The following is a 54,803-nucleotide window of genomic DNA, read 5'->3' as shown; positions in this document are numbered from 1 at the left end:
CTGACTTCGCGCAAGCGTTGTTGATGTGCTGGCGCAAGACGCCGGTGGAAGGCGCGCACGTCGCGGATCATCGATTCACCTCGACCCTTTCGATTCGGGGTGAACTGCCGACATTGCATGTCGAGTTCAGCCATGTGTCGGACCTTTACCTGGTCAACACCGGCGCTCACTGGCCGCGCCTAGGCCGATTCCTGGAAGCATTCCCCAACCTTGAACATGTCGACATCCGTGGCTATGACCTGGGCACCGTACCCGAGGCCATCTTCAGGATGAACCGGCTGATCACCCTGAGCCTGCCGGCCTGCCGCATCACCCTGACCCCGCAGGAAGTGAATGGACTGGCCGGGCTGCATACGCTCGAACTCCTGCACCTGCACGACAATCCTTTAGGGCTGACTCCCGACCTGAGCAATTTGCAAAGCCTGAACGATCTCGACCTGAGCGCCACCGGCATCCGCGAAATACCCAGGGGCGCGCTCGAAAATCACAACTGGATGGAAATCGACCTCTCAGGCAATGAAATCACCGAAGTCCCGGACGAACTCCAGGAAGTGCCGGCCTACGTCGGCGACCGCTACGACTTGCGCGGCAATCCCTTCTCCCCCGAGGCGATGAACCGTATTCGAGCGTACTACCAGCAAACGGGTCATACGCTGAACGTCGACAACGTCATCGGACAGCCGGCTCCCGAGACTCGTCCCGGGGTCGTGATAGAAGATTGAAAGCAGCGGAAACGACAACGCCATGGAATCGGATTCCATGGCGTTGGTCTTGCGGGTTATCCGCGCTCGGGCGGCACCGATGACAATTCGAAGGGGCTGCTGCTGCGCCGCTGGTTGCGGTCCTCCCGCGGCGTGGCGCCGAAGAAGTTGCGATAGGCGCTGGAGAAATGCGGGCCCGAGGAGAAACCGCACGACAGGCCGATCTGGATGATCGACTTGCTGGTCTGCATCAACATCTGCCGGGCCTTGTTCAGGCGCAGTTCCAGGTAGTACTGGCTCGGCACGCGGTTGAGGTATTGCTTGAAGATCCGCTCCAACTGGCGACGGGACACGCACACATGCTGGGCGATTTCGTCAGTGGTCAGCGGCTCTTCGATATTGGCTTCCATCAGCAGCACCGCCTGGGTGAGCTTCGGATGGCTGGAACCGAGACGGTTCTGCAACGGAATGCGCTGACGCTCGCCGCCTTCGCGGATGCGCTCGACCACCAGTTCTTCGGACACCGCGCCGGCCAGTTCCGCACCGTGATCACGGGCCAGCACCGCCAGCAACAGATCGAGCACCGACATGCCGCCGCACGCCGTCAGGCGATCGCGATCCCAGTCGAACAGGTGGCTGGTGGCGATGACTTTCGGGAAGCGCTCGGCAAAATCGTCCTGCCAGCGCCAGTGCACGGCTGCGCGGTAACCGTCGAGCAGACCGAGTTGCGCCAGCGGATACACCCCCGCCGACAGACCGCCGATCACACAACCGGCGCGCACCAGTTGCTTGAGCGCGCTGCTGAGTGCCGGCGCCAACGTGGTCGGTGGCTCGTCAGCGAGCAGGAACAGTTTCTGGAAGTTTTCGAGCTTGCCGGCCCAGGGTTCGCCGGGCAGTTGCCACTCACCTTCGGTCGGTGCTTCGGCCTGCAGGAACGACAACTCGTAAACCACGTCCGGATGCACACGCTGGGCAACACGCAAGGCCTCCTCTGCCAGCGCCAAAGTCAGAGCTTTAGTGCTGGGCCAAATCAGGAAACCAATTCGATGGGCAGTCATGGCGGGCGATCCGAAACGTAAACAGAGGGAAAAACCGAAATCGGCTGCAACCAAATTAGACCATCTGGCGCGCTGCGCAGCATGACCTAATCTGGTGCATAACGGGAGCGATTACTTGAGGCTGCCCGAGAGGAATTGTTGCAAACGTTCCGATTGCGGATTGACCAGCACTTCACGCGGGTTGCCGCTTTCTTCGACGACGCCTTTGTGCAGGAACACCAACTGGTTCGACACTTCACGGGCGAAGCCCATTTCGTGGGTCACCACCACCATGGTGCGGCCTTCCTGAGCGAGGGCCTGCATGACTTTGAGCACGTCGCCGACCAGTTCCGGGTCCAGCGCCGAAGTCGGTTCGTCGAACAGCATCACTTCCGGTTCCATCGCCAGCGCACGGGCGATTGCCACACGCTGCTGCTCGCCACCGGACATGTGGCCCGGGAACGCGTCTTTGCGATGAGCCACGCCGACCTTGTTCAGGTAGTGCTCCGCTTTCTCGCGGGCTTCGGCCTTGGACACGCCGAGCACGTGGACCGGCGCTTCCATGATGTTTTCCAGCGCGGTCATGTGCGACCACAGGTTGAAGTGCTGGAACACCATCGACAGGCGCGAACGCATGCGTTGCAGCTGTTTCGGATCAGCGGCCTTCAGCGCGCCGTCCTTGTTGGCCACCAGTTTCAGCTCTTCGTTGTTGAGCAGGATCTTGCCCGCGTGCGGCTGCTCGAGCAGGTTGATGCAGCGCAGGAAAGTACTTTTGCCGGAGCCACTGGAGCCGATGATGCTGATCACATCGCCGGCGGCCGCTTTCAGGGAAACGCCCTTGAGCACTTCGTGACTGCCATAGCGTTTATGCAGGTCTTGGACTTCAAGTTTGTACATGCGGTCGGTTCTCACAAAAACAGTCAGTCGTTGAGCAAAGGGCCGTCGCGCAGCGCATCGCGCCCCGCCACTTTGGCCAGCCAGAAACCGGGTTGGGCGTAACGCAGCCGCTCAATGGCAAACAGCACCCCGGACGTACCAGCACACACCGTGCTGACCCGATCCGACAGCGGATCGATCACTTCGAAAATCGTGTCACCGGCTTCAACCCACTCGCCGGGCTTGCGCAGAAAACTCACCACGCCCGGATGCGGCGGCAGGAGCAATTCAGTGCCCTCGAACGGCATGCCTTCACACGGCTCGTGCGCCGCATTCGGCCACTCGCCACGGATCAGGCCCTGCTCGGCGAGGAACGCCAGAATGCCTTCGGCCCAGGCTTGGGCCTGCGCCGGCGTGGTGTCAGCCTGACCGCCGAGTTCAACGGTGGTTGCCAAACACGCCAGAGGAATCTGCGCGTTCGGGAACAGGCGCGACAGGCGCAACCACGGCAACGAACAGGCCTCGTCGAACGAGCTGCCGCCGGAATCTTCCGCCAGCAGACCCACTTTCACATCCAGGTGCGCGGCGAGCGAACGCCACTGCGGCCAGTGTTGCGGCAAAGCGTACATGTGCAGCGCGGCTTCGCAGTCGCAGTGCAGGTCCAGCACCACATCGGCGGTGGCGGCATGTTGCAGCAGGACGCGCTGCATGCCTTGCAACTGGCTGCTGGCCTCGGGCAATGCAGCCAGGTGATCGGCCATCGCCTGACGGATCAGGCGGATGTTGGCGTGCGGATCATCACCGAGCTGCCCTTCCAGCGCAGCGGCCACGGGGGCGCTGAGCTCGACAAAATCACGGTTGAAATTCTTGCCGCTGCCGGCCTCGAAACGGCCCTGATGGTTGCCTTGCAGCAACTGGCCAAGGCCCAGCGGGTTGGCCACCGGCACCAGTTCGATGACGCCGTTGAGCAGGCCCTTGGCTTCAAGTTCGCCGAGGCGTTTTTTCAGTTCCCAGGCGGTGCGCATGCCGGGCAGTTCGTCAGCGTGGAGGCTGGCCTGGATGTAGGCCTTGCGCTCGCCGCTGCCGAAGCGAAAGACCGAGATCCGGCGCTCGCTGCCCAGGTGGCTCCACGGCAGAACGTGGTCGATGCGTTCCATATCAGTGCTTCCTCGGGGCCAGGTAGCTCAGCCAGCGACGCTCGGCCAGCTTGAACAGGCGCACCAGAATGAAGGTCAGGCACAGGTAGAACACGCCGGCGGTGATGTACGCCTCAAACGGCAGGTAGAACTGCGCGTTGACGGTACGGGCCGCGCCGGTGATGTCGATCAGGGTCACGATGGACGCCAGACTGGTGGTCTGCAGCATCATGATCACTTCGTTGCTGTACTGCGGCAGCGCCCGGCGCAGGGCCGATGGCAGCAGGATGCGCTTGTACATCTTGAAGCGCGACATGCCCATGGCCTTGGCCGCTTCGATCTCGCCGTTCGGCGTGGCCTTGAGGCTGCCGGCAATGATTTCGGCGGTGTAGGCGCTGGTGTTGATCGCGAACGCCAGGCAGGCGCAGAACGTTGCGCTGGACAGCCATGGCCACAAGAAACTTTCACGCACCGCTTCGAACTGGGCCAGACCGTAGTAGATCAGGAACAGTTGCACCAGCATCGGCGTGCCGCGAATCACGTAGGTGTAAAGCCACGCGGCGCCGTTGACCACCGCGTTCTTGGATACACGCATCAGCCCCAGCGGCAGGGCCGCGAGCAGGCCGAAGAACAGCGACAGCGCGAGCAACTTGAGGGTCGTGACCAGACCGCCGAGGTACAGCGGCAGGGCCTCCCAAATGACGTTGTAGTCGAAGATCATAGATCAGCCGCCCTTACGCCTACCGAGTAGCGCTTCTCAAGGTGACGCAGCGCCAGCAACGAAACGCTGGTGATCACCAGGTACATCGCCGCCACTGCGAGGAAGAAGGTGAAAGGCTCGCGGGTGGCGTCGGCCGCCTGCTTGGCCTTGAACATCATGTCTTGCAGACCGACCACGGAAATCAGCGCGGTGGCCTTGGTCAATACCAGCCAGTTGTTGGTGAAGCCCGGAATCGCCAGACGGATCATCTGCGGCACCAGCACCCGGAAGAACACCTGGAAGCTGCTCATGCCGTACGCCATGCCCGCTTCGGCCTGACCTTTGGGGATCGCCATGAACGCGCCGCGGAAGGTTTCCGACAGGTACGCACCGAAGATGAAACCGAGGGTGCCGATACCGGCGGCCAGCGGGTTCAGGTCGATGTAGTCGTCATAGCCGAGCATCGGTGCGACGCGGTTGAGCAGGTCCTGACCGCCGTAGAAGATCAGCAGGATCAGCACCAGGTCGGGAATCCCGCGGATCACCGTGGCGTACAGATCGCCCAGCCACGCCAGCCAGCGCACCGGCGACAGGCGCAACGCGACGCCGATCAGCCCGAGAACGATGGCCAGGGCCATGGACGACAAGGCGAGCTGAAGCGTCAGCCAAGCGCCATCGAGGATGACAGCCCCGTAGCCTTTCAACATGATTCAGGTCCTCGAAAGTTGGGATGAAAAAATGGCGCAAACCGCAGAGATCCTGTTGCTTGCGCCATTTCGGACGGGTCGAGCGACGTCTTTACTTGCCGTAAATGTCGAAGTCGAAGTACTTGTCCTGGATTGCCTTGTACTTGCCGTTCTCGCGGATGGCCGCGATGGCGGTGTTGATCTTGTCTTTCAGGGCGTCGCCCTTGCGTACGGCGATACCTACGCCGTCGCCGAAGTATTTGACGTCGGTGAACGCCGGGCCGACGAACGCGAAGCCTTTGCCGGCGTCGGTTTTCAGGAAGCCGTCATTCAACAGCGTAGCGTCTGCCACGGTGCCGTCGAGGCGGCCGGCGGCCACGTCGAGGTAGATTTCGTTCTGCGAGCCGTACGGCTTGATCTCGGCACCCAGCGGGGCCAGGACTTCGCGGGCGAAACGCTCGTGGATCGAACCACGCTGCACGCCGATGTTCTTGCCTTTGAGCTCGGTCAGGCCTTCGCTGACAGCGGTGCCTTCTTTCATGACCAGGCGAGCCGGGGTGTTGTAGTACTTGTTGGTGAAGTCCACCGACTTCTTGCGATCTTCAGTGATCGACATGGACGACAGGATCGCGTCGATCTTGCGCACTTTGAGCGCCGGGATCAGACCGTCGAACTCTTGCTCGACCCACTGGCACTTGACCTTCATTTCTTCGCACAGCGCGTTGCCGATGTCGTAGTCGAAACCGACGATGCTGCCGTCCGGCGCTTTGGAGGCGAATGGAGGGTAAGCCGCTTCGATACCGATTTTCAGAGGCTTTTCATCGGCGAATGTCGGCAGGGACAGCACGGACAGTGCCAGGGCGCCAAGCAGCACAAGTTTCTTCATCTTGGGACTCCATCGGTAAAGGGCAAAAACGGCAGAGTGAGCAACAGCCCAATATGCGAATGGGTGAATCGGGAAAGCAGTGCTGCATCCGTGGGAAATTTCCCATTGAAACCGTCAGCGATTTCAACACGAGCCACGGCGAGCGAGTGATCGGCATTCTAACGACAGGCCCGAAGCCGATATTTCTTCAATGCGACAACTAATTACAGATGCACCGAGAAACCCGCTTGAGCACATTGACAGCCCTGCAATTTCATGCAAGAGCGAAAGACAGTGAACCGATCTATGCTGCAAATTGCGGGCCTATTATTCGCAAACCCTTCTAATCCGGCAAGCGCGGGGTTACGTCTTATTTTTCACTGGGGGTTTTAAGGCCCTGAAACGGGGCGATGCGTTTCTCATTGCCCCGTTGCGGAGCGGGCGGTTACACATTCGGTTACCTGAAGGATGACGGGTAACAGTGGGAATGGGCTTACAGAGCAATTCGATAATTATTGACCGAAGAATCCCCCGTAACGGATCGCTCCCACGCTCCGAGCGGGAATGCAGCCCGGGACGCTCTGCGTCCCACAAGCGGACGCAGAGCGTCCAGGAAGGCGTTACCAGGCGGAGCGTGGGAACGATCACACCAGAAATGAAAAAGCCCCGCCCGGCGCAATGCCGGACGGGGCTTTTCAGCCTTCAGACCCGCCGCTTACGCGACGTTCATGGTCTTGTGCGTATCGATCAGATGCTGCACCACACCCGGATCCGCCAGGGTGGAGATGTCGCCCAACCCTTCGTATTCGGCGGTAGCAATCTTGCGCAGGATGCGGCGCATGATCTTGCCCGACCGGGTCTTCGGCAGCCCCGGCGCCCACTGGATCACGTCCGGCGAAGCGATCGGCCCGATCTCCTTGCGCACCCAGTTCTTCAGTTCCAGGCGCAGTTGCTCGCTCGGCTCTTCGCCATTCTTCAGGGTGACGTAGACATAAATGCCCTGCCCCTTGATGTCGTGCGGCACACCGACCACCGCCGCTTCGGCGACTTTCGGGTGAGCGACCATCGCACTTTCGATCTCGGCAGTGCCCATACGGTGACCGGAGACGTTGAGCACGTCGTCCACGCGACCGGTGATCCAGTAGTAACCGTCGGCATCGCGACGGGCGCCGTCACCAGTGAAATACATGCCACGGAAAGTCTTGAAGTAGGTGTCGACGAAACGGTCGTGATCGCCGTACAGGGTGCGCGCCTGACCTGGCCACGAATCGAGAATCACCAGATTGCCTTCGGCCTCGCCCTCGATGATGTTGCCGAGGTTGTCCACCAGCGCCGGCACCACCCCGAAGAACGGACGCGCCGCCGAACCCGGCTTCAGCGCATGAGCACCCGGCAGCGGGCTCATCATGTTGCCGCCGGTTTCGGTCTGCCACCAGGTATCGACGATCGGGCAACGGGATTTGCCGACATTCTTGTAGTACCAGTCCCAGGCTTCCGGGTTGATCGGCTCGCCCACCGAACCGAGCAGACGCAGGCTGCTGCCGTCTGCGCCTTCAACGGCGGCGGTGCCCGAGGCCATCATCGCGCGGATCGCGGTCGGCGCGGTGTAGAGGATGTTGACCTTGTGCTTGTCGACGATCTTCGCCACCCGGGTGATGTCCGGGTAGTTCGGCACGCCTTCGAACAGCAGCGTGGTCGCGCCGTTGGCCAGCGGGCCGTAGACGATGTAGCTGTGACCGGTAACCCAGCCGACGTCAGCGGTGCACCAGTAGATTTCGCCCGGACGGTAGTCGAACACGCGCTCGTGGGTCATGGCCGCGTACAACAGGTAGCCGCCAGTGGTGTGTTGCACGCCCTTCGGCTTGCCGGTGGAGCCGGAGGTATAAAGGATGAACAGCGCTTCTTCGGCGCCCATCTCTTTCGGCGCGCAGACCGTGCCCGCCACTTTCATCAGGTCTTCGTACCAGATGTCGCGATGCTGGTTCCACTTGATGTCGCCGCCGGTGCGCTTGCACACGATGACTTTCTGGATGCTGCTGGTTTCCGGGTTGGTCAGGGCGTCGTCGACGTTGGCCTTGAGGGAAATCTTCTTGCCGGCACGGATGCCTTCGTCAGCGGTGATCACCACTTTCGAGCGGCAGTCGATGATGCGACCGGCCAGGGCTTCCGGCGAGAAACCGCCGAACACCACCGAGTGAATCGCGCCGATCCGGGTGCAGGCCAGCATGGCGACCACGGCCTCGGGGATCATCGGCATATAAATGGTCACCACGTCGCCGCGGTGCACGTCCTGGCCACGCAGGGCGTTGGCGAGTTTGCACACTTGTTCGTGCAATTCGCGGTAGGTGATGTTGCGGCTTTCGGAAGGGTCGTCTCCTTCCCAGATGATGGCGACCTGATCGCCGCGCTCGGCCAGATGACGGTCGAGGCAGTTGTAGGAAACGTTCAGGGTGCCGTCGGCAAACCACTTGATGTCGACATGGTGATCGTCGAACGAAGTCTGTTTCACCGTGGTGAAAGGCTTGATCCAGTCGAGGCGCTTGGCTTGTTCGCGCCAGAAGCCGTCAGGGTTGACGACCGACTGTTGGTACATGGCTTTGTAGGTCGCCTCGTCGGTCAGCGTATTGGCCAGAACCTCGGGACGAACGGGATACAGGGAAGCCGCACTCATCTTTCCTACCTCGGTGTAATAGTTGTTTTTGTATGACCCTGTTGTAGCCGGGGCGCCCGTATAGAACCATTCGACGATGGTAGTAACAAGCCCCTACAAAATGTGGCGATTGCCGCGAACCCCGCCGGCCACGGCCTTTCAGGCATTGGCTCGGGCCGGGAAATTTTGGTTTTCGGGGGATTGTTACCAAATCTGCCAAAGGTGTTTATCAAAACCGGGTCTGTTTACCCCTGCCCCGTCTCCCTAAAATTCACCTCGCCGACAAGGCAAAGCGATTAACAAGGTTACAGCCCCCACGAAGGCCGTTAATCCCGTTCTGAAGCAACAAACCCAAATGATGAAGTTCCACACGCAACCCCAAAAAGGTTGCGTGACCCCACTCGACCTCAAGAAGGTAAATTCAAATGAAAGCTTTATTGGTTCTGGCCCTCAGCAGTCTGTGCGCAACCGCCATGGCAGACGAGGTCCCGACTGATGTCGCCCAGCAGCAACCGGCCATCGAGGAATACACTTACTCCACTCACCTGGACATCGCCAAAGTTGTTTCCATGAGCGAAGTTCCGAATGTCTGCGAAGTTGTTCCGGCAAAAATGGAGTACGACGACTCCAAGGGTCAGCGTCATATCCTGCGTTACAGCATCATGGGCAACGGCTGCACCAATTGATGCGTTGAGACTGCACCGAATCGGATCACTCGGCGCAACATCGAGGGTCGATTCCAGCCCGGCTTCGGTCGGGCTCAGTTGTGTTTGAAGCGGCGCAAAAGGGTTGCAAAACACAAGATATAGTGAAAAACGCGGTTTTTTGCTCGTTTTTTGAGCAATCAATCACACGCCAAAAAATTAATGAAAAAAAATTCTCTCAGGCCAATCCCGGCGAAAGCCCTGTAAACCCTCGCTCCGATCGAAATCACCCTCACGCTCGACCGCCCTGCGCTGTTTCGCCCTCCCCCACGCCCGTGTTTTTTTCCCTATAATGCCGCCCTAATCGGGTCAGCAATATTCCCTTACAGGGATCAACGCCATTCTGAAGCCCCGCAGCAGCGACAACGCTGACCTGCGCCCGTCAGAGGCTCTCGGAAACCCGAAAAATTTTCTGTTTATTGCCTGCGTAGCACCGCTGCAAAAAACGACATCCAACGCGGCCTGTACGGCCGTGTGAAAAACCAACCAATCAGTTTTCACACGGGCACAGGCCCTCACGCAGGAGACGACACGTCATGCTGAGCTGGGACGAATTCGACAAAGAAGACAGTGAAGTAGCAGCAGTGAAAGGCGCCAACGCCGGCCACGCTAGCGAAGCCAACATGGACCGCCTCGACAGCGCCGGCGGTGCCGCTGCTCTCGAAGCCCGCGCCGTGACCGCCGAAGACTCGGCCGCCGTGGCCCGCGCCAAGGCTGCACTGGATTCCCTCGACGTCGCCGAAGGCCTCGCCGAACTCGAAGGCTCCGCCGCCCGTGTCGCCGTTGACGAAAAGCGCATGATCAACTGCCGCGCCGACCTCAACCAGCTCGTACCATTCAAGTACGACTGGGCCTGGCAGAAATACCTGGACGGCTGCGCAAACCACTGGATGCCGCAAGAAGTCAACATGACCGCCGACATCGCCCTCTGGAAAAACCCGGAAGGCCTGACCGACGACGAGCGCCGCATCGTGATGCGCAACCTCGGCTTCTTCTCCACCGCCGACTCCCTGGTGGCCAACAACCTGGCCCTGGCCGTGTACCGCCTGATCACCAACCCGGAATGCCGCCAGTACATCCTGCGCCAGGCGTTCGAAGAGGCGATCCACACCCACGCCTACCAGTACTGCATCGAATCGCTGGGCATGGATGAAGGCGAGATCTTCAACATGTACCACGAGATCCCGTCGGTCGCGAAAAAAGCCGCCTGGGGCCTGAAATACACCCGCGCCATCTCCGACCCGGAATTCAACACCGGCACCGTCGAAACCGACAAAGAGCTGCTGCGCAACCTGATCGCCTACTACTGCGTGCTGGAAGGCATCTTCTTCTACTGCGGCTTCACCCAGATCCTCTCCATGGGCCGCCGCAACAAAATGACCGGCGTCGCCGAGCAGTTCCAGTACATCCTGCGCGACGAATCCATGCACCTGAACTTCGGCATCGACGTGATCAACCAGATCAAAATCGAAAACCCACACCTGTGGGATGCCGAAATGAAGGAAGAAGCTTCGCAGATGATTCTGCAAGGCACTCAGCTGGAAATCGAATACGCCCGCGACACCATGCCTCGCGGCGTACTGGGCATGAACGCGGCGATGATGGAGGACTACCTGAAGTTCATCGCTAACCGTCGTCTGTCGCAGATCGGTTTGAAGGAAGAGTACCCAGGGACCACTAACCCGTTCCCTTGGATGAGCGAGATTATGGACTTGAAGAAAGAGAAGAATTTCTTTGAGACTCGTGTGATCGAATACCAAACTGGTGGTGCTCTGAGCTGGGATTAATAGTCTCGCTCGCCACGATTTGACGATTGCTGCTTGAGTCGTCGAATTGAGAAAGCAAAAAGCCCCGATTTGATCGGGGCTTTTTTTATTTGCGGCTGTTTGTACTTTTCCGTCCCTACGTTACAGCGCTCAATCTCCTACAGCACTTACAGCCGCTTCGCATTGAAGCCAACTGCAAGCACCTCTAAGCTCGATTGCAGGTGCCTAAGAAACACCCAACGTAGAAAGCTTGGCCAGTTACACAGACGCTTATAACGTCGGTGGAACTGCCCCGCTCGTTGGGATTTCTTAAGTCCACTCTACGTTGGGGCCAGGCCCTCCAAAAATCTAAACGTAGAGGTAATGGATATGCCCGATCCTTTTTCTGTAACCGTCTTCACTCGTCACAACCTCGCATTACACGCCCTTCTGCTCGAAAACCAACCGTGGTTCTGCGCCCGCGATGTTGGCCGCTTGATGGGTTTCCATCTGTGCGAACGCATGGTCAATAAGCTAGACAAGGATCAACGTCGTGTTTTGTGGATTGAATATTTTCGGCAACCCGAAAAGCAGTTGATGCTCAGCGAGTCTGGTGTGTATGCGCTGCTGGTGTATCACTACGTTCCAGGGAATCGTTTGTTGCGTGAGTGGTTAACTCTGCAGGTGGTGCCGGCCTTGCGTGATGCAGAACACGCGGGACACTCAGAACGGCCGATGTTGAGCTTGTTGGATTGGCCGGAGATGTCGTTGAGTCTGCTGCATTGGCAGGATGAAGGCTGGATTCGGCTGCGGGATATGCCTTATCTGCTGAACGATCAGACGCAACGACGGACACCGGCGAAGCCTTGGTGGAGAAAGGTTGCGCAGGTGTTTCAGTCTTCAAGGCATTCCATGGGTTAGTGATGGTGGTTGTAGGACTTCGCGAGATCCGTCGTTATTTTCTGTAGGAATTTTCGTAGACATCGGTAATGGCCACTCAGTATCGTCCGAGGGTTTTCAACCCTCGGCGATTGTATGGACACCTCGAAAGAAAAAACTGGCTGGAGTGATGAGGAGCTAGAAGCTTCTGTAGACGCTTATCTGAAAATGCTGGTTCTTGAACAACAAAATCAGCCATTCAATAAAGCGGACGAAAATCGACTCTTGCGAAAAGGCCCGCTAAGCAAACGCAGCGCCTCGTCAGTCGAGTACCGCATGCAGAACATCTCTGCAGTAATGGATCAATTGGGGCTGCCGAGAATTACAGGCTATGTTTCGGCAAAAAATCTCGGCTCCGGTGTCATTGCGCGTATCAAAGAGATCCTGGCTAAAAAAGACATGGAAGCCATACGAAACAGCTCACGAGGAGGTGCTCAGCTGACTCGACTCCGGCTGGTCGAACCTTCCGCTCCTGAGCTGAATGATGCGCCTCCGGGTGTATTAAACCCGAAGCTGACTAACGCGACGGTAGTTAGGCTTTCGCGCAAATTAAATGTGAAAAAATGGGTTCTAAAACGTTCTCAGGGCATTTGCGAAGGATGTGGCCAAAAAGCGCCATTCCAGGATGCTGATGGCAAACCATTTCTTGAAGTTCATCATTTGAAACATCTTGTTAACGGCGGGACAGACCGTACGAGCAACGCAGTAGCCCTGTGCCCGAACTGCCATCGACGTTGCCATTACTCGAGCGACAAAGATGAGTTCACTGCTAAGTTTTATAGTAGCGTCGAGGGATTAGAGGCCGAATAGCTACAGGGTATTCGGCAGTCAGCCAATTAGAACTCGTTAACCCAGTTGTCCGTTTTGGGGCAGCTTCACAAAATCCCCTCCCCCCACTCAAGGACCCGAGCCCCACCATGAAATTCGACCTCGCCTACTGCCTCAGCCTCGACGACAAACTGTCGATCTATGACGTTCGCGATCTCAATTTCGATGAGACGGTGGCGTTCGATTCTGCGAAGGAGCATTTCCAGTGCCCCAACGACGCCTGTCGTGCGGCGTTCGATACTTCCAACGAGTTGGGCACGTTCAACGCCAAGAACGTGAATTACGTGCGCACGCCGCACTTCAAGAATCTGCCCGGTACGCAGCATGTGGCGGGTTGTCCGTACGTGAGTTTGAAGACGTCGGCGTCGGGGGTTGAGGCGGCGGATGGAGAATTGGATGACGGGCGGGAGGAGCATTTCCCGTCGGAGTTGTTGCTGACGCGCCGTGAGTATGTGCGCAAACCTGCCGCGCCAGCGGGGGCGGCGGATGTGTTGCGGGATGATCCGGTGCGGGTGGCGACTTCTCCCTCAAAAGAGTCGCCGAGTCGTGAGACGGTGCCCGACAAGACCAGTGTTTTCGCTCACCCCGTGGAGTGTTTTGTGTCGAACTTCGCGGACAAGGATTTGCTCAAGCGCATGCCGTTGAAGATTGGCGAGCACACGGCGCCGTACAGTTCGTTCTTCAAGAAGATCGAGTACTTGATGGACAACAAGGGGCTGATTTACTGGGGCCGGATCAAGAAGATCGAGGACTTTCACAGCGCCAGTTTCCGGATCGATTTCGAGGACAAGGTCTGGTTCAAGAAACCGGATGACAGCAAGAAAAAGCCTTATCCGGTCAGTGTCTATCTCAACAAAAAGCTGATCGACAACTACCGCAAGCGCAAGGCGTTTCTGGAAGAGATCAAGCATGCGATCGACAGTGACAAGGAGTTGTTCTGCTTCTTCTATGGCGTGACGCCGGAGTTGAAGCAGGTGCCGGGCAAGAAGAACCCCGAAAAGCCTTTCGAGGTCTTCAATGCCAATATCGAGAACCTGGATCACTTCATCATTCGTGAAGCGCCGGGTCTGGCGTGAGGGTTAGCCCTGGGGCAGTTGCAGTTGGACGGCGCCGGGGTGTTGCTTGATGAGGGAGTACGGCAGGATCGACCAGTCCGGCGCATCGCAGGCGCGGGCGACGCGAGCAAAGTAGGCGCTCAGGTACAGGCCTTTCGGGGTGAAGTGCCAGGACGGATAACCCCAGATGCTGTCATCGGTGTAGTCGCAACTGTCTTCATCGCCGTCCGCCGGTTTCTTCATTTCATCTGGGTAGAGCACGGTGAGTTGTTTGATCAGCCACGGCACCCACACTTCGCGCTGATAAGTCGAGCGCGCTGCACTTTCTTGTTCGTTCAGCGGCTGATCGCCCAGGCTGTCGCGCTCGGCGTGCAGCAGAGGTTTGCCCTCGCCGACCCACAACACATCTTCCAGGGACAACGGATGGCCGGTGTTCACGTCGATGTTCAGCGGCGAATCGCCGAAGTCCGGGTGCGCGCCGCCGCAGTAATAACTGGTCGAGATATTCAGGCTGACCACCGCCGGCGAGATCAGTTGCGGTTGCGCCTGCTGCATGAATTCGACGTTTTCCCCGCCCTGCAACTGGCAGCCGTGATAGCTGATGACTTCGCTCCACAAGCGCCCGAGCAACTGTTGGTTGACCCGTTGCAGGTCATCTTTCGGCAGGCCGGATTCCACGGTAAACAAGGCAATCTTCGACTCGGGCTCCGTCCACCATTGCAGGGTGTAGCCCATGAAGTCTTCTTTCTTTGTGGCTTTGAGCTTGAGCCCCTGTAGCCGCAAGTATTCATACGGCTCGCTGGCGGGCAGCGTGGCGATGAAGGGCAACGTGGTGGCGGTCGGCGCAGCGATTTTGGCCTCGGAGAGTTGTACCGCAAGTTTTTTGCCCTTCGGGTTTTGCCATTCGCCCTGCCAGCCGTCGGCGGTTTCCTCGAGCTTGAGGGTCGGCAGCGGCTTGTCATCGCCGTAACGATTGTTGCCCTCGACCAGCGTCAGTGTGCTGTCCTGCAACGCGCCGCTCAGAGGCAGATCGCGATGATATTTCTCGTAAAAGTAACGACCGGTGACTTCGTCCTGCTGCTGGGTGTTGAGCTCAACCACAATCGGCGTCTTGCCCAGCGTGCCGGTAAACACACGTCTGCCATCGTCAGCCTGAGCGGTGGAAAGCAGTGAAAACAGCACGGCGGCGTATGGCAGGCGCAACAGTCCCTTGAGCATGGATCGATCCCTGAGTGAATAAGGCTGCGGAGTATGCAGAGGATGCGCGCAGGAATCGAGGTGCTACTTCAGTGTCATGCCCAGCATCACGATGATGAGTAGCGCGATATACACCCACGCATGCACCCGATCCGGTATTCGCCCGATCCACGGCGTAGCCAGTCGAATCCCCAGTATCGCGCCCAGCGTCAGCACCAAAAACGCCAGCAAATCCACATACCCGATAAACCATGGCCCGAGTTTTGTCTCGCTGAGTCCCGCCATCGCCATGTACGTCAGGGTTCCCGCCAATGCCACCGGCACACTCAGTGGGTTGGCCATCGACGTCGCCTGCGACATGCTCAACCCGCAACGCCGCAACAACGGCACGGTCATGACGCTTCCTCCTACGCCAAGGAAGGTTGCGATGGCGCCGATGCCTACACCGCCACCAGAAGTTTCCACCGTTCCCAGTCGCCGTGGGATAACGCCTTCGGACTGCGTAAGAAAGCCGCGTCGCAGCAGGCAGTCGACAATCGTCACGCCGAGGTAGGCGATGAAGGCATAGCGGATGACTTCGCCGCTGACCCACACCGCGGCGATTGCGCCGACGACCGCGCCCAATCCGATGAACCCGCTCAAGGGCCACAGGTAATCCCGGATGAGGTTGCCGGCGCGGCGGTGTTTGCCGGCTGCGACCAGTGCGTTGACGATCATCACGCAGGTCGAGGTGGCGACAGCGATGTGCATCGCCGATTGACTGATCGGCTCGTCGGCGCCGTGGCTGGCGGTGAGCATGCGGTACAGCAGCGGCACGACGACGAAGCCGCCGCCGAAGCCGAAGAGCACGGCGGTGACGCCGGTCAGGCAGCCGAAGAGTGTCAGCAGAAGGTAGAACATCGCGCGTCGTCCGTAGTTTGGGAGCGCTCGACGATAGAGCCGCGGCGCTTGGCCTGCTTCAGCAACTCAGCCAATAATGTTTGCGTTTACGCCAACTGCTGGATGCCGCTCGATGCGCAATGTTTCGATCAATCTGCTGGATGACACACCGCGCCCGGTGGTGGCGATCGGTACGGATTATTCCCACGGCTATCTGTTGCCACGTCATACGCATCGACGGGCGCAATTGTTGTACGGCGCGACCGGGGTGATGCAGGTCAGCACGCATGACGGCAACTGGGTGGTGCCGCCGCAGCGGGCGGTGTGGATTCCGCCGGGCGTGGCGCATGAGGTGTTGATGCTGGGGGTCAGCACGCGCAGTTTGTATATCGAGCCGGGGGCGGTGGTTCTGGGTGAGCGTTGTCAGGTGATCAGTGTGTCGCCGTTGATGCGGCACTTGCTGATGGAAGCCGTGGAGCTGCCGCTGACGTATGACCTGAGCGGGCGCGACGGCGTGCTGATCGATTTGTTGCTGCATGAATTGGTGCGCAGTGCACCGTTGCCGTTGCATATCCCGCTGCCGCCTGACGGAAGACTGCTCGAACTGTGTCAGACCTTTCTGCATCAGCCGAATGCCCATCAATCCCCCCAGCAATGGGCCGATCAGCTGCACGTAAGCTTACGCACCTTCAACAGAGTGTTTCGTCAGCAGACCGGCCTGAGTTTCAGTCAATGGCGCCAGCGCGCCTGCGTGGTACTGGCGCTGGCACGGCTGGCGGCGGGTGAAGCGGTGACGCGGATCGCCCTGGATTTCGGCTATGACAGCCCGGCGGCGTTCTCGACGATGTTCCGTCGGATCCTCGGTCAGCCACCGTCCGTCTGGTTGGAGGCGGCGAACTAGGGCAAATCAAAAAATGCGTTTGATCCCGGCCGAAAACAACTGTACAAAAACACAGTACATTTTCCATCAGCACTCTCGAGCCCGGAGCACACCATGGCCTCTTCAGCGATGAACCTCATCCTCGAACGTATCGCCCTTTTCCAGTTCACCCCCACCCATTGCGCCCAGGCCCGAGGGATGTTGGGCTGGAGCGTTGAACAGTTGTCGCGAGAGGCCAAGGTTTCGGTAGACGACATCCAGCGGTTCGAAGCGCAGCAGGACGTGGCGGATGCGGCGCGGCTGGCGTTGACGTATCGATTTGAGGCGCAGGGGCTGGTGTTTTTTCCGGGGTTTGCACCGGGGCGTTCGACAGGCAATGGTTCGACAGCCGAATCAGTGCGTGGGGATTATGCGATGGCGGAGTGATCCGGTTCGCCTCATGGAGGCGAACCCGCATCAGTGAGTCAGGCCCCTTGAACCACCACCTCACTCTCCCCTTCAACCGCCAACCACCACGCACTTCCACGTTGGGGTTGTGCCAGGTTGAAAGCCTCGCCCATTTGAGGCGTGGTAATGGAAACACTGCGCTCCCAGGCCAGCGCAAGTATGCGGTCGAAGGGTTCGTGCCAGGCATGCATCGCCAGGTCGAACGTGCCGTTGTGGATCGGAAACAACCAGCGGCCCTTGAGATCGATGTGGGCTCGCAGGGTCTCTTCCGGCTGCATGTGCACGTGAGGCCACTCGACGTTGTAGGCGCCGGTCTCCATCAGGGTCAGGTCGAACGGGCCATACTGTTCACCAATGCGCTTAAAACCGTCGAAGTAGCCGCTGTCACCGCTGAAGAAAATCCGCGTATCGCCGTCGATGATCACCCACGAAGCCCACAAGGTCTGGTTGCCATCGAACAGGCCCCGGCCGGAAAAGTGCTGCGACGGGGTGGCGATGAAGCGGATGCCGGCGATTTCGGTGCCTTGCCACCAATCGAACTGGCGAACCTTGCCGGCATCGATGCCCCATTTGATCAGGGTGTCGCCGACGCCCAGCGGGGTCAGGAACACGTTGACCTTGTCCGCCAGTTTCAACACCGCTTCATAGTCGAGATGGTCATAGTGGTTGTGCGACAGGATCACCGCTTCGATCGGCGGCAACTCGTCGATGCTGATCGGCGGCTGATGGAAGCGTTTCGGGCCAGCCCATTGCACAGGCGAGGCGCGCTCGGCAAACACCGGGTCGGTGATCCAGAACTTGTCTTGCAGTTTGAGCAGCAGGGTCGAGTGACCGAGTCGATAGACGCTGTGGTTGGGAGCGGCGATCAGGTCGGCGCGGGTCAGTGGCTGCACCGGGATGGCTGCCGCCGGCCGAGTGTTGCGTGGTTTGTGGAAGATCATGTTCCACATGATGCGAAGCATCTTGCGCAAGCCTTCGCGCTGCACCGGCGCGTGGTTGCGGAAAGTCCCTTCGGCCTGGCGCGAAGCTTCAGGTGCAGGACTAACTGCGGGAGAAATTGATTTGGCCATGACTGAAAAACTCCAGGAAACCGCGCAACTCACGGCTTTCCACGGTGGGACGATAAATGGCCAAGGCACGCACGCATCAGCCGGGCATCTGGTTTTAGGGTTCACCGATTAACGCAACATTACACTGACCGGTGTACTTTCTAGGTTGCATCAAACCCGATGACAAGTAAACTGCCGAGTGTAATTCCACCCTTTTCCTGCCCGAATCGAATTTATGACAGCTCCCCAGCGCCTCACCGACCGTAAACGCGAAGCCATCATCCAGGCCGCGATCGCCGAATTCCGCACCAACGGTTTCGAGGTCACCAGCATGGACAGGATTGCGGCCACCGCCGGGGTGTCAAAGCGTACGGTGTACAACCATTTCCCCAGCAAGGAAGAGCTGTTCGCCGAAATTCTCAACCAGTTGTGGGCCAGGATCAGCACCGAGCACGTCGTGTCGTATCAGCCCGATCAGCCTTTGCGCGATCAATTGCGAACGATGCTGATGGCCAAGCTGCAGATGATGGCGGACGACAATTTCATGAATCTGGCCCGTGTCGCCATCGCGGCCGCGATCCACTCGCCGGAACGCGCGCAGAACATGGTGGCGCGCATGGGCGAACGTGAGGAAAGCGTGACGGTGTGGATTCGCGCCGCCCAGGCGGACGGTCGGCTGAAACCGGTCGATCCGGCGTTCGCCGCCCATCAGGTTCAGGGGCTGCTTAAAACCTTCGCCTTCTGGCCGCAGATCTCCCTGGGCCAGCCCTCGCTCGACAGCACCACGCAAAATGCTGTGGTCGATGCTGCACTCGACATGTTTCTGGCCTGCTATCAGCTCTAGATCAGGCCTGCGCCACGGTAAATGGCTCACAAGGACAGTGAGTTTTCCCGCTGGAATAAATGACAATGTCTGTCATTGACCGATGAACGGTCTGTCTGAAGTATTACACTGCAAAGTGTTTCAGAATGAATCTGGCGCAGAACATCATGGAAAACCAACGCGGCAAAGGCTTGTCATTCGCCAGGCGCATTTATTTGCCACGGGCCATCGGACTGGGCATCGGTTTCTTCAGTGTGGGTGCCGCGCTGTATCCGTTGAACATGCCGTCCTGGCTCTGGGCCGTGTTGCTGTTTAACGGTTTTCTCTGGCCGCACGTGGCCTATCAATGGTCGACACGTTCGGCTTTCCCCTATCGCGCCGAACGTCGCAATCTGCTCTATGACTCGGTATTCGGCGGCTTCTGGACCGCGTGTTTCCAGTTCAATCCGCTGACCACCGTGACCATCCTGTCGATGATGACCATGAACAACGTGGCCGCCGGCGGACAGCGTCTGTTCCTGCTGGGCGCCCTCGCCCAGTTGATCGGCGTGCTGCTGGGCTGGTCGGTGTTCGGGGTCCATTTCACCCTGACGGCCACGCAGACTCAGGTCTGGGCCTGCCTGCCGATGCTGACCCTGTATCCACTGGCATTGGGCATGGTCTGTTACAAGTTGGCGATCAAACTCGCCGAACACAAACGCACCCTGAGCGCCCTGAGCCGTACCGACAGCCTCACCGGTCTGCTCAACCACGGCGCCTGGAAAGACCTGCTGCACCTCAAGTTCCAGCAGTGCCGGCAACACAATTCCCAAGCGATCCTGGCGCTGATCGACATCGATCACTTCAAGTCGATCAACGACAGTTACGGGCACATCGTCGGCGATGCGGTGCTACGGCAATTGAGCCGTGAGTTGAAATTCGTGCTCGACAAAAGTGAGCTGGCCGGGCGTTACGGTGGCGACGAATTTTGCGTGATTCTGCCCAACCTGCCACTGAGCAAGGCCGAAGCGCTGATGGAGCAACTGCGTCAGGGAATGGATCGATACCGCCATCCCGACATGCCCGAGCTGCGGGTCAGCCTGAGTATCGGGCTTGCTCGCTATCAAGCCTCTTACGCCGATGCCGTTGAGTGGTTTGAAGACTCCGACAAGGCGCTCTACACGGCCAAGCACACGGGACGTAACACCATCAGCGTAGCGTTGAGCCGATCCAGCGCGTGAAAACTTATACAAAATCAGGAAAAATCGATTTCTTGTACAAGTTTATAAAGTTTTGTATAAGTTAATCCGCCGGCCGGGATGCTGGCACACTGCTGCCAGCCATCAACGTAACCCGGCTGGCCGACGCGGAAACAGGGACCCCACCTTCAGCCCTATTTCCAGAGTGCCATGAGCATGATTTTCAATCGTCACAAGACCGCCCTCGTCGATCTTCAAAACACCATCAACCAACAAGCTGGCCTGCTGGAGGCGATCAACCGTTCCATGGCCGTGATCGAATTCGACGTCGACGGTGTCGTTCTGCACGCCAACGACAATTTCCTGAAAACCATGGGTTACACCCGCGAACAAGTGGTCGGCCAGCCCCATCGCCATTTCTGTTCTCCAGAGTTTGCCCGTGGCAATCAGTACACCGAGTTGTGGTCGCGATTGAAAAGCGGCCAGTTCCAGTCCGGCACCTTTGAACGTATCGACAGTCAAGGCCGACCGATCTGGCTCGAAGCCAGCTATAACCCGATCAAGGATGACTCGGGCCGGGTAGTGAAAGTGGTCAAGTACGCCATGGACGTCACCGCCAAAGTGCAGCAGGAAAGCGAAGCCAATGCGAAATTGCAGGCCATCGACCGCGCCATGGCGGTGATCGAGTTCGATCTCGACGGCAATATCCTCATCGCCAATCAGAATTTCCTGACGCGCATGGGTTACACCCTCGCCGAACTCAAAGGCAAACATCACCGTTTGTTCTGTCCTGCGCAACTGGTCAACAGCAGCGCCTACCAGGATTTCTGGCGTCGATTGAATCAGGGCGAACTGTTCCAGGGCCAGTTCGAACGTGTCGACAAACGCGGGCAGACCGTGTGGCTGGAAGCCAATTACAACCCGGTTTACGACGCCGCCGGCCGCTTGTGCAAAGTGGTGAAATTCGCGTCGGACGTCACCGCCCGGGTCGAGCAGCATGAACAGGATGCGCGCAGTGCCAGCGCCGCTTATCACATCTCGGTGGCCACCCGGAAAGTCGCCGAGCAAGGTACGCAAGTGATCCAGCAAGCGGCCAGTGAAATGCGCGAAATTGCCGACGACATCGCCGAATCCTCAACCCTGATCGCGCAGCTCGGCGAACGCTCCGAGCAGATCACCGCCATCGTCAACACCATCCGCGCGATTGCTGATCAAACCAATCTGCTGGCCCTGAACGCTGCCATTGAAGCCGCTCGTGCCGGCGAGCAGGGTCGCGGCTTTGCCGTGGTGGCCGATGAAGTGCGGCAACTGGCGGCACGTACCAGCGGTTCGACAGCGGAAATTTCCAACATGATCGGCCTGATCCAGACGGAAACCCGCCAGGCGATCAAGAGCATGGACGGCACCCGAGGGCGTGCGGCGCAAGGTGTCGAGCTGGCGGATCAGGCCGGTACGGTGATTCTGCAGATTCGCGATGGCGCCAGCGAAGCCGTGGAAGCGGTGAGCATGTTCGCCAATGACCGGGCACCCGGTCAGGCATAATCACGGCAACCGCAGAACCCGCCCCAGTTCATCGAACAGCGTGACCACCGAGCGCAACGCACGGCAGTCCGGGCGGGTCAGCAACCACAACGCGGTGTCGTAACCGTGCAAGGGTTCGCTCAGGGCTTGCAGACCATCACCGATCAGAAAATCCGGCAATGCCGCCACACCCAGCCCCGCACGCACCAGTTCCGTCACCGACAGCATGCTGTTGCAACGATAGCTCGGTGTCACACCCGGCAACTGCTGGCGACGCCAGGCGACGGTCGGATGATCGGGCAGAAAGTCGTCCGGGGCGATCCAGGTCAGCGCCGCCAGATCGGCCGCATCGACCTTTTCTAGATAACGCTGACTGGCGCAGACCCGGTAGGCAATCTTCGCCAGTTGCCGTCCGACCAGATGCTCCGGCGGTGTACGCGTCAGGCGCAGGGCGATGTCGGCATCGCGGCGGCTGAGGTTGGCGAAATCGTTGGAAGTGCTCAGCTCGATGGTCAGCGCCGGATAGTTCGGCATGAACTGCGCGAGCGCCGGCAGCAGCAAACCTTGCAACACCGAGTCGGTACAGGTCAGGCGCACCGTGCCGCTGACCACTTCCCCGCCCTGCTCCACGCCGATTCGGGCGGCCTCCAGGGCTTGCTCGGCGCGTTCGGCCTGCTCGGCCAGGGTTTGTGCAAGGCTGGTGGGCAGATAGCCGGCGCGGCTTTTTTCGAACAGTTGCTGACCGAGCGCGGCTTCGAGTCGGCGTACGGCGCGAAACACCGTCGATACATCGACCCTCAACAGCTGTGCGGCCCGGGCCAGAGAGCCGCCGCGCACTAAAGCGAGGATCAGGGCCAGATCCGGGAAATCGAGTCGGTATTGCGTGGCTGCATTGATCACTTGGGCAAACGCCAATTTAGAGTGCGTGAACGCCAATCTATAGTGAGCGTCATCCCTCAACAAGCACAGCGAGTCCTCATGGAATCCAGAGCCCTGCGCATCGCCCTGATCGGTGATTACGATCCGCAAGTCACTGCCCACCAGGCCATCCCGGTCGCCCTTGGTCTGGCGGCGGAACACCTTCGCCGTCCGATCGAGTTCGAATGGTTGGCCACCGACCGAATCCTGCCCGAGACGCCGCTGCAATCCTTCGACGGCTTCTGGTGTGTGCCGGCCAGCCCCTATAAAAGTGAAGTCGGTGCTCTGCGCGCCATCCGCTTTGCCCGCGAGCAACAGCGACCATTCCTCGGCACCTGCGGCGGTTTTCAACATGCGGTGCTGGAGTTTTCCCGCAACGTACTGGGCTGGGCCGACGCCGAGCATGGCGAAACCTCGCCCGACGCCAGCCGCGCGGTGCTCTCGCCGCTGACGTGTGCGTTGGTGGAAGCACTGGACAGCATTCATCTGGTGCCCGGTTCGTTGATCGCCAAGGCGTACGAAACGTCGCAGATTCACGAAGGCTATCGCTGCCGCTACGGTGTGAATCCGCAGTTCGAAAGGGCGTTGCTGACCCATCAGCTACACGCCACCGGTCACGATGCCTCGGGAGATCTGCGTGCGATTGAATTGAAGGATCACCGGTTCTTTGTCGCCACGCTGTTCCAGCCGGAACGCGCCGCGCTCAAGGGACAATTGCCACCGCTGGTGCGAGCGTTTGTCGAAGCTTGCCTGGAGGCGCAGGCATGATCGCCGATACACCGAAAGCGCCGTACTACGCGGTGATCTTCACTTCAAACCGTACCGATGGCGATCAGGGCTACGCTGAAGCCGCCGAACGCATGCTCGAACTGGCGCGCGAGCAACCGGGTTTTCTCGGTGTCGAGTCGGCTCGCGGCGCGGACGGGCTCGGAATCACGGTTTCGTATTGGCAAAGTGAAGCGGCGATCCTGGCGTGGAAACATCATCCCGAGCACCAGGCGATTCGTGAACGCGGGCGTTCGACCTGGTACTCGGGTTTTCATACGCGGGTGTGCAAAGTGGAGCGCGATTATCGATTCGGATGATCAGCCCTTCACCAGGCTACGCACCGCCTCAATTTCCGGCACCTCGCGCTTGTTCATATAAATGCGCAACGGCTCGGTGATGTTGATCCGGTCATCGATGTTCTGATCCAGCAGCAACTGGATCAGCTCACGCTTGAGGGTCATGGTCTGTTCAGTGGCCGGTGCCCAGACGAATTCGCTGCACGGAATGATGCCGTCATCGGCCACGTCCATGCCGAACGAATCCTCACTGAAGCGCACGATGTACTGGCCGGTCTTGCGGTTGAGGCCGACGAAGCCCTTGAGGCCGTCGGCAGCCTGGCAGATGAGTTGCGATGTGATGCGCATGGTAAACCTCACGAAAAGAATCGATGGTCTACACGCAGGGCAATGCGTGGCGCGCCCTCTGCCGGGGCGGTTGCCGTGGCCAAGCGTACTGCAAACGAACGCACAAAAGTGCGCAAATTTTCGCTTTCAGTACGTTTATGTCGGTCTCGCGATAGCAGGTTTTCGTTTGAGTTGCTAAAAGGTACATCTTTGAAAATGCCTGCGAAAGGAACTCGATAATGCCCGCCACTTTCACCAAAAGCGCACTGCTGCTGAGCCTGATGCTCGGCCTCGGTCAGGCCCACGCCGCCAGCCAGCCGAGTCCTGCTGCGCTCGCTGCCTCCGAGGGCATTCCGCGCCCGGCGGTAATCGCCCACCGTGGCGCGTCCTTCGATGCCCCGGAATCCACCGCTGCGTCCTACAAACTGGCCCGCGACCTGGGCGCCGATTACCTGGAAATGGACTTGCAGCGCAGCAAGGACGGCGTGCTGTTCGCCCTGCACGACGACAATCTGCAGCGCACCACCGACGTCGCCACCAAGTTTCCGGAGCGCAAGGACAGCCCGGCCAATGCTTTCACCATGGCCGAACTGAAAACCCTCGACGCCGGCAGTTGGTACAACGCCCAGTACCCGGATCGCGCGCGCCCGTCCTACGTCGGTCTGAAGATTCTGACCCTGGACGAAATCATCGACATCGCCCAGGCCAATCCGAAGCACAAACCCGGCCTGTACATCGAAACCAAGGAGCCGAAGCTGTTCCCGGGGATCGAGCATGACCTGAAGGAAAAACTCCAGGATCGCGGCTGGTTGAGCCCGGCCGGTTCGAAACTGGCGAAAAGCGCTCTCGGTGTCGGCCAGGGCAAAGGCAAGGTGATCCTGCAGACCTTCGAGAAGAGCAGCCTGGAAATGCTGCAAAAGGAAATGCCGCAGGTGCCGAAGATCCTGTTGCTGTGGGTCGGCGAAGGCAGCATTGAGCCGAAATCCAACGTGACCTTTGCCGAATCCGGCGAGAAGGACAAAAACGCTTTCTACGGCAAGCAGGAACCAAAATCCGAAGCCGAGTTCAAGCAGTGGATCGACTACGCCAAGGCCCAGGGGGCAATCGGCACCGGCCCTTCGGCGAAGCTGACCCACGGCGGCGATCAGAGCTATTCGGACCTGGTGCAGCCCTGGATGAACCAGTACACCCACGATCAGGGCCTGCTGGTGCACGTCTACACCGTGGATGAGCCAGTGGACTTCGAGAAAGTCATGGCCGCCGGCGTCGACGGTATCTTCACCAACCGCGCCAGCGAACTGCTGAAATTCTACAAACGCCCGGCCGCCGCCAGTGTGGATCAGGTGTTGAAGAACAACGGTTTCTGATCTGTAAATCCGGGCGTCAGTATCGCGAGCAGGCTCGCTCCCTCGGGGAGTCCGGCCTGCTCGCTGCGTTTTAAGGGTGAGTTAAGTTGCGGCGATTAACCTGAACTCACTTAAACGAATCACCCAAAGGAATAACCGATGAAAACGTTGACTGCCCTGTTTACCGCCGCCGCCCTGACCCTCACCGCTGGCCTGGCCCAGGCGGATGTTCGCGTTGACCAGATCCCGCAACTGGTCAAGGAAGGCAAGATCAAGTCGCTGGAGTCGATGAACGAACAAGCGCTGAAACTGCACCCGGGCGCGACCATCACCGACACTGATCTGGATAACCATTTCAACGGTTATGAGTACGAAGTTGAACTGAAAACTGCCGACGGCAAAGAGTTCGATGTGGACTTCGATGCCACCACCGGCAAAGTGTTGAGCAACAAGCAAGACACCTGATTGGCCGATAAAACAACGCCGCACGACTTTTGGGTTGTGCGGCATTTTTGTGTCTGTAGTTTGACGAAACCCTTGCTGCGCCTGTGAGTGAAGTCAGTCACTGACCGGTCAGACGCTCAGACGAGCGGTGACGTCGTTCAGTTGGCCGGACAGGCCATGCAGGTTCTGGCTCGCGCTTTCGGTGCGCTGCACGTTGTCGAGGTTGGTGCTGGCGATCGAGGTGATCTCGGTCAGGTTGCGCGAGATGTCTTCGGCCACCGAGGTCTGCTCTTCGGCCGCCGTGGCGATCTGACGGTTCATGTCGCGAATCGCCTCCACCGCGTGGGTGATGCGCTCGAGCATGGCACCGGCCTGGGTCACTTGCTCGACACTTTCATCGCTGCGGGTCTGGCCGCTGTCGATGGCCTGGGCCGCGTCCACCGCGCCGGTCTGCACGCTGTGGATGATCTGGTTGATCTCGATGATCGATTCCGCCGTGCGCTGCGCGAGGTTGCGCACTTCGTCGGCGACCACCGCAAAACCACGCCCGGCCTCACCGGCGCGGGCCGCTTCGATGGCGGCGTTGAGCGCCAGCAGGTTGGTCTGCTCGGCGATTCCGCGAATCACTTCCAGCACCTTGCCGATGCGGCCGCTGTCCGCCTCCAGACGGCGGATCACCGTGGCGGTGTTGGCGATTTCGCCGCGCATCTGGGTGATGCTGTGGATGGTGCTCTGCATGACCTTCTCGCCCTGTTGCGCGGACTGGTCGGCATCGTCGGCAGCACGCGCCGCGTCGGCCGCATGACGGGCGACTTCCTGGGCGGTGGCGGACATTTCGTTCATCGCCGTGGCCACTTGATCGGTGCGGTTGAACTGCTCGTTGGTGCCACCGGCCATCAGCGTGGCGATGGCGTTCAACTCGCCGCTGGCGCTGTCCAGATCCTTGGCGCTGCGTTGCAGGTGATTGAAGGTTTCGGCGAGGAAGTCGCGCAGGGTGTTGGCGGCAGCGGCCAGATTGCCCAGTTCGTCCTGACGGTCGCTGGCCACGCGCTCGACCAGCCGGCCCTTGCTCAACTGGGTGACGTAGTCGATGAGTTTGCGGATCGGCTCGACCAGGTTGCGGTTGACCAGCCACAGGCTCAGCAAACCGATCAACAGACCGGACGCGAGCATCACCAACAACCCCAGCCACACGGTGCGATCGGCACTGGCGCGGATCTGCGTCGATTGCTCGGTGCCCTGTTTGCGCAGTTCGGCCACCAGCTCGCTCATCTGGTCACTGGCGGCACGGTCAACGCCTTTGACGGCGGCATCGCCCGCGGTCGGATCGGCACTGGCGGCGACGTAGGCATCGCGGCCCTTCTGGTACGCAGCGCCGAGCAGACGATGTTCTTCGCGCAGGCGTTCGATGCGGGTTTTCAGCGCAGGCTCAAGACCCTGCTGGTTGGCCAGCTCGCCGAGGATCCTCTGCACATCGCGTTGACGGTCTTCGAACTGGCCCCAGTACTTGGCCAGATCCGCCGGTTGCTTGCCGCGCAGCAGAACGTTTTTCCACTCCTGAACCTGCACCTTGAATTGCAGGTTGGCTTCGTCGATCAGTTGCGAGGTGTGCAAGGGGCCGGCGATCAACTGGCTGTAACTTTGCACGCCATTGGACAAGAAGTGAAAGCAGGCCAGCGCGATCAACAGCATCGCCAACAGGCTGCCGCTCAACAGGGCGAGAATTTGCGCTCTCAGGGATTTTTGCAGCATCACAGGTACTCAGGACAGGGATGAGGCACGCCCGGTAAGACGTGAATTGTTGCCGGACATCCGTGTCGGCGGACCTTGGCTCATGGCCGAAGGCGCGCAACCTAACTCATGCGTGATCGGCGTGCCAGCGCCCTTCTTGAGAAAAATCCGACCGCCGGTAACGCGTTGATTTGACGTCATTTTGCTGTCACACAACGGTCATGTGACATGGCGATGATGCGGCTCAGGTGAATCTGCAAATCCCGCGACAGACGCCTCCTCGCAGCGAGCCTTCATGAACCACAGCCTCGATATCAGCCATCGTGATCCTGACCTGTTCGGCCTGCTTTACGGCTTTCGGTTTCGCCCCGGCGAACGCGGGCGCGAGGTGGATTCGGCGACTGCCCTGCGCTGCCTGCAAGACGATAGCGACAGCGATGAATTTCTCTGGCTGCACCTGAACCTGGCCCACGCCGCGTGCGAGCGCTGGATGAAAAGCCATCTGCAATTGCCCGAAGAGTTTTTCGAAGCGCTGCACGAAGGTTCGCGCTCGACCCGCATCGAGCATGTGGACTCGGCACTGCTGGCGGTGGTCAACGATGTGGTGTTCAACCTCAGCAGCATGGTGTCGTCGGACGTGTCGACGCTGTGGGTCTGCGTGCGCAGCCAACTGATCGTCAGTGCACGTCTGCAACCGCTGCATTCGGTGGACAAGCTGCGTTCTTCGGTGAAGGCCGGCGAGTGTTTTCGTTCGCCGTCGGAACTGCTGGTGCACCTGTTGCGCGATCAGGGCGAAGTGCTGACCCAGATCGTGCGCAAGACCAGCATGAGCGTCGATCAAGTCGAGGACGAATTGCTGTCCTCGCGACTGTCGACCAACCGCGCCGAACTCGGCGCCAACCGGCGAGTGCTGGTGCGCCTGCAACGGCTGCTGGCGCTGGAACCGGGTTCGCTGTTGCGCCTGCTCAACCGGCCGCCGCCGTGGTTACAGAAGGAAGACGTGAAGGAGTTGCGCAAGTCCACCGAGGAGTTCGCGCTGATCATCAACGACCTCACGGCTCTGGGCGAGCGGATCAAGCTGTTGCAGGAAGAGATCGCCGCCAACCTCAACGAACAGAGCAACCGCACGCTGTTCACCCTGACCGTGGTCACCGTGCTGGCGCTGCCGATCAACATCATCGCCGGTTTCTTCGGCATGAACGTCGGCGGTGTGCCGCTGGCGACCGATCCGCAGGGGTTCTGGATTCTGGTGGCACTGGTGGCGACGTTTACCGTGATCGCCGGGCGCTGGGCGTTTCGCAAGCGTCGCGATTACTAAGCGCGGACTGACCCTGCCGCTCGTTCCCACGCTCCGCGTGGGAATGCATCAAGTGACGCTCTGCGTCCCGGGCGGCGTTACCACGCAGAGCGTGGGAACGATCTTCAGTCAGAAGACCAACGGTGCGGCTAATCCACTGAACACTGATCTGTCGCAGCCTCTCTGCAATATTTAGCAACGATCATGGGCAACATTCCTTCCCCGCTCAGGATTGTCCCTCCATGGCTACGCCCTCCCTGACCGCCAGCCCGGCCTCCGCTGCCAGTGGCAGACCGGCCCTCGACATGCAAACCGGCCCGTTCACCTACGTGGTGTTTTTCGCGGTGCTGGCGATGGGACTGTTGTTCACCGCCTACAGCCTGATGCACGACATGCACGAACTCGGCACGGTGGTCACCACCTGGACACCGTTTCTACTGCTCGGCGTGGCGTTGTTGATTGCCCTGGGCTTCGAGTTCGTCAACGGTTTTCACGACACGGCCAACGCTGTGGCGACGGTGATTTACACCCATTCGCTGCCGCCGCATTTCGCGGTGGTCTGGTCGGGGCTCTTCAACTTCCTCGGCGTGCTGCTATCGAGTGGCGCGGTAGCGTTCGGCATCATTGCGTTGTTGCCGGTGGAGCTGATTCTGCAAGTCGGTTCGTCCGCCGGTTTCGCGATGATCTTTGCGCTGCTGATCGCGGCGATCCTGTGGAACCTAGGCACCTGGTGGCTGGGCCTGCCGGCCTCGTCATCGCACACGCTGATCGGTTCGATCATCGGCGTCGGCGTGGCCAACGCCCTGATGCATGGCCGCGACGGCACCAGCGGTGTGGACTGGGCCCAGGCGACCAAGATCGGTTACGCGCTGCTGCTGTCGCCGCTGGTGGGTTTCGGTTGCGCGGCGCTGTTGCTGCTGGCGTTGCGCGCGTTCGTGAAGAATCGTTCGCTGTACAAGGCACCGGAAGGCAACACCCCGCCGCCGTGGTGGATTCGTGGTTTGCTGATCCTGACCTGCACCGGCGTGTCCTTTGCCCATGGTTCCAACGACGGCCAGAAAGGCATGGGCCTGATCATGCTGATTCTGGTCGGCACCCTGCCGATGGCTTATGCGCTGAATCGCACCATGCCGGAAGAACAGTCGCTGCAATTCGCCGCCGTCGCCCAAGTGACCCAGCAGGCGCTGGTAAAAAGTGCGCCACTGCCGACACCGGCCGATCCACGCGCCGTGCTCTCGGATTACGTGCGCAGCAAGCAAGCCACGCCGCAACTGATCCCGGCTCTCGCCTCCCTGACCGGACACATCGGTGAAGAGGTCAAAGGCTACGGCTCGCTGGCGAAAGTCCCGGCCGAGGCCATGGGCAACGTGCGCAACGACATGTACCTGGCCAGCGAAACCATTCGCCTGATGGACAAGAACAAGGTCGGCAGCTTCGACGCCGACACCAGCGGCAAGCTGCAACTGTTCAAGCAACAGATCGACAACGCCACCCGGTTCATCCCGCTGTGGGTGAAGATCGCGGTGGCGATTGCCTTGGGGCTGGGCACCATGGTCGGCTGGAAGCGGATCGTGGTCACGGTCGGCGAAAAGATCGGCAAGACCCACCTGACCTATGTCCAGGGCGCCTCGGCGGAAACCGTGGCGATGCTGACCATCGGCGCCGCCGACATGTTCGGTCTGCCGGTGTCGACCACCCATGTGTTGTCCTCGGGCGTGGCCGGGACCATGGTCGCCAATGGTGGCGGCTTGCAGATGAAGACCATCCGCAATCTGCTGATGGCGTGGGTGCTGACCTTGCCGGCGGCGATTCTGCTGTCGGGCAGCCTGTATTGGCTGTTTACCCAGATCTTCTGATCCAGCCGACTCCCTGTGCGGGGCTGTGCTTCCACAGGGATTTGCGGCAGAAATCAGAGCGTCGAACGAATCAAATCCCCCAACCAATCCATGAACACCCGCACCCGCAACGGCAGATGCCGCTGCCTCGCGTACAACAACGAAATGCCCATCGCCGGCGCGGTGTATTGCGGCAGCACGGTGACGATCTCGCCGCTGTCCAGATAGGTGTTCATGCCGGTGCGCGGCACCTGAATCAGACCAAACCCGCCCAGGCACGCCGACTCGTAGGCATCGGTGCTGTTGACCGTCACACTGCCGGCCATCGGCACGCGGTGAACCTGCCCGTCCTGCTCGTAGACAAACCCTTCCGAGCGCGAACCCAGCACACCGACGTAGTGCACCAACCGATGCTGCGCCAGATCCTCCAGCGTCTGCGGCACGCCGTAGCGCTGCAGATAGGCAGGGCTGGCGCAGTTGATCATGCTGAAATCCCCCAGGTGCCGCGCCACCACCGACTGATCGGGCTGCGCGCCGATGCGAACCACGCAATCGAAGCCTTCGGCAAGCAGGTCGACCCGGCGATCGGTGCTGCTGATTTCCAGTTCCAGGTTCGGATGGCGCGCCATGAACTCCGGCAGCTTCGGCAGGATTAGCCGTCGCGACAGAATGTTCGGCATATCGACCCGGATCCGCCCGGTCAGCGACGCTTCGTCCTGACGGAACAGGTTCTCGATTTCGTCCATGTGCGACAGCAGATCCTTGCTGCGCTCGTACAGCGCGAGACCGTCCTGAGTCGCCTGGACCTTGCGTGTGGTGCGTTGCAGCAGGCGCGTGCCGAGCAAGGTTTCCAGCGCCTGCACCTGCTCGGATACCGTCGAGCGCGGCACCCCCAGACTCTCCCCGGCCATCGTAAAACTCGACAATTCGCTGACCCGGACGAAGGTGCGCAGCAGTTCCAGTTTGTTCATGGGCCACCTCTCAATTGTTCGAATAATCCGACCAGTGATTCCGGTTTCAGTCTGTTTATCACCTCATGGCGGATAAATAAACTTTGCCCCATCAACCGTAACCGCCATCGAGGAAGACCCATGAACCGCAAAATCGCATTGATCACCGGTGCCAGCCGTGGCCTCGGCAAGAACGCCGCCCTGCACCTCGCCGCGCAAGGCGTGGACATCATCGGCACCTACAACAGCCGCGCCGATGACGCCCAGGCGCTGGTCCAGGAACTGGAAACACTCGGCGCCAAGGCCGTAATGCTGCAACTGGATGTGGGCCGCAGCGAAGGCTTTGCCGAGTTCGCCGTGCGGGTCGGGCAGGTGCTGCAACAACTTGGGCAGCCACGCTTCGACTTTCTGATCAACAACGCCGGGATTGGTGTGCATGCGTCGTTCGCCGACACCACTCCGGAGCAGTTCGACCTGCTGATGAATGTGCAATTGAAAGGGCCGTTCTTCCTGACTCAGCAACTGCTGCCGCTGATCAATGATGGCGGGCGGATCATCAACATCTCCAGCGGTCTGGCCCGCTTCACCCTGCCGGGTTATGCCGCCTATGCGGCGATGAAAGGCGCGATGGAAGTGCTGACCCGTTATCAGGCCAAGGAGTTGGGCGCGCGACAGATCGCCGTGAACATCCTGGCGCCGGGCGCCATCGAAACCGACTTCGGCGGCGGCGCGGTGCGCGACAATTCGGCGCTGAACGCGATGGTCGCCAGTAACACTGCGCTGGGCCGTGCCGGGCAGCCGGATGACATTGGCGGTGCACTGGCGCTGCTGCTGTCGCCGGGGGCGCAGTGGATCAACGGTCAGCGGATTGAAGCGTCGGGCGGGATGTTTCTTTAAGGTTCAAACGAGTCCAGACACCACAATCGCAGCCCTCGCAGGCTGCGATTGTTTGTTTCAGCTCTGACACGTGTTGCGCATCACCAGCCGCTCGCGCAGCACGTCATAACCCCAGTGGTAGACGTAGGTGTACGGCAGGAAAAACAGCAGCACGCCGATGTCGAGCAGAAACGCCTGCCACAGGCTGACCGACAGCCACCAGGCAATCAGCGGCACGCCCATCACGATCAACCCGCCCTCGAACAGCAGCGCATGCGCCACTCGCACCCAGGCGTTGTGAGCGATGTTCCAGCGCTTGAGCATCCGGTCGAAGAAGCCGTTGAACACCACGTTCCAACCCAGGGCCAGCAACGCGATGAAGAGAGTGACGGCGCCCATTTCGACCAGCGGTTTGCCCATGATCCACGCCAGCAACGGGGTACAGATCAGGATCGCCAGCAGTTCGAAACCGATGGCCTGGAAGAGACGTTCAGTGATGGATTTGTGGGCAGTCATGGCCGAAGTCCTCTGTGAAGATGGTTGCCATGATCCAGCACCGAACCGATACTTCATAACCAATAACCATCGACCAAGGCGATAGTTCATGGCCTCTCAGGAAGTGTTGCTCGCATTTGTCCAGGCGGCGACTCAAGGCTCGTTTTCAGCGGCCGCGCGCAAACTCGGGCGCAGTCAGTCGACCGTGAGTGCAGCGGTGGCCAGTCTGGAGATTGATCTGGATCTGGTGCTGTTCGACCGCAGCAGCCGCAAGCCGACCCTGACCCCGGCCGGCCACGTGATGCTGCAACGGGCCGAGGCCATTCTGGCGGCCACCAGCCGCCTGGAAATGACCGCTCGGCAATTGGCCCAGGGCGTCGAACCCAAGCTCACGGTGGCGATTTCCGACACTTATCAATCCGACCGCTTTGAGGCGGCACTGGTGGGTTTCGAACAGCGATATCCGGATCTGGAACTGGAGTGTTTGATCGCCGAGTGCGATGACCTGGTCGAACTGGTGCAGCGTGGTCGGGCGCATCTGGCGTTCGCCGAGATGCAGGACAGTTACCCACCGGATCTGGCGACTGCAACCGTCGCCGAACGCACTGAAATCGCCTTGTTCGTAGGGCGTGGCCATCCGTTGGCGACGCAGGAATCCATCGACCAGACGGTCCTTGAACAGCATCGCGAGCTGCGCCTGGCGACCATCGTCAATCCTTACGACAGTCGCGGCAAAGGCCGGGTGTGGTCGGCGCCGAGTTATCTGATGCTGCTGGAAATGGCCGAAAAAGGTTTCGGCTGGGCCCCGCTGCCGCGCTGGCTGGTGGAGCGTTTCGGCAATGATCTGCTGGTCGAGTTGAAAGTGCGCGGCTGGCCGAAGCCGGTGTTCGTCGATGCGCTATGGTCGCGGCTGTACCCGCCGGGGCCGGCGGGGAGCTGGTTGCTCAGCAAGATGCTGGAATAGCTCAGGCCGCCTCGATGGCTGCCGGGCGATTGACCTGAAAATACTCATGCAACCCGCGCATCGTCGGCAACTCCAGGGCCTGCGCCGCATAACACAACCCCACCCGCCGGGTCGGCGCCGGCAGGTGCAGCGTGCGCACGACGATGCGCTCATGCCCGCTGACCAGCGACTGCGGCAACATCGCCACGCCAACGCCCGCCGCCACCATGTGCAACGCCTGTTGCAGTGAACCGGCCTGCCCCGCCACCGTTTCCGGCGAGCGTCCGTACAGCGCCATCAAGCGTTGATGGGACGGATGCTGCGGGCAAGTGATCCAGTCCTCAATGGGCGCCCAGCCCGCCTGCACGTTGGCCATCGGATGGTCGAAGGGCAGCGCCATCACATAGGGTTCTTCCCATAGCGGCAGGAACAGTTCGTCTTCGCAGCACATCTCTTCGACCGCCAACCGACCGTCACCGTGACAGCCCTCCTCCAGCGTCAGCAGCAGATTGGGCAACGCCTGATGGGCCAGGCGCACGAAGGCTTCGATATGGCTGGCGGCGATGTCGCCCTCGATACCGAGGGTCAGCGGCGCACGGTTTTCGCGGCCGCGAAACATCCGGCTCAATGCCTCGGACTCGGCCACCATCCGCCGCGCCTGCGGATACAGAAGTCGCGCTTCGTCGCTGACGTCCACACCACGGGGCTGACGCACAAACAGCGTCGCACCGAGTTCTTCTTCCAGCTGTTTGATGGTCACCGACAACGTGGGCTGGCTGATGAACAGCCGTTGCGCGGCAGCGGTGATGTTGCGTTCTTCAAACACCGCGAGGAAGGCTTTGAGATGGCGGATATCCATAGGAGATTCCGATAGCAGACAGAGGAATAAGGCATTTTTCAGCCTCCAGCGGGCTAAATATACTGCGCCACGAATCTGGTTATTTGTTTTTCTTATCTCAGGAGTTCAACCATGAGCAAGCCCTTGATCATCATCACCGGCGCCAGCTCGGGCATCGGCGAAGCCACCGCCCGCCGCTTCAGTGCTGCCGGCCACCCGCTGCTGTTGCTGGCCCGGCGTATCGAACGCCTTGAAGCACTGGCACTGCCGAACAGCCTCAGCCGCCGCGTCGACATCACTGACCGCGCCGCGTTGCTGGCCGCCGTTGCCGAGGCCGAAGCGCAATTTGGCCCGGCCGATGCGCTGATCAACAACGCCGGGGTGATGCTGCTGGGCGAGATGAGCAAACAGGACCCGGCGCAGTGGGACCAGATGCTCGACGTCAACGTGAAGGGTTTGCTCAACGGCGTGCACGCGGTGGTCGCCGGGATGATCGAGCGCAGGCACGGCACGATCATCAACGTCAGCTCGGTGGCCGGACGCAAGACCTTCCCGAACCATGTGGCCTATGTCGGGACCAAGTTTGCGGTGCACGGGTTGTCGGAGAACCTGCGTGAAGAGTTGTCGCCACATAACGTGCGGGTGACCACGATTGCGCCGGGTGCGGTGGAAACCGAATTGCTGAGCCACACCACGGATGAAGCGATCAAGACTGGCTACCAGGCTTGGAAACAGGACATGGGGGGCACGGTATTGAGTGCCGAAGATGTGGCGACGGCGATTGCCTATGCGTATGGGCAGCCGCAGGGGGTTTGTATTCGCGAGATTGTGATGGCAGCTACGCGCCAGCAGGCCTAAAAGCAAAAGCAAGAAGCAAAAGCGCCCTCACCCCAGCCCTCTCCCTCCGGGAGGGACTAGGGTGAGGGCAAGCGATCCAGAGCCCAAAGCCGCCCTTCAATAAACCGCCGCTCCGGCGCCTGCCGGGTCAGTTCCAAGGCTCGCCGGTAAGCCGCCCGAGCCTCCTCAACCCGCCCCAACTGCCGACAAAACTCCGCCCGCGCCGAATGCGCCAAGTGGTAATCCTGCAACTCGCCGCGCTGCAGAATCCCTTCAACCAGGGTCAACCCCGCCCACGCCCCATCACGCTTGGCCACCGCCACCGCCCGGTTCAACTCGATCACCGGCGACGGCACCGCCCGCAGCAACACGTCATACAGCCCGACGATCTGCGCCCAGTCCGTCTCCCTCGCCGTCGGCGCCTCGGCATGCACCGCCGCAATCGCAGCCTGCAGGCAGTAAGGCCCGAAGCGCCCCGTGGTCAGCGCCTTTTCCACCAGATCGCAGCCTTCGGCAATCAGCTCGGCATTCCACAATCCGCGATCCTGATCCTCCAGCAAGATCAGTTCACCGCTTGGCGTGGAGCGCGCCGAGCGCCGCGATTCGTGCAACAACATCAACGCCAGCAATCCCATGACTTCCGGATCCGGCAACAACTCCAGCAGCAACCGCCCGAGACGGATCGCCTCGCGGGTCAGGTCTTCGCGGGTGACCTGGGCGCCGCCGGATGCCGAATACCCCTCGTTGAACACCAGATAAATCACCCGCAACACGCTGTCGAGGCGTTCGGGCAATTCACTCAGGCTCGGGACTTGATAGGGGATTTTCGCGTCGCGGATCTTCGCCTTGGCGCGCACGATGCGCTGGGCAATCGCCGCCGGGGCCGAGAGGAATGCGCGGGCGATTTCTTCGGTGGTGAGGTCGCAGACTTCACGCAGGGTCAGCGGCACTTGCGCGTCCGCCGCCAGCGCTGGGTGGCAGCAGGTGAAGATCAGGCGCAGGCGATCGTCTTCCACGTCTTCAGTGTCCCATTCGGACTGTTCCAGTTCTTCCAGTTGCGCCAGCAACAACGGCTGCGAGGCCTTGAACCGTGCGCGACGGCGTAACACGTCGATCGCCTTGAAGCGCCCGGTGGACACCAGCCAGGCTCGCGGATTGTCCGGCACGCCGTCGCGCTGCCAGCGCTCGACCGCGACGAAGAACGCCTCGTGCAAGGCTTCTTCGGCGAGGTCGAAATCGCCGAGCAGACGGATCAGGGTCGCGAGGATCCGCCGCGAGTCTTCGCGATAGACCTGCTCGACCCGCGCCCTGACCTCAGACATTCAACTGGCGCACGGGACGCACTTCGACACTGCCGACCCGGGCCGCCGGAATGTTGCCGGCGACCTGAATCGCTTCGTTGAGATCCCGCGCGTCGATCAGGTAGAAGCCGGCCAGCTGCTCCTTGGTCTCGGCAAACGGGCCGTCGGTGATCGACAGTTTGCCGTTGCGCATGCGCACCGTGGTGGCGGTCTGCACCGACTCCAGCGCTTCGGCGGCGACCATCCGGCCGCTGCCCTGGATCGACTCGGCGTAGGCCCAGCACTCGGCGTCTTCCGGGCTGTCGGGCGACGAATGCAGCAGGCGTTCATCGCTGTAGACCAGGCATAAATACTTCATGGCGTTCTCCTGAATCGGACGGATCAACTATGGCTGAAGATCAGGGTTTCACATCGAACAGGGTCGCGCCGCTCATCGGGTCGAACGGCGCCGACCAGTGCTCGTGAACAATTTTCCACGCACCGCCGATCTGCCGATAGCAGGCGGTGACGCGCATCCAGCAGCTCTGGGTTTCGCCTTTTTCATTGGTGCCGCCGCAATTGGCGACCCAGTGGGCGAAGGCGATGTTGTCGGCGGTCTCGATGGCGATTTCGTGGAACTCGAAAATGTGCGGGCCAGGGCACATTTCCATGCAATCCACCCAGTGCGCGCGGTAGGCCGGTTTGCCCTTGAATTGCAGGGCCTTGATGGCATCGAAGGAAAGGATGTCGTCGGCGTACAGAGCCATGACTTTTTCCACATCCTTGGTCATCACCGCCTCGCGGTAGGTGTCGATCAGAGTTCGAATCTGCGCTTGCGTACTCATAGGGTTTCTCCCTGGTTTTTGTTGTGAAGACACCCTTAGTCGTTCGGCGATTTGCCGGATCGACAACCGAAACAAAAAATTTCCGAAGAAGACAAAATCGCTAGAATCCGAGGCTCATCTTTGTAGGAAAAAGGAAATTCCCGTGTCAGCCCGACTCGTGCCTTACGAAAGCCTGAACGCCACCCAACGCCAACAGGTCGAGGCCATTGAAATCCACGCCGAGCAGATCAAGTTCTCCGGCGACATCCACGGCGCCCTGCACACGCTGCTGTCGAAACCCGGCCCCGGCGTAAAAGGTTTTGCGCTGCTGGCCGAAGACGTGCCGGTGGCCTTCCTGCTGCTCAAACGCCCGCCGGTGTTGCCGGAATGGGCCGATGAACACAGCGCCACCCTGCATGCGTTGCAGGTCGATCACCGCGCCCAGGGCAAGGGTTATGGCAAGGCTTGCCTGCTGGCGTTGCCGGACGTTGCGCGTCAGGCCTGGCCGGACATCAAAGGGCTGGAACTGTCGGTGGACGCCGACAACGACGCCGCGATTGCGCTGTACGCCAAGTACGGTTTCGTCGACAGCGGCGAAGCCTACATGGGGCGCATCGGTTACGAGCGGCGCATGGGGTTGTTCTTCTAATCGTCGAGGGAGCAACGATGATCGATTCAATCGAAGCGCTGCAAGCCATCTACGGACGGCCCCACGAGCGGGCGGTGCGCAAACAGATCGGTTTTCTCAACGAGGACTATCAGGCGATGGTCCGGGTCTCGCCGCTGGTGATTGTCAGCTCGGTGGGCGCCGATGGCATCGACGGTTCCCCGCGCGGCGATGCGCCGGGGTTTGTGCGGATCATCGACGAGCGCACCCTGGCCCTGCCGGATCGCCCCGGCAACAACCGCATCGATACCTTGCGCAACGTGCTGCACGATCCGCGAGTGTCGCTGCTGTTCATCATTCCGGGAATTGGCGAGACATTGCGGGTCAGCGGTACGGCGACCATCAGCGCTGACCCCGAGTTGCTGGAAAGCTTCGCGGTGAATGGCAAACCGGCGCGCACGGTGTTGCTGGTGACGGTGGAGGCGGCGTTCTTTCATTGCTCCAAGGCATTCGTGCGTTCGGATGCGTGGAACCCTGAAACCCACTTGCCGCGCTCGGCGCTGCCGACGGCGGGCGCGTTTCACAAGCGGCTGAATGATGGGCAGTTTGATGCCGAGGCCTACGACCGTGAGGCCCCGAAGCGAGTGCTCGACACGCTGTACTGACCAAAACTTGCAAACACCATTTTCCCTTGTGGGATTTGCAGTGTTCTTCAGAGGGTCAGAATCATCTCGTGCCACGCCATACCGCCGTGGTCGGATTCGGACGGTTTGATGTAGGCGAAGCCAAACCCGGCATACAGCGGAATATGTTTTTCCTTGCACATCAGGTGAATCGTCGCCTTGCCCTGCTCGCGCATGCGTTCGATGAATTCCCCCAGCAGACGCTTGGCCAGGCCCAGCCCCTGATAATCGGGGTGCACCACCACCGACATGATCACCACGTTCGGACCGGCCGGGTCGTGGCCGATCAGTTCCTTGAACGCCTCGTCGGACATCTGCACGTCAAACGCCGCGCCGGAGTTGATGAAGCCGGCCACCTGCCCGTCCACCTCGGCGACGATGAAACCGTCCGGCCAGGTGGCGATGCGCGTGGCGATCTTCTCGCGGGTCGCGGCTTCGTCGCCCTCATAGGCGAGGGTTTCGATGGCGTAGCAGCGATCCAGGTCGGCGGCGGTGACGTGGCGGATGACGGTGTTCATGGCGGCTCGAAATCAGTAAAAACAGGGCCGCCAAGGATAAAGGAATAAGGTGTTCATATCGATCCGCCTGGGGGGCGTAAAGCCTGCGTATAAGCGCTTTTCTTCGGATTCGGGACGGTCTATTTCTGAGACCTGACTCTTATCACCCGAGGGGGAAGCGTTTATGAGCAGCGTGGAAATCGGTTTGTTGATGGTGTTGGGCATCAGCTTCTTCGGCTTCATCACCCTGGGCATCGACCTGTTGCGGGCACGACGGATCAAGGGCAAATAGGGCTCGACCGGCAGCGCGAAACGGGTTCGCGCTGCCGGTTGCCGATCAGGTTTTCTTTTCGACCGGGACGCAGATTTCCAGCTTGCCGGTCTTGAGCTTCGGGTTGAAATCGGCGCTGTAGCGCTCCAGCTCCGGGGCGTTGAGCCCTTTGTATCCGGACGCCGGCAGCCAGCTGTTGTAGATGTAATCAAGGGTCTGCGGCAACTGATCCAGCGACCCCCTGTGTTCGAATACCGCGTATTGGCGTGGCAGGATTTCGATCCACGGATACTTTTCCTGGGGAAAGTCATCGAGCTTGCGGATTTCGACACCGGCCATGTAATCGAAACCGCCGTTGCCGTCGAAATTGCTGCAAACGCCGTAGGTCACTTCGCCCTTCTGTCCCGGAATATTTCCGATGTGCGGGATGAGTTTTTCCCACAGTGCAGGGATGTCCTGAACGGTCTCTTTGGTGAAGCGATCGCGAAAACCTGCAATCAGCAGGAAGTGTCCATGTTCGAAGCGAGGTTCAGCCACTTCGACGCGTTTTTGCTCATCCATGACGCGACTCCTTGAACGAAAAAAGTGGGTTCGGCTGGGAGTATAGAAGCCAAACCCGATTCGCACATTTACAGCGTATGCAGGGCGTCGATGGCACCGGAACCGACGAACTCGTTATAACCGGATACGATCACGTAGACCGCGAAATAGCAGAAGATCGCTGCAGATGCCAGGTAGGAATAGCGCAGCAGCTTGTCACCGAGCAACTTGCCGCCATGGCTCGCGGCGAAGCACAGTCCCGCCGACCACAACAACCCGGCACTCAGGAAGCCGCCGAGGAACAGCGCCGAGCTCAAAGGACCGCCGCCACCGGAACGGGCGATCAACGTCCCCCCCACCGCCGCAAACCAGAGGATGGCGCTTGGCGACGACATGGCCAGAAAGATCCCACGGAAGAATTCCTTGCGATGGGAGTTCTGGCCGACTTCGGCGGTCGCCGCCAATTGCGCTTCGTGGTGGATCGCCGAATAGATCATCTTCGCCGCGAAATAGATCAACAGCGCCGAACCGCCGATCCACAACACCCAGCGCACGGTTTCGTACTGCAGCAGAACGGTCATCCCGGCCAGTGCCAGCACCGCGTAGATCAAGTCGCCGACGCAAGTGCCGAGGCCCAGGGCGAAGCCCTGGAAATAGCCGCGCTGCATCGCCAGGGTAATCATCGCAATGTTGGCCACGCCGATGTCCAGGCACAGCGAAAGGCTCAGCAAGAAGCCGCTGGTGAATTCCATTAACCGATTTCCTTGGGAAAAAATTGTTTACAAAGGCTCTGGACAGTCTGCCATCACTGCCCTTATCGTCCGCCACAGGTCACCGCAGTGACCAGCGTCGCTCGGACGGTTCCGGGCGCTTACGTTATCCGAGGCAACAATGGCTGAACAAGGTTCGCCGCGCCGCTTTGCGCGCATTGATCGACTCCCACCTTACGTTTTCAACATCACCGCCGAGCTGAAGATGGCCGCCCGACGTCGTGGCGAAGACATCATCGACTTGAGCATGGGCAACCCCGACGGCGCCACGCCGCCGCACATTGTCGAAAAGCTCGTCCAGGTTGCACAACGCGAAGACACCCACGGCTATTCCACGTCCAAGGGCATTCCGCGCCTGCGTCGGGCAATTTCCAACTGGTACAAGGAACGCTACGAGGTCGAGATCGACCCCGAAAGCGAAGCCATCGTTACCATCGGTTCCAAGGAAGGCCTGGCCCACCTGATGCTGGCGACCCTGGATCAGGGTGACACCGTGCTGGTGCCGAACCCGAGCTACCCGATTCACATCTACGGTGCGGTGATTGCCGGCGCCCAGGTGCGCTCGGTGCCGCTGGTGCCGGGCGTGGATTTCTTCGCCGAGCTGGAACGGGCGATTCGCGGCTCGATCCCGAAACCGAAGATGATGATCCTCGGCTTCCCGTCCAACCCGACCGCGCAATGCGTGGAGCTGGATTTCTTCGAGCGGGTAATCGCCCTCGCCAAACAATACGACGTGCTGGTAGTGCACGACCTGGCCTACGCCGACATCGTCTACGACGGCTGGAAGGCCCCGTCGATCATGCAAGTGCCGGGCGCCAAGGACATTGCGGTGGAGTTCTTCACCCTGTCCAAGAGCTACAACATGGCGGGCTGGCGGATCGGTTTCATGGTCGGCAACCCGGAGCTGGTCAGCGCCCTGGCGCGAATCAAGAGTTACCACGACTACGGCACCTTCACCCCGCTGCAGGTGGCCGCGATTGCAGCGCTGGAAGGCGATCAGCAATGCGTGCGCGACATCGCCGAGCAGTATCGCCAGCGCCGCAACGTGCTGGTCAAAGGCCTGCATGAACTGGGCTGGATGGTCGAGAACCCGAAAGCCTCGATGTACGTCTGGGCGAAGATTCCCGACGCCTACGCGCACCTCGGTTCGCTGGAGTTCGCCAAGAAGCTGCTGGCCGAAGCCAAGGTGTGCGTCTCGCCGGGTGTCGGCTTTGGTGAGTACGGCGACGATCACGTGCGCTTCGCGCTGATCGAGAACCAGGACCGGATTCGCCAGGCGGTACGCGGGATTCGCGGGATGTTCCGGGCGGATGGCCTGGTGACCAAGTAACTGTCCCGCTCCCCGCGACCTGATCGTTCCCACGTCGAGGCGTCGAACCGTCCGCGTGGGAATGCAGCCCGGGACGCTCCGCATCCCTGCCGAAAGCGGAGGCAGAGCGTCCATTGAGGCATTCCCACGCAGAGCGTGGGAGCGATCAAAATTGATCACCCACAAAAAAACCGCATTGCTGCGGTTTTTTTGTGTCTTGCGCTCGAGGTTAAACGAACAGCGACAACAACAGAATAAAGCCCAGGCCCACCACCGACAGGATGGTTTCCATCGCGGTCCAGGTCTTGAAGGTTTCGGCTACGGTCATGTTGAAGTACTGCTTCACCAGCCAGAAACCGGCGTCGTTGACGTGGGACAGGATCAGCGAGCCGGCGCCGGTGGCCAGCACCAGCAACTCACGGTTCACGCCCGGGATCATCCCCACCACCGGCACCACGATGCCCGCACCGGTGATGGTCGCCACGGTGGCCGAACCGGTCGCGATGCGGATCACCGCCGCCACCAGCCACGCCAGCAGGATCGGCGAGATCTGCGCGCTGACCGCCATGTGGCCGATCACGTCGCCCACGCCGCTGGTCACCAGCATCTGCTTGAAGCCACCGCCGGCACCGATGATCAGGATGATCGCGGCAGTCGGCGCAAGGCTTGCATCCAGCCATTTGAGCATCTGGTTCGACCCAATGCCCTGCTTGTAGCCGAAGGTGTACAGCGACAACAGCAATGCCAGCAGCAGCGCCGAGATCGGGTGCCCGATCATGTCCATCCAGGTGCGGAAGAAATGTCCGTCCGGCAGCGCCACGTCGGCAAAGGTTTTCAACAGCATCAGGAACACCGGCAGCAGCACGGTGACCAGGGTGATACTGAAACTCGGCAGGTTGGCGGAATCGTTTTCACGGGCCAGTTGATCGACCAATTCCTGGTTCGGATGACCCGGAATGTGCTTGGCGATGAACGTACCGAAGATCGGGCCGGCGATGATGGCGGTCGGCAGTGCGACGATCAGACCGTACAGAATGGTCTTGCCGATGTCGGCACCGAACACGCCGATGGCCAGCAGCGGGCCCGGGTGCGGCGGCACCAGGCCGTGCACGGCGGACAGGCCGGCGAGCAGCGGGATACCGATCTTGATGATCGACACACCGGTGCGGCGAGCGACGATGAACACCAGCGGAATCAGCAGCACGAAGCCGATTTCGAAGAACAGCGGAATGCCCACCAGGAACGCGGCGAACATCATCGCCCACTGCACCTTGTCCTTGCCGAAGGCGCGGATCAGGGTCTGGGCGATCTGATCGGCACCGCCGGATTCGGCCATCATCTTGCCGAGCATCGTACCCAGCGCGAGGATGATGCCGACGAAACCGAGTACGCCACCGAAGCCGTCCTGGAACGCCTTGATGATGGTGCCGATCGGCATGCCGGACGTCAGGCCAAGGAACGCGGCGGCGATGGTCAGGGCAATGAAGGGGTGAATCTTGAACTTGGTGATCAGGACGATGAGTCCGATCACCGTAACCACTGCATCAAGCAGCAGGTAGGCGTCATGGGACATGCCAAACATGAGGGGGTGTCTCCTGGTTTGTTGTTGTTATTAAAGCGGGTTAATCAGAAGTCGAAAGGACAGCGCTGTCTTCACATTCACACTCATACCGCCTGTTTCAGGCCATGGGCCTGCCACCAGACGTGGGCCTGGGCCGCCAGTTCTTCAACGCTGTGGATCGACGCATTCAGGGCCAGGGTCAACGGCTCGCCCTTGGGCGATTCGAGGGTGGCGAACTGGCTTTCGATCAGGGTGGCCGGCATGAAGTGGCCCGGACGGTGGGACACGCGTTCGGCGGCGACTTCCGGCGTCAATTCGAGGAACACGAAGCCCAGGCCCGGCAAGGCGCTGCGCAGCACTTCGCGATAACTGTGCTTGAGGGCCGAGCAAGTCAGCACCGGGCGTTCGCCCAGGGCGTCGACGCGGCGCAGTTCGTCGCACAGGCTGTCGAGCCAGCCGGCACGGTCTTCGTCGTTCAGGGGGAACCCCGCGCTCATCTTTTCGATGTTCGCGGCCGGATGGAAAGTATCGCCTTCAATGGCAGTGGCGCCGCTCAATTGGCACAGGGCCTCGCTGACGCACGTCTTGCCGCAACCGGCAACGCCCATGATGACCAGGGCGGTGATGGGATGATTCATGTAACACCTCAGCACGCAGACAGCGCTACCTTTGCTAGCTATGACTCTAGTGCACAGGCAGAAGTTGCCGACGCCTTCTTGTCGTTTTTTTGGGTTGCAGCAGGTTTTGTCCGTAAGCCAAAAAGCGAGGATCAGGCAGGACCTCGCTTACGCATTTGCAGCTGCATAAGGACAGCGCTACCTTAGTGCCTTGATTTTTGTTTGGCAAGCCGCCCGATGACCACCCCTAAAAACGATAAAAACACTCGCACCACCGGCCGTCCCACTCTTAATGAGGTCGCCCGTCTGGCCGGCGTCAGCCCGATTACCGCCTCCCGCGCCCTGCGTGGGGTCAGTACGGTCGCCACTGAACTGGTGGAAAAAGTGCAGAAAGCCGCGCAGGAACTCAACTACGTGGTCAACCCCGCCGCCCGCGCCCTGGCCTCGGCCCAGAGCCATTCGGTGGTGGTCTTGGTACCTTCGCTGTCCAACCTGTTGTTCATCGACACCCTGGAAGCCATTCATCGGGTACTGACGCCAAAAGGCTTCGAAGTGCTGATCGGCAACTTCCACTATTCGCGCGATGAAGAAGAAAACCTGCTGCGCAACTACATGGCCTATCAGCCGCGCGGCTTGCTGCTGACAGGCTTCGACCGCACTGAAAGTTCGCGGCGGATGATCGAGGCCAGCAATATTCCCTGCGTGTACATGATGGAACTGGACAGCGCCGCCGGGGTGAACTGCGTCGGTTTCTCGCAGCTCAGCGCCGGGGAAACCGCTGCCGAACATTTGTTGTCCCGTGGCCGCAAGCGTCTGGCGTACATCGGCGCGCAGCTCGACCAGCGCACATTGCTGCGTGGCGAGGGCTTTCGCAAGGCGCTGCAAAAGGCCGGTCGCTACGACCCGGATCTGGAAGTGCTGACCCCGCGCTCATCGTCCGTGGGCCTGGGCGGCGAGTTGTTCCTGCAATTGCTGGCGGCGCATCCGGATGTCGATGCGATCTTCTTCGGCAACGACGACCTGGCCCAGGGCGCCCTGCTCGAAGCGCTGCGCAGCGGGATCAGGATCCCCGAGCAAGTGGCGATCCTCGGCTTCAACGACCTGCCGATGTCGGAGCACATGGTGCCGCGCCTGAGCAGCATCAACACGCCTCGCGAGGCGATCGGCAAGCGTGCGGCGGAGCAGATGCTGACGCTGATGGCCGGCAACAACGTGGCGCGGCCGGTCGAGGACATGGGCTTCGAACTGAAGATCCGCGAAAGCACCTGACACCGCATCACTCCCAGACGCCCTCACTCCGCCTGATCGTTCCCACTCCGCGTGGCAACGATCACCGGCCGAGTATTTCAACCAATGCCAGCGCCCCCTTCTGCAGCGGCTGGCTCTTGAGCCACACCGCGTGCACCGGCAGCACCAGGCCGTTTTCGATGTTGCGGAAATTCAGCCGCTTCAAGCGTCCGCTATCGAGCCACGGCTGCACCACCGACAGCGGAAAATTGCCCCAGCCCAACCCTGCCTCGACCATTTCCAGCGCCGTCTCCAGGTTGTCGGTGCGCCAGTGGGATTCGGCCACCAGCGGCCGGGTTTCGCTGATCGGCAAATCGCGACTGCCGACCACGATCTGCCGCACGTGCACCAGATCCTCGAGAAACAGATCCTGCCCCTGCAACAACGGACTGTCTGCCGCCAGCGTGGCGATCATCCGTTCGCTGCCAACAAACTGAAACCGCTCCAGCACATTCACGCTCAACCCGGCGAACGCCAGGCACACGCTGACCCGGCCACTGTGAAGCATCGCCAGCACGTCATCCTGCGGCGCGGTCAGCACTTCGATGTCAAGCAGCGGATGGCGCTCGCTGATGTCCTTGATCGCCGTCAGCAACCGTCGGCGATCGATATCCGCCGCCACCCCGATCGACAACTTGCTCTCCAGCCCCAATGACAACTGCACCGCGTGCACCTGCAATTGCTTGAGCTGATCGGCGATCAACCGCGCATGGGGCACCAGCGACAGCGCCATTGCCGTGGGTTGCGGCTCGCGGTGACTGCGGTCGAACAACGCATAACCAAGTTCGGCCTCCAGGTTGCCGATGGCCATGCTCACCGCCGACGGCACTTTGCCCAACGCTCTGGCCGCGGCGGAAAACGAGCCGCACTCAATCACGGCGAGAAACAGTTCGATGCTTTCGCTGTTGAAATTCACTTCACACCTATCAATAAAACTGAAAGCTACTGACTTTTTCTGTCACCACTATTGAAGCTATCTTTCGTCGCCTTCGCCAGCCCCGCTGGCCATAAGTCGCAAGAAAGAGGCAATTCCCCATGCAAGGCGTCAAACGCAAACTGGTCTATGTGTCGCTCTATGAAGTGATCGGCATGACCTTCTCGGCCCTCGGCCTGGCCTTGTTGTCCGGCACCTCGCCCGGCAGCACCGGCCCGCTGGCGGTCATCATCACCACCATCGCCGTGACCTGGAATTTCATCTACACCTCGCTGTTCGAGCGCTGGGAAAGCCGCCAAGTGTCGCGCACCCGCACGGTGAAACGGCGCATCGCCCACGCCGTCGGTTTTCAACTGACGCTCATCGTGTTCCTGATTCCACTGATCGCCTGGTGGATGAACATCCGTCTGGTGCAGGCCTTTTTGCTGGATCTGGCGCTGATCGTGTTCATCCCTTGCTACACCTTTGCGTTCAACTGGCTGTTCGACCGGGTATTCGGCTTGCCAGCGTCTGCACTGCCCGATCCGGCTCCCGCGACATAAAACGCCAATTGGTAAGCAGATATTGCAAGAAATCGGCGGTTTTACCGCGCCAACCGCCGATATAAACAATCCTTGATTTCCGATAGCAGGCTAAGCTTTTCCATCAATAAAAAATGGATCAGCCCATGACTGCACACGCCCCCGCCGCGCAACGCGACGGCATCGACCCGATACGCGCCGCACAGATTTCTGCCCGCATCGACCGCCTCCCGGCAGTCGCCACGATCTGGCGGCTGGTGGCACTGCTGTCGATCGGTGGTTTCTTCGAACTCTACGACCTGTTCCAGACCGCCTACATCAGCCCCGGCCTGATCCGCGACGGCATCTTCGCCACTGGCAATCAGGGCGTGTTCGGTTTCTCCGATCAGGCAGCGTTCGCTTCGGCAACGTTCCTCGGCCTGTTTCTCGGCGCCAGTCTGCTGAGCCCGATGGCCGATCGATTCGGACGGCGGGCGATCTTCACCTTCGCGCTGGTCTGGTACACCGTGGCCACCGTGCTGATGGGCGTGCAGAGTTCGGCGCTGGGAATCATCTGTATGCGCTTTCTGGTGGGCATCGGCCTCGGCATCGAGCTGGTGACCATCGACGCCTACCTCTCGGAACTGGTGCCCAAGCGCATGCGCAGTTCGGCGTTCGCTTTCGCGTTTTTCGTGCAGTTTCTGTCGGTGCCGGCGGTGGCGCTGATGTCCTGGTGGCTGGTGCCGCAGGCGCCGTTCGGGGTGTCCGGCTGGCGTTGGGTGGTGTTGGCCAGCGCGGTGTTTGCGCTGTTCATCTGGTGGCTGCGCAAGCGTCTGCCGGAGTCGCCGCGCTGGCTGGCTCAACACGGGCGTTTCGATGAGGCGAACCGGATTCTCGACGGCATCGAGGCGCGCTGCGAGAAAGATCACCGTCAGCCACTGGACGCGCCGGAAGCGGTAGCGGTCGATGTTGAAGGCAAGGGCCGTTTCGCCGACATCTGGCAGCCGCCCTATCGCCGCCGCGCATTGATGCTGATCGTCTTCCACATCTTCCAGGCCATCGGTTTCTTCGGCTTCGGCAACTGGTTGCCGGCGCTGCTTAGCGGTCAGGGTGTCAGCGTCACTCACAGCCTGATGTACGCGTTCATCATCACCCTCGCCTACCCGCTCGGACCGCTGCTGTTCGTCAAATTCGCCAACCGTTTCGAGAACAAGTGGCAGATCGTCGGCTCAGCCCTCGGCGCCATGACCTTCGGCACGTTGTTCGCCCTGCAGACCAGCGCCTTCGGCCTGATCTTCTGCGGGGTGATGATCACCTTCTGCAACGCCTGGCTGAGCTTCAGTTACCACTCCTATCAGAGCGAACTGTTCCCCACCAACATCCGCGCCCGGGCGGTGGGGTTCTGTTACTCGTTCAGTCGCTTGTCGACCGTGTTCAGCAGCCTGCTGATCGGCCTGTTCCTCGATCACTTCGGTACGCCGGGCGTGTTGGCGTTCATCGTCGCCAGCATGCTGATCGTGATGCTGACCATCGGTTGCTTCGGCCCGCGCACCCGCAATCTGGCGCTGGAAAACATCGCCCATCGCTGAAGGACAACGGTCATCCTCTGCCGCCCACCGGCAAGGGATGACCGCTTCGCCGGCTCACAGAAAACACAAGCCATTGAAGTAAAACGACTTATTCGATGGGCACGGTATTTGCTGCCATGGGCTGACAGTCCTTACCTACAGGTCCTTTCATCATGTTGGTCAGTGCAAAACAACAGCAACTCATCCACCTGCCCAAGCATCTGAATGACGATGCAACCACCACGGCAGCGGCCGGCCTGCAAGGCGGACTGCACGGCGCGATGCTGCAGACCCTGCAGAACCAGGCCCAGGCGCAAACCGCCGAAGCCACCGCCAAAGTGCAGGAATCGGCCACTCAACTTGCGACCCAGCAAGTCAGCGAAGCCACACGCATCAGCGACAACGTCGACGAAGCGTTCGCCAAGACCCGTGTCGCCCTGCAAACCTCCGATACCTCGCCGAGCAAATCCTCAGGCTCATCGGCCCTGGACGAGTTCAAGGACTACATGAGCAAGTCGCCGGAACAGCGTCTGCGCGACAGTATTCTCAAGGAAATGGGCCTGACCGAAGACGACATCAAAGCCATGCCGCCGGAGAAACAACTGGCCATCGGCAAAGAGATCGCCGAGCGCCTGCAGGACAAGATGAAGCTGGCCGAAGCCGAGAAACAGAACAAACAGGACGCCGACTCGGCGAAGATCAGCGACCAGTCGGCAGACAAGTTCCTCGCTTCGCTCTAATGGAGTGGCGCATTAAAAAAGGATCCCCATGGGGATCCTCTTTCAGCCGTGAAACCGTCAGTTCAACTGCAACGTCTCGTTGAACTGGCTGATTGCATCCACCACATGCCGCGAACCCTGTTGAATCTCGCGGATCGCATCCCCCGCCTCGTTCGCCAGTTCCACCCCGAGCCCGGTGCGGCTCAGGCTCGATTGCATGCTCGACACTGCACTCAATGAAAGCTCATGGTTCTTGCGCACCACATCGACAATCTCCAGGGTCGCCTGACTGGTCCGTGCCGCGAGGCTGCGCACTTCGTCCGCCACCACCGCAAAACCACGCCCGTGCTCACCCGCCCGCGCCGCCTCGATGGCCGCATTGAGCGCCAGCAGGTTGGTCTGGTCGGCAATCCCGCGAATGGTCTGGACGATGGTGCCGATGATGTCCGACTGCTTGCTGACCGCATCGATACTCAGCGCCGCTTCGTTGAGGTCGCGGGAAATGTCCTGAATGATCTGCACCGTTTGCTGCACGACCTGTGAGCCTTTTTGCGCACAGGCGTCGTTTTGTACCGAGGTGCTGTGGGCCGATTCCGCAGCGGTCTGCAAGGTGGTCATCTGGTGAGTGATGTCACTGGCGAACTTCACCACTTTGTACAACCGGCCCTTGGCGTCGAACAGCGGGTTATACGAGGCTTCGAGGTAAACGGTCTGCCCGGACTTGTTCTTGCGCTCGAAGCGGTGCGAGTGATATTCGCCGCGATTGAGCGATGCCCAGAACGCCTTGTACTGCGCGGACTCGGCCTCGACCCGGTGACAGAACAGACTGTGATGATGGCCGACAATTTCGTTGAGCGAGTACTGCATGGTCTTGAGAAAGTTGTCGTTGGCGGTGATCACATTGCCTTGCGGGGTGAACTCGATCACTGCCATTGAACGGCCGATGGCAGCGAGCATGCTCTCTTCTTCCTTTTCCTTGTTCACGCGCGCGGTGATGTCCGCCGCCACTTTGATCACACTCCGGACTTGTTTGTCCGGGCCATACACCGGCATGTAACTGGCTTCGAGCCAGATTTCGCGACCGCTCTTGTTCAAGCGCAGGAAAGTGCCGCTGATGGGCTCGCCCCGGGCCAGGTCACGCCACAACTTGGCGTATTCCTCGCTGCGATAAAATTCTTCTTCACAAAAGATCCGGTGATGTTTGCCACGCACTTCTTCGGCGCTGTAGCCCATGGTCTTGCAGAAGTTGTCATTGGCATCCAGGACGATGCCCTCGGGGGTGAATTCGATCATTGCCATCGAACGGCTGATCGCCGCCAGCTTGGCGTTGGCTTCGGTCAGGGCACAGCTGAAACGTTCGATTTCCTGCAGATCAGCCTTGTGATGTAGGTTGAACATGTCTCTATCACCTTCCGCGCGTTCTTTTGATTTGATGAAAGTTCAGATCTTTCAGAATCCACCACTACGTTCCACAGAACAGGCACACGCCTTCCTCCACGGGAGGAAGTTGTCAGGTGATAAACGATGGTTAATCAAAGAGTCCATGCGAAGACGCTCTAATCAAGACATCCTTCTCTTGATAGCCCGCAGGCGGGCCATTCCTAACATGCAGAAGAACTTCCATTTAAAAACATGCTCCTTGTCGGTTCAGTGTCCGGTGCCTTGGATTGCGCACTCTGGCAGCTTTGAATCGTGGCTAACCGATTGTCGTCGAGGCGCTTGGGATGGCGGTCGACATAGTTAGTTAGGGTTGAGCATAGACAGGGCAAAGCCTTGCGCAAGGCCACTAGTCGGCCAGTATCTCGGGGATTAAGGACAGAACGCGGACAAGAAACGGTTCAGCGAATCTGTTTTGTTTGATCCATCGCTTGCTCGCCACTTCACCCGGCCCCCAAGGCTTCCATACTTGCGGTTGATCGCGCAAGAACGCCTCGGCCACCTGACGTGGCGGCTGGCGCTTCTCGCTCATCCCGGCCAGGATCTGGTTCAACCGATCGATCGGCAAGTCGCCTTTTTCAACGAACGTCACCAGCTCCGTGGGCTGCGCCTTGATGCAGGCTGCGTTCGAACAGCGAACCAGCTGCCGTATACGCCGATCAGCAGCAGCCAGGTCGGCCAGTCGGTGCGGGCGGTGAAGCGTTGGCGCAGGGTTTCGACCTGTTGGCGATGGGCATCGTCGAAATAGTGGGGCATGGCGTGGCTCGGAACGAGGGTCTGTTCGTTCTGTGCAACACCGACGGGAAATCTTGCAGATTATTTTTGCGGGTTGTTTTCAAGGACAAGGCAGGAGCCCGGATCCGGGCTCCCGAACGGCGTGATCAATGGCCAAAAATGTCGACTTTTTTCGCCCTCTTTTCGTGGCGTTTTTCGATGGCGGTCTTGGCCGGTTTTTTCTTCGCGGCTTTTTTCGAATCCATACCTTTGGACATGATGCGTACTCCACTCAGAAAGGGTGTGAGATCAGGTATACACCTATCCCGGCAGGCACGTTGTTTTATAATCCGCGGCTTTTGCACCGGCAGTCCGATTCATGACCGACATCCGCTACAGCCAGCTCGACGACCTGTCCTGGCCCTTGATGAACAAGTTCTACCGCCAGCATCAATCGTCGATGAAAGCGGTGCGCGAGGCGCAATTGTGGGTGGCGCGCAAGGAGGAGATTGTTGCTGCGTTATGCCTTCGGCCGGTGTCGGGCGGGCACTGGTTGACTGGGCTGTTCGTCGATCCGGCCTGCCGCGAACAGGGCATCGCCGCGCAATTGATTGCCGAGGCGGTGAAGGAAGTGGAGGCGCCGGTGTGGCTGTTCTGCCACCCGGACCTGCGCGGTTTCTACGAACGGCGCGGCTTCACCTTCGACCCTGCCCTGCCCCAGGCCATGGCCGAGCGTTTGAGCCGTTATGCGCGGAGCAAGCCGATGATTGCCATGGAGCTGGCGCCGCGCGCGGGCTAGTCAGTCGTCAGCGTTGGGATCGAGGTCCGGAAACATCACTTCGGTGAAGCCGAACTTGCTGAAATCGGTAATGCGCGACGGATACAGGCGCCCGATCAGGTGATCGCATTCATGCTGCACCACCCGCGTATGGAAGCCCGAGGCCACACGCACGATCGGCTCGCCTTTAGGATCGACGCCTTCGTAGCGAATTTGCTGATACCGATCCACCGCGCCCCTCAGGCCGGGCACCGACAGGCAGCCTTCGAAGCCCTCTTCCATCAAGGGACTCAACGGCGTGATCAACGGGTTGATCAGGATCGTCTGTGGCACCGCTTCGGCGTCCGGGTAGCGTTCGCTGTGCTCGAAGCCGAAGATCACCAGTTGCAGATCGACGCCGATCTGCGGCGCGGCCAGGCCGACCCCACCGACGCTTTCCATGGTCTGGAACATATCGTCGATCAATTGCCAAAGCTCGGGACTGTCGAGCATTTCGGCGGGCACTGGCGGGGCGATGCGCAGCAGGCGTTCGTCGCCCATCTTCAGGATTTCACGGATCATGGTCAGGCTTCGTCAGTGTTCGGCTTGAGCGAGTGATCGCGCCCGAGGCCGGAAACGTGTTGTTTGGGATGTTCATCGAGTTCACCGGGGACTTTCTCGCCCGAATCCTTGCCCTCGCTGGACATGTGTTCGATCACCGCATTCATCTCCGCACCGAGCAACAACACGGCGGCGGAAATGTAGAAATACAGCAGCAGCACGATGATCGCACCGATGCTGCCATACATGGCGTTGTAGTTGGCGAACGTCTTGACGTAGAACGCGAAGCCCAGGGACGCGATGATCCACACCACCACCGCCAGCACCGAGCCCGGCGTGATGAAGCGAAACTCTTGTTTGACGTCGGGCATCACGTAATAGATCAGCGCCACGGCCACCATCATCAGGATCACGATCACCGGCCAGCGGGCGATGGTCCACAGGGTGACGATGACGTCTTCCAGCCCGACCTGCGCGGCGATCCAGCCCATCACCTGCGGGCCGAGCACCATCAGCGCCGCGGCCACCAGCAACATGCCAGCGATGCCGACGGTGTAGATGATCGACAGCGGAAACCGCTTCCACAGGGGCCGGCCCTCGACCACGTCGTAGGCGGCGTTCATCGCGCTCATCATCAGGCGCACGCCGGCGGACGCGGTGTACAGGGCGATGACGATACCCACCGAAAGCAGGCCACCCTTGGATTGCTGCAGTTGATCGATCACCGGGTTGACCTGCTCCAGCGCCTGGGGCGGCAACACCAGTTCCGATTGCAGGCGCAGCCAGGAGAAGAAGTCCGGCAGGTGCAGGAATCCGATCAGGGCAATCAGGAACAGAATGAACGGGAACAGCGAGAACAGCATCTGGTAGGCCAGTGCCGAGGCATAGGTCGACATCTCGTCGTCGACGAATTCGGTGACCGTGCGCACCATCACCCGGTGCAGGGGCAGACCTTTCATGTCGGGAAAAATCATTCGCGTCTCCTTTCGCCGCAAAACAGGTTGAAGTCGTGGCGACTCAGGGGCCGTTTTTCTCTCATCAAAGTAGCTTAATTGGCGACTTTGAAACACTGTGATCCGTGACCGCATGTGAGCGGGATACGAAAACGGCCATCCTTGGATGGCCGCTTCGCTGTTTCGTTCAAGGCCGGGTCAGGCCTTGTCGACGCCCTTCTTGACCGCGTCCTTGGCTTTGCCCACCGCTTGCTGGGCCTCGCCTTTCTTCTCTTGCACTTTGCCTTCGGCTTGCAGTTTGGTGTTGTCGGTGGCTTTGCCGACACCTTGCTTGACGTTGCCGACCGCTTCGTTGGCCATGCCTTTCACTTTATCGCTCGTGCTACCCATGGTGATTCTCCTTGGAACATTAACGGGGAAAGTCAGTACGTAAGGATTGACTGGCCGGGTTTACGCCAAGTTTCATTTATTTTCAGGGCTTCATTTCGTCGCGGCGTGAACGTTGGGCTTTATGTTTGCGAGCGTACCCCCGAGAATGCCCACCATAAGGGCGCCAGGCGCCACAGAACCGATCCCGCAGGAATGTTATGAAACTCGATAAAAAGCAGGCCATCGCC

At 60.1% G+C, this 54,803-nt stretch carries 57 protein-coding genes and 6 pseudogenes (2 of these 63 cut by a window edge); 30 read left to right on the top strand and 33 right to left on the bottom strand.

Annotated elements, in window-relative coordinates:
* Positions 1–722, top strand: the 3' portion of a protein-coding gene (locus ACKJSM_RS02085; protein ID WP_410236516.1) for a dermonecrotic toxin domain-containing protein. It extends 6,724 nt beyond the left edge of the window; 722 of the gene's 7,446 nt are visible here — the last part of the coding sequence; the start codon falls outside the window, past its left edge; the stop codon is at positions 720–722.
* Positions 723–778: 56 nt separating this feature from the next.
* On the opposite strand, the gene argR is transcribed toward ACKJSM_RS02085, so the two are convergent.
* From argR to acs, 7 genes are all read right to left on the bottom strand, one after another.
* Positions 779–1,759 carry a transcriptional regulator ArgR gene (gene argR, locus ACKJSM_RS02080; protein WP_085709719.1) on the bottom strand — a complete coding sequence of 327 codons (981 nt, stop codon included), beginning with the start codon at positions 1,757–1,759 and terminating at the stop codon, positions 779–781.
* A gap of 111 nt (positions 1,760–1,870) precedes the next feature.
* Positions 1,871–2,635 (bottom strand): ABC transporter ATP-binding protein, encoded by a 765-nt coding sequence (locus tag ACKJSM_RS02075; protein ID WP_003227281.1) that lies wholly within the window; start codon positions 2,633–2,635, stop codon positions 1,871–1,873.
* 23 nt (positions 2,636–2,658) lie between these two features.
* Entirely contained in the window at positions 2,659–3,771 is a 1,113-nt protein-coding gene (locus ACKJSM_RS02070) for a succinylglutamate desuccinylase/aspartoacylase family protein (protein ID WP_410236515.1), read from the bottom strand.
* Position 3,772: 1 nt separating this feature from the next.
* Positions 3,773–4,471 (bottom strand): ABC transporter permease, encoded by a 699-nt coding sequence (locus ACKJSM_RS02065; RefSeq protein WP_007951062.1) that lies wholly within the window; start codon positions 4,469–4,471, stop codon positions 3,773–3,775.
* The gene (locus ACKJSM_RS02060; RefSeq protein ID WP_236177871.1) at positions 4,468–5,157 is read right to left on the bottom strand and encodes an ABC transporter permease; all 690 of its coding nucleotides are present in this window, start codon (positions 5,155–5,157) and stop codon (positions 4,468–4,470) included. Before ACKJSM_RS02060 ends, ACKJSM_RS02065 begins: the two co-directional genes overlap by 4 nt.
* Positions 5,158–5,248: 91 nt before the next feature.
* Positions 5,249–6,022: an ABC transporter substrate-binding protein gene (locus ACKJSM_RS02055; RefSeq protein ID WP_192562087.1), complete on the bottom strand. Its 774-nt coding sequence runs from the start codon at positions 6,020–6,022 to the stop codon at positions 5,249–5,251.
* Between the two features lie 694 nt (positions 6,023–6,716).
* Entirely contained in the window at positions 6,717–8,672 is a 1,956-nt protein-coding gene (gene acs / locus ACKJSM_RS02050; RefSeq protein WP_007951065.1) for an acetate--CoA ligase, read from the bottom strand.
* Between the two features lie 404 nt (positions 8,673–9,076).
* Here acs and ACKJSM_RS02045 point away from each other — a divergent pair, with 404 nt between their 5' ends.
* The 5 genes from ACKJSM_RS02045 (at position 9,077) to ACKJSM_RS02025 (ending at position 13,943) form a co-directional block, all read left to right on the top strand.
* Positions 9,077–9,337, top strand: coding sequence for a DUF2790 domain-containing protein (locus ACKJSM_RS02045; protein WP_011335542.1), 261 nt, complete (start codon positions 9,077–9,079; stop codon positions 9,335–9,337).
* A gap of 554 nt (positions 9,338–9,891) precedes the next feature.
* Entirely contained in the window at positions 9,892–11,142 is a 1,251-nt protein-coding gene (locus tag ACKJSM_RS02040; protein ID WP_007951068.1) for a ribonucleotide-diphosphate reductase subunit beta, read from the top strand.
* Positions 11,143–11,490: 348 nt separating this feature from the next.
* The gene (locus ACKJSM_RS02035) at positions 11,491–12,021 is read left to right on the top strand and encodes a Bro-N domain-containing protein (protein WP_236178102.1); all 531 of its coding nucleotides are present in this window, start codon (positions 11,491–11,493) and stop codon (positions 12,019–12,021) included.
* A 114-nt stretch (positions 12,022–12,135) separates the two neighbouring features.
* The gene (locus ACKJSM_RS02030; protein ID WP_410236514.1) at positions 12,136–12,849 is read left to right on the top strand and encodes an HNH endonuclease; all 714 of its coding nucleotides are present in this window, start codon (positions 12,136–12,138) and stop codon (positions 12,847–12,849) included.
* A gap of 107 nt (positions 12,850–12,956) precedes the next feature.
* Positions 12,957–13,943: a hypothetical protein gene (locus tag ACKJSM_RS02025; protein WP_410236513.1), complete on the top strand. Its 987-nt coding sequence runs from the start codon at positions 12,957–12,959 to the stop codon at positions 13,941–13,943.
* A 3-nt stretch (positions 13,944–13,946) separates the two neighbouring features.
* Here the strand turns inward: ACKJSM_RS02025 and ACKJSM_RS02020 are convergent, their stop codons facing one another.
* Together ACKJSM_RS02020 and ACKJSM_RS02015 are read right to left on the bottom strand one after the other, a co-directional pair.
* Complete coding sequence (locus ACKJSM_RS02020; protein WP_410236512.1) at positions 13,947–15,140, bottom strand: hypothetical protein; 1,194 nt, start codon at positions 15,138–15,140, stop codon at positions 13,947–13,949.
* Positions 15,141–15,203: 63 nt separating this feature from the next.
* Positions 15,204–16,019 carry a sulfite exporter TauE/SafE family protein gene (locus ACKJSM_RS02015; RefSeq protein WP_410236511.1) on the bottom strand — a complete coding sequence of 272 codons (816 nt, stop codon included), beginning with the start codon at positions 16,017–16,019 and terminating at the stop codon, positions 15,204–15,206.
* A gap of 112 nt (positions 16,020–16,131) precedes the next feature.
* Here ACKJSM_RS02015 and ACKJSM_RS02010 point away from each other — a divergent pair, with 112 nt between their 5' ends.
* Both ACKJSM_RS02010 and ACKJSM_RS02005 read left to right on the top strand, forming a co-directional pair.
* Entirely contained in the window at positions 16,132–16,899 is a 768-nt protein-coding gene (locus ACKJSM_RS02010) for an AraC family transcriptional regulator (protein ID WP_410236510.1), read from the top strand.
* A 93-nt stretch (positions 16,900–16,992) separates the two neighbouring features.
* Positions 16,993–17,304, top strand: coding sequence for an XRE family transcriptional regulator (locus ACKJSM_RS02005; protein ID WP_236177865.1), 312 nt, complete (start codon positions 16,993–16,995; stop codon positions 17,302–17,304).
* A gap of 38 nt (positions 17,305–17,342) precedes the next feature.
* Here the strand turns inward: ACKJSM_RS02005 and ACKJSM_RS02000 are convergent, their stop codons facing one another.
* Entirely contained in the window at positions 17,343–18,395 is a 1,053-nt protein-coding gene (locus ACKJSM_RS02000; protein WP_410236509.1) for an MBL fold metallo-hydrolase, read from the bottom strand.
* Positions 18,396–18,609: 214 nt separating this feature from the next.
* Between ACKJSM_RS02000 and ACKJSM_RS01995 the strand changes: the two genes are divergently transcribed.
* The 4 genes and pseudogenes from ACKJSM_RS01995 (at position 18,610) to ACKJSM_RS01980 (ending at position 21,917) form a co-directional block, all read left to right on the top strand.
* Complete coding sequence (locus ACKJSM_RS01995) at positions 18,610–19,218, top strand: TetR/AcrR family transcriptional regulator (RefSeq protein ID WP_236177863.1); 609 nt, start codon at positions 18,610–18,612, stop codon at positions 19,216–19,218.
* Between the two features lie 146 nt (positions 19,219–19,364).
* The gene (locus tag ACKJSM_RS01990) at positions 19,365–20,417 is read left to right on the top strand and encodes a diguanylate cyclase (RefSeq protein ID WP_236178101.1); all 1,053 of its coding nucleotides are present in this window, start codon (positions 19,365–19,367) and stop codon (positions 20,415–20,417) included.
* A 168-nt stretch (positions 20,418–20,585) separates the two neighbouring features.
* A pseudogene (locus ACKJSM_RS01985) lies at positions 20,586–21,365 on the top strand (PAS domain-containing protein); the annotation flags it as partial.
* 51 nt (positions 21,366–21,416) lie between these two features.
* Positions 21,417–21,917 (top strand): methyl-accepting chemotaxis protein, encoded by a 501-nt coding sequence (locus tag ACKJSM_RS01980; RefSeq protein WP_373874285.1) that lies wholly within the window; start codon positions 21,417–21,419, stop codon positions 21,915–21,917.
* Here ACKJSM_RS01980 and ACKJSM_RS01975 read toward each other — a convergent pair whose 3' ends face one another.
* A complete protein-coding gene (locus ACKJSM_RS01975) occupies positions 21,918–22,859 on the bottom strand; it encodes a LysR family transcriptional regulator (RefSeq protein WP_236177862.1) in 942 nt (313 codons plus the stop codon).
* Between the two features lie 15 nt (positions 22,860–22,874).
* Here ACKJSM_RS01975 and ACKJSM_RS01970 point away from each other — a divergent pair, with 15 nt between their 5' ends.
* Both ACKJSM_RS01970 and ACKJSM_RS01965 read left to right on the top strand, forming a co-directional pair.
* Positions 22,875–23,582, top strand: coding sequence for a CTP synthase (locus ACKJSM_RS01970; RefSeq protein WP_410236508.1), 708 nt, complete (start codon positions 22,875–22,877; stop codon positions 23,580–23,582).
* Entirely contained in the window at positions 23,579–23,899 is a 321-nt protein-coding gene (locus ACKJSM_RS01965) for an antibiotic biosynthesis monooxygenase family protein (RefSeq protein WP_236177860.1), read from the top strand. Before ACKJSM_RS01970 ends, ACKJSM_RS01965 begins: the two co-directional genes overlap by 4 nt.
* On the opposite strand, the gene ACKJSM_RS01960 is transcribed toward ACKJSM_RS01965, so the two are convergent.
* On the bottom strand, positions 23,900–24,226 hold the full coding sequence (locus ACKJSM_RS01960; protein WP_410236507.1) for a DUF2025 family protein: 327 nt from the start codon (positions 24,224–24,226) through the stop codon (positions 23,900–23,902).
* A 218-nt stretch (positions 24,227–24,444) separates the two neighbouring features.
* On the opposite strand from ACKJSM_RS01960, the gene ACKJSM_RS01955 reads away from it, so the two are divergent.
* Together ACKJSM_RS01955 and ACKJSM_RS01950 are read left to right on the top strand one after the other, a co-directional pair.
* Positions 24,445–25,572, top strand: a complete 1,128-nt coding sequence (locus ACKJSM_RS01955; protein ID WP_236177858.1) for a glycerophosphodiester phosphodiesterase — start codon at positions 24,445–24,447, stop codon at positions 25,570–25,572.
* A gap of 138 nt (positions 25,573–25,710) precedes the next feature.
* Positions 25,711–26,016: a PepSY domain-containing protein gene (locus tag ACKJSM_RS01950; RefSeq protein WP_236177857.1), complete on the top strand. Its 306-nt coding sequence runs from the start codon at positions 25,711–25,713 to the stop codon at positions 26,014–26,016.
* Positions 26,017–26,124: 108 nt separating this feature from the next.
* Here ACKJSM_RS01950 and ACKJSM_RS01945 read toward each other — a convergent pair whose 3' ends face one another.
* On the bottom strand, positions 26,125–26,829 hold the full coding sequence (locus ACKJSM_RS01945; protein WP_371921029.1) for a methyl-accepting chemotaxis protein: 705 nt from the start codon (positions 26,827–26,829) through the stop codon (positions 26,125–26,127).
* A gap of 228 nt (positions 26,830–27,057) precedes the next feature.
* Positions 27,058–27,168: pseudogene (locus ACKJSM_RS01940) on the bottom strand (hypothetical protein); the annotation flags it as partial.
* 853 nt (positions 27,169–28,021) lie between these two features.
* Here ACKJSM_RS01940 and ACKJSM_RS01935 point away from each other — a divergent pair.
* Both ACKJSM_RS01935 and ACKJSM_RS01930 read left to right on the top strand, forming a co-directional pair.
* Positions 28,022–29,044 (top strand): transporter, encoded by a 1,023-nt coding sequence (locus tag ACKJSM_RS01935; RefSeq protein WP_236177855.1) that lies wholly within the window; start codon positions 28,022–28,024, stop codon positions 29,042–29,044.
* 221 nt (positions 29,045–29,265) lie between these two features.
* Positions 29,266–30,879 (top strand): inorganic phosphate transporter, encoded by a 1,614-nt coding sequence (locus ACKJSM_RS01930; protein WP_410236506.1) that lies wholly within the window; start codon positions 29,266–29,268, stop codon positions 30,877–30,879.
* A 53-nt stretch (positions 30,880–30,932) separates the two neighbouring features.
* On the opposite strand, the gene ACKJSM_RS01925 is transcribed toward ACKJSM_RS01930, so the two are convergent.
* Positions 30,933–31,829: a LysR family transcriptional regulator gene (locus ACKJSM_RS01925; RefSeq protein WP_236177853.1), complete on the bottom strand. Its 897-nt coding sequence runs from the start codon at positions 31,827–31,829 to the stop codon at positions 30,933–30,935.
* Between the two features lie 120 nt (positions 31,830–31,949).
* Between ACKJSM_RS01925 and ACKJSM_RS01920 the strand changes: the two genes are divergently transcribed.
* Positions 31,950–32,705 (top strand): SDR family NAD(P)-dependent oxidoreductase, encoded by a 756-nt coding sequence (locus ACKJSM_RS01920; RefSeq protein WP_410236505.1) that lies wholly within the window; start codon positions 31,950–31,952, stop codon positions 32,703–32,705.
* 57 nt (positions 32,706–32,762) lie between these two features.
* Here the strand turns inward: ACKJSM_RS01920 and ACKJSM_RS01915 are convergent, their stop codons facing one another.
* A complete protein-coding gene (locus tag ACKJSM_RS01915) occupies positions 32,763–33,200 on the bottom strand; it encodes a multidrug/biocide efflux PACE transporter (protein ID WP_236177851.1) in 438 nt (145 codons plus the stop codon).
* Positions 33,201–33,288: 88 nt separating this feature from the next.
* On the opposite strand from ACKJSM_RS01915, the gene ACKJSM_RS01910 reads away from it, so the two are divergent.
* A complete protein-coding gene (locus ACKJSM_RS01910) occupies positions 33,289–34,143 on the top strand; it encodes a LysR family transcriptional regulator (protein ID WP_236177850.1) in 855 nt (284 codons plus the stop codon).
* Between the two features lies 1 nt (position 34,144).
* On the opposite strand, the gene ACKJSM_RS01905 is transcribed toward ACKJSM_RS01910, so the two are convergent.
* Entirely contained in the window at positions 34,145–34,981 is an 837-nt protein-coding gene (locus tag ACKJSM_RS01905; protein ID WP_410236504.1) for a LysR family transcriptional regulator, read from the bottom strand.
* Positions 34,982–35,092: 111 nt separating this feature from the next.
* On the opposite strand from ACKJSM_RS01905, the gene ACKJSM_RS01900 reads away from it, so the two are divergent.
* Positions 35,093–35,818 carry an SDR family oxidoreductase gene (locus tag ACKJSM_RS01900; RefSeq protein WP_410236503.1) on the top strand — a complete coding sequence of 242 codons (726 nt, stop codon included), beginning with the start codon at positions 35,093–35,095 and terminating at the stop codon, positions 35,816–35,818.
* A gap of 56 nt (positions 35,819–35,874) precedes the next feature.
* Here the strand turns inward: ACKJSM_RS01900 and ACKJSM_RS01895 are convergent, their stop codons facing one another.
* From ACKJSM_RS01895 to ACKJSM_RS01885, 3 genes are read right to left on the bottom strand one after another with little or no spacing between them, the layout of a single operon-like run.
* Positions 35,875–37,119: an RNA polymerase sigma factor gene (locus ACKJSM_RS01895; RefSeq protein ID WP_410236502.1), complete on the bottom strand. Its 1,245-nt coding sequence runs from the start codon at positions 37,117–37,119 to the stop codon at positions 35,875–35,877.
* Positions 37,112–37,456, bottom strand: a complete 345-nt coding sequence (locus ACKJSM_RS01890) for a YciI family protein (RefSeq protein WP_007951101.1) — start codon at positions 37,454–37,456, stop codon at positions 37,112–37,114. Before ACKJSM_RS01890 ends, ACKJSM_RS01895 begins: the two co-directional genes overlap by 8 nt.
* 40 nt (positions 37,457–37,496) lie before the next feature.
* Positions 37,497–37,922 carry a YybH family protein gene (locus ACKJSM_RS01885; protein WP_410236501.1) on the bottom strand — a complete coding sequence of 142 codons (426 nt, stop codon included), beginning with the start codon at positions 37,920–37,922 and terminating at the stop codon, positions 37,497–37,499.
* 142 nt (positions 37,923–38,064) lie between these two features.
* Between ACKJSM_RS01885 and ACKJSM_RS01880 the strand changes: the two genes are divergently transcribed.
* On the top strand, positions 38,065–38,550 hold the full coding sequence (locus ACKJSM_RS01880; RefSeq protein ID WP_410236500.1) for a GNAT family N-acetyltransferase: 486 nt from the start codon (positions 38,065–38,067) through the stop codon (positions 38,548–38,550).
* A 17-nt stretch (positions 38,551–38,567) separates the two neighbouring features.
* The gene (locus ACKJSM_RS01875; protein ID WP_410236499.1) at positions 38,568–39,173 is read left to right on the top strand and encodes a pyridoxamine 5'-phosphate oxidase family protein; all 606 of its coding nucleotides are present in this window, start codon (positions 38,568–38,570) and stop codon (positions 39,171–39,173) included.
* Positions 39,174–39,220: 47 nt separating this feature from the next.
* Here ACKJSM_RS01875 and ACKJSM_RS01870 read toward each other — a convergent pair whose 3' ends face one another.
* The 3 genes from ACKJSM_RS01870 to ACKJSM_RS01860 all read right to left on the bottom strand — a co-directional run bounded on the left by ACKJSM_RS01870 (position 39,221) and on the right by ACKJSM_RS01860 (position 41,251).
* On the bottom strand, positions 39,221–39,709 hold the full coding sequence (locus ACKJSM_RS01870) for a GNAT family N-acetyltransferase (protein ID WP_236177836.1): 489 nt from the start codon (positions 39,707–39,709) through the stop codon (positions 39,221–39,223).
* Positions 39,710–40,025: 316 nt separating this feature from the next.
* Positions 40,026–40,520: a GyrI-like domain-containing protein gene (locus ACKJSM_RS01865; RefSeq protein WP_236177835.1), complete on the bottom strand. Its 495-nt coding sequence runs from the start codon at positions 40,518–40,520 to the stop codon at positions 40,026–40,028.
* A 68-nt stretch (positions 40,521–40,588) separates the two neighbouring features.
* On the bottom strand, positions 40,589–41,251 hold the full coding sequence (locus ACKJSM_RS01860) for a LysE family translocator (protein WP_410236498.1): 663 nt from the start codon (positions 41,249–41,251) through the stop codon (positions 40,589–40,591).
* A 139-nt stretch (positions 41,252–41,390) separates the two neighbouring features.
* On the opposite strand from ACKJSM_RS01860, the gene alaC reads away from it, so the two are divergent.
* The gene (gene alaC, locus ACKJSM_RS01855) at positions 41,391–42,599 is read left to right on the top strand and encodes an alanine transaminase (protein ID WP_410236497.1); all 1,209 of its coding nucleotides are present in this window, start codon (positions 41,391–41,393) and stop codon (positions 42,597–42,599) included.
* A 208-nt stretch (positions 42,600–42,807) separates the two neighbouring features.
* Here the strand turns inward: alaC and ACKJSM_RS01850 are convergent, their stop codons facing one another.
* Positions 42,808–44,160: a GntP family permease gene (locus ACKJSM_RS01850; protein WP_236177833.1), complete on the bottom strand. Its 1,353-nt coding sequence runs from the start codon at positions 44,158–44,160 to the stop codon at positions 42,808–42,810.
* Positions 44,161–44,243: 83 nt separating this feature from the next.
* Positions 44,244–44,777: a gluconokinase gene (locus tag ACKJSM_RS01845; RefSeq protein ID WP_410236496.1), complete on the bottom strand. Its 534-nt coding sequence runs from the start codon at positions 44,775–44,777 to the stop codon at positions 44,244–44,246.
* Positions 44,778–44,993: 216 nt separating this feature from the next.
* Here ACKJSM_RS01845 and ACKJSM_RS01840 point away from each other — a divergent pair, with 216 nt between their 5' ends.
* On the top strand, positions 44,994–46,025 hold the full coding sequence (locus tag ACKJSM_RS01840; RefSeq protein WP_236177832.1) for a LacI family DNA-binding transcriptional regulator: 1,032 nt from the start codon (positions 44,994–44,996) through the stop codon (positions 46,023–46,025).
* Between the two features lie 61 nt (positions 46,026–46,086).
* Here the strand turns inward: ACKJSM_RS01840 and ACKJSM_RS01835 are convergent, their stop codons facing one another.
* Positions 46,087–46,959, bottom strand: a complete 873-nt coding sequence (locus ACKJSM_RS01835) for a LysR family transcriptional regulator (protein WP_236177831.1) — start codon at positions 46,957–46,959, stop codon at positions 46,087–46,089.
* 119 nt (positions 46,960–47,078) lie between these two features.
* Between ACKJSM_RS01835 and ACKJSM_RS01830 the strand changes: the two genes are divergently transcribed.
* The 3 genes from ACKJSM_RS01830 (at position 47,079) to ACKJSM_RS01820 (ending at position 49,785) form a co-directional block, all read left to right on the top strand.
* A complete protein-coding gene (locus tag ACKJSM_RS01830; RefSeq protein WP_236177830.1) occupies positions 47,079–47,519 on the top strand; it encodes a PACE efflux transporter in 441 nt (146 codons plus the stop codon).
* A 125-nt stretch (positions 47,520–47,644) separates the two neighbouring features.
* Positions 47,645–49,066, top strand: coding sequence for an MFS transporter (locus tag ACKJSM_RS01825; protein ID WP_236177829.1), 1,422 nt, complete (start codon positions 47,645–47,647; stop codon positions 49,064–49,066).
* A 152-nt stretch (positions 49,067–49,218) separates the two neighbouring features.
* Positions 49,219–49,785, top strand: a complete 567-nt coding sequence (locus ACKJSM_RS01820; RefSeq protein ID WP_236177828.1) for a hypothetical protein — start codon at positions 49,219–49,221, stop codon at positions 49,783–49,785.
* Positions 49,786–49,842: 57 nt separating this feature from the next.
* Here ACKJSM_RS01820 and ACKJSM_RS01815 read toward each other — a convergent pair.
* The 4 pseudogenes from ACKJSM_RS01815 to ACKJSM_RS01800 form a co-directional block, all read right to left on the bottom strand.
* Positions 49,843–50,271 (bottom strand): annotated as a pseudogene (locus tag ACKJSM_RS01815) (methyl-accepting chemotaxis protein); the annotation flags it as partial.
* 120 nt (positions 50,272–50,391) lie between these two features.
* Positions 50,392–51,162: pseudogene (locus ACKJSM_RS01810) on the bottom strand (PAS domain-containing protein); the annotation flags it as partial.
* A gap of 469 nt (positions 51,163–51,631) precedes the next feature.
* Positions 51,632–51,826: pseudogene (locus ACKJSM_RS01805) on the bottom strand (ABC transporter substrate-binding protein); the annotation flags it as partial.
* A gap of 5 nt (positions 51,827–51,831) precedes the next feature.
* Positions 51,832–51,957 (bottom strand): annotated as a pseudogene (locus ACKJSM_RS01800) (fatty acid desaturase); the annotation flags it as partial.
* Between the two features lie 337 nt (positions 51,958–52,294).
* On the opposite strand from ACKJSM_RS01800, the gene ACKJSM_RS01795 reads away from it, so the two are divergent.
* Complete coding sequence (locus ACKJSM_RS01795) at positions 52,295–52,714, top strand: GNAT family N-acetyltransferase (RefSeq protein ID WP_236177822.1); 420 nt, start codon at positions 52,295–52,297, stop codon at positions 52,712–52,714.
* Here ACKJSM_RS01795 and def read toward each other — a convergent pair whose 3' ends face one another.
* The 3 genes from def to ACKJSM_RS01780 all read right to left on the bottom strand — a co-directional run bounded on the left by def (position 52,715) and on the right by ACKJSM_RS01780 (position 54,576).
* Positions 52,715–53,254: a peptide deformylase gene (gene def / locus ACKJSM_RS01790; RefSeq protein ID WP_410236495.1), complete on the bottom strand. Its 540-nt coding sequence runs from the start codon at positions 53,252–53,254 to the stop codon at positions 52,715–52,717.
* A gap of 2 nt (positions 53,255–53,256) precedes the next feature.
* Positions 53,257–54,207, bottom strand: coding sequence for a YihY/virulence factor BrkB family protein (locus ACKJSM_RS01785; RefSeq protein ID WP_236177821.1), 951 nt, complete (start codon positions 54,205–54,207; stop codon positions 53,257–53,259).
* Between the two features lie 177 nt (positions 54,208–54,384).
* A complete protein-coding gene (locus ACKJSM_RS01780; RefSeq protein ID WP_064598911.1) occupies positions 54,385–54,576 on the bottom strand; it encodes a CsbD family protein in 192 nt (63 codons plus the stop codon).
* A 197-nt stretch (positions 54,577–54,773) separates the two neighbouring features.
* Here ACKJSM_RS01780 and ACKJSM_RS01775 point away from each other — a divergent pair, with 197 nt between their 5' ends.
* Positions 54,774–54,803 carry the beginning of a hypothetical protein gene (locus tag ACKJSM_RS01775; RefSeq protein ID WP_007951149.1) on the top strand. Its footprint extends 348 nt past the window's final position, so the window shows 30 of its 378 coding nt (coding positions 1–30); its start codon is at positions 54,774–54,776; its stop codon lies beyond the right edge, outside the window.

It is taken from the genome of Pseudomonas sp. PHC1 (assembly GCF_046487845.1).
In the GTDB taxonomy this organism is placed as follows: domain Bacteria; phylum Pseudomonadota; class Gammaproteobacteria; order Pseudomonadales; family Pseudomonadaceae; genus Aquipseudomonas; species Aquipseudomonas sputi.
Note: the sequence above shows the minus strand (reverse complement) of the source record. Positions and strands in the feature narration are given on the sequence as shown.

Coding starts and splice junctions, on each gene's coding strand:
- ACKJSM_RS02000 (WP_410236509.1), bottom strand. CDS start 18,395: ATGGCCAAATCAATTTCTCCCGCAGTTAGTCCTGCACCTGAAGCTTCG.
- def (WP_410236495.1), bottom strand. CDS start 53,254: ATGATCCGTGAAATCCTGAAGATGGGCGACGAACGCCTGCTGCGCATC.
- ACKJSM_RS01915 (WP_236177851.1), bottom strand. CDS start 33,200: ATGACTGCCCACAAATCCATCACTGAACGTCTCTTCCAGGCCATCGGT.
- ACKJSM_RS02025 (WP_410236513.1), top strand. CDS start 12,957: ATGAAATTCGACCTCGCCTACTGCCTCAGCCTCGACGACAAACTGTCG.
- ACKJSM_RS01845 (WP_410236496.1), bottom strand. CDS start 44,777: ATGAATCATCCCATCACCGCCCTGGTCATCATGGGCGTTGCCGGTTGC.
- alaC (WP_410236497.1), top strand. CDS start 41,391: ATGGCTGAACAAGGTTCGCCGCGCCGCTTTGCGCGCATTGATCGACTC.
- ACKJSM_RS01995 (WP_236177863.1), top strand. CDS start 18,610: ATGACAGCTCCCCAGCGCCTCACCGACCGTAAACGCGAAGCCATCATC.
- ACKJSM_RS01895 (WP_410236502.1), bottom strand. CDS start 37,119: ATGTCTGAGGTCAGGGCGCGGGTCGAGCAGGTCTATCGCGAAGACTCG.
- ACKJSM_RS02005 (WP_236177865.1), top strand. CDS start 16,993: ATGGCCTCTTCAGCGATGAACCTCATCCTCGAACGTATCGCCCTTTTC.
- ACKJSM_RS01890 (WP_007951101.1), bottom strand. CDS start 37,456: ATGAAGTATTTATGCCTGGTCTACAGCGATGAACGCCTGCTGCATTCG.
- ACKJSM_RS02020 (WP_410236512.1), bottom strand. CDS start 15,140: ATGCTCAAGGGACTGTTGCGCCTGCCATACGCCGCCGTGCTGTTTTCA.
- argR (WP_085709719.1), bottom strand. CDS start 1,759: ATGACTGCCCATCGAATTGGTTTCCTGATTTGGCCCAGCACTAAAGCT.
- ACKJSM_RS01970 (WP_410236508.1), top strand. CDS start 22,875: ATGGAATCCAGAGCCCTGCGCATCGCCCTGATCGGTGATTACGATCCG.
- ACKJSM_RS01885 (WP_410236501.1), bottom strand. CDS start 37,922: ATGAGTACGCAAGCGCAGATTCGAACTCTGATCGACACCTACCGCGAG.
- ACKJSM_RS01960 (WP_410236507.1), bottom strand. CDS start 24,226: ATGCGCATCACATCGCAACTCATCTGCCAGGCTGCCGACGGCCTCAAG.
- ACKJSM_RS02045 (WP_011335542.1), top strand. CDS start 9,077: ATGAAAGCTTTATTGGTTCTGGCCCTCAGCAGTCTGTGCGCAACCGCC.
- ACKJSM_RS01785 (WP_236177821.1), bottom strand. CDS start 54,207: ATGATTTTTCCCGACATGAAAGGTCTGCCCCTGCACCGGGTGATGGTG.
- ACKJSM_RS02060 (WP_236177871.1), bottom strand. CDS start 5,157: ATGTTGAAAGGCTACGGGGCTGTCATCCTCGATGGCGCTTGGCTGACG.
- ACKJSM_RS02015 (WP_410236511.1), bottom strand. CDS start 16,019: ATGTTCTACCTTCTGCTGACACTCTTCGGCTGCCTGACCGGCGTCACC.
- ACKJSM_RS01900 (WP_410236503.1), top strand. CDS start 35,093: ATGAGCAAGCCCTTGATCATCATCACCGGCGCCAGCTCGGGCATCGGC.
- acs (WP_007951065.1), bottom strand. CDS start 8,672: ATGAGTGCGGCTTCCCTGTATCCCGTTCGTCCCGAGGTTCTGGCCAAT.
- ACKJSM_RS01875 (WP_410236499.1), top strand. CDS start 38,568: ATGATCGATTCAATCGAAGCGCTGCAAGCCATCTACGGACGGCCCCAC.
- ACKJSM_RS01840 (WP_236177832.1), top strand. CDS start 44,994: ATGACCACCCCTAAAAACGATAAAAACACTCGCACCACCGGCCGTCCC.
- ACKJSM_RS02065 (WP_007951062.1), bottom strand. CDS start 4,471: ATGATCTTCGACTACAACGTCATTTGGGAGGCCCTGCCGCTGTACCTC.
- ACKJSM_RS02040 (WP_007951068.1), top strand. CDS start 9,892: ATGCTGAGCTGGGACGAATTCGACAAAGAAGACAGTGAAGTAGCAGCA.
- ACKJSM_RS01955 (WP_236177858.1), top strand. CDS start 24,445: ATGCCCGCCACTTTCACCAAAAGCGCACTGCTGCTGAGCCTGATGCTC.
- ACKJSM_RS01945 (WP_371921029.1), bottom strand. CDS start 26,829: ATGTCCGCCACCGCCCAGGAAGTCGCCCGTCATGCGGCCGACGCGGCG.
- ACKJSM_RS01930 (WP_410236506.1), top strand. CDS start 29,266: ATGGCTACGCCCTCCCTGACCGCCAGCCCGGCCTCCGCTGCCAGTGGC.
- ACKJSM_RS01950 (WP_236177857.1), top strand. CDS start 25,711: ATGAAAACGTTGACTGCCCTGTTTACCGCCGCCGCCCTGACCCTCACC.
- ACKJSM_RS01925 (WP_236177853.1), bottom strand. CDS start 31,829: ATGAACAAACTGGAACTGCTGCGCACCTTCGTCCGGGTCAGCGAATTG.
- ACKJSM_RS02035 (WP_236178102.1), top strand. CDS start 11,491: ATGCCCGATCCTTTTTCTGTAACCGTCTTCACTCGTCACAACCTCGCA.
- ACKJSM_RS02075 (WP_003227281.1), bottom strand. CDS start 2,635: ATGTACAAACTTGAAGTCCAAGACCTGCATAAACGCTATGGCAGTCAC.
- ACKJSM_RS02055 (WP_192562087.1), bottom strand. CDS start 6,022: ATGAAGAAACTTGTGCTGCTTGGCGCCCTGGCACTGTCCGTGCTGTCC.
- ACKJSM_RS01935 (WP_236177855.1), top strand. CDS start 28,022: ATGAACCACAGCCTCGATATCAGCCATCGTGATCCTGACCTGTTCGGC.
- ACKJSM_RS01910 (WP_236177850.1), top strand. CDS start 33,289: ATGGCCTCTCAGGAAGTGTTGCTCGCATTTGTCCAGGCGGCGACTCAA.
- ACKJSM_RS01870 (WP_236177836.1), bottom strand. CDS start 39,709: ATGAACACCGTCATCCGCCACGTCACCGCCGCCGACCTGGATCGCTGC.
- ACKJSM_RS01795 (WP_236177822.1), top strand. CDS start 52,295: ATGACCGACATCCGCTACAGCCAGCTCGACGACCTGTCCTGGCCCTTG.
- ACKJSM_RS01905 (WP_410236504.1), bottom strand. CDS start 34,981: ATGGATATCCGCCATCTCAAAGCCTTCCTCGCGGTGTTTGAAGAACGC.
- ACKJSM_RS01860 (WP_410236498.1), bottom strand. CDS start 41,251: ATGGAATTCACCAGCGGCTTCTTGCTGAGCCTTTCGCTGTGCCTGGAC.
- ACKJSM_RS01920 (WP_410236505.1), top strand. CDS start 31,950: ATGAACCGCAAAATCGCATTGATCACCGGTGCCAGCCGTGGCCTCGGC.
- ACKJSM_RS01780 (WP_064598911.1), bottom strand. CDS start 54,576: ATGGGTAGCACGAGCGATAAAGTGAAAGGCATGGCCAACGAAGCGGTC.
- ACKJSM_RS01865 (WP_236177835.1), bottom strand. CDS start 40,520: ATGGATGAGCAAAAACGCGTCGAAGTGGCTGAACCTCGCTTCGAACAT.
- ACKJSM_RS02010 (WP_410236510.1), top strand. CDS start 16,132: ATGCGCAATGTTTCGATCAATCTGCTGGATGACACACCGCGCCCGGTG.
- ACKJSM_RS01850 (WP_236177833.1), bottom strand. CDS start 44,160: ATGTTTGGCATGTCCCATGACGCCTACCTGCTGCTTGATGCAGTGGTT.
- ACKJSM_RS01830 (WP_236177830.1), top strand. CDS start 47,079: ATGCAAGGCGTCAAACGCAAACTGGTCTATGTGTCGCTCTATGAAGTG.
- ACKJSM_RS01990 (WP_236178101.1), top strand. CDS start 19,365: ATGGAAAACCAACGCGGCAAAGGCTTGTCATTCGCCAGGCGCATTTAT.
- ACKJSM_RS02030 (WP_410236514.1), top strand. CDS start 12,136: ATGGACACCTCGAAAGAAAAAACTGGCTGGAGTGATGAGGAGCTAGAA.
- ACKJSM_RS01825 (WP_236177829.1), top strand. CDS start 47,645: ATGACTGCACACGCCCCCGCCGCGCAACGCGACGGCATCGACCCGATA.
- ACKJSM_RS01965 (WP_236177860.1), top strand. CDS start 23,579: ATGATCGCCGATACACCGAAAGCGCCGTACTACGCGGTGATCTTCACT.
- ACKJSM_RS02070 (WP_410236515.1), bottom strand. CDS start 3,771: ATGGAACGCATCGACCACGTTCTGCCGTGGAGCCACCTGGGCAGCGAG.
- ACKJSM_RS01820 (WP_236177828.1), top strand. CDS start 49,219: ATGTTGGTCAGTGCAAAACAACAGCAACTCATCCACCTGCCCAAGCAT.